The organism is Glycomyces sp. NPDC049804 (assembly GCF_040674615.1).
Lineage (GTDB): Bacteria > Actinomycetota > Actinomycetes > Mycobacteriales > Micromonosporaceae > Glycomyces > Glycomyces niveus.
In genome coordinates this window covers 169,408-225,444 of record NZ_JBFAMQ010000005.1, presented here as the reverse complement: position 1 = coordinate 225,444, position 56,037 = coordinate 169,408, and the positions used below count along the sequence as shown (strand labels likewise).

The 56,037-nt window shown below is 71.7% G+C and carries 54 protein-coding genes (2 of these 54 cut by a window edge); 29 read left to right on the top strand and 25 right to left on the bottom strand.

Translation table 11 applies throughout. The features are described 5' to 3' along the window. Together AB0K52_RS10120 and AB0K52_RS10115 are read right to left on the bottom strand one after the other, a co-directional pair. Positions 1-809: the beginning of an ABC transporter permease subunit gene (locus AB0K52_RS10120; protein WP_363528966.1), read on the bottom strand. It extends 925 nt beyond the left edge of the window; 809 of the gene's 1,734 nt are visible here — the first part of the coding sequence; the start codon lies at positions 807-809; the stop codon falls past the left edge of the window. A gap of 2 nt (positions 810-811) precedes the next feature. Continuing rightward, the gene (locus AB0K52_RS10115) at positions 812-2,293 is read right to left on the bottom strand and encodes an ABC transporter substrate-binding protein (RefSeq protein ID WP_363528963.1); all 1,482 of its coding nucleotides are present in this window, start codon (positions 2,291-2,293) and stop codon (positions 812-814) included. 258 nt (positions 2,294-2,551) lie between these two features. On the opposite strand from AB0K52_RS10115, the gene AB0K52_RS10110 reads away from it, so the two are divergent. Both AB0K52_RS10110 and AB0K52_RS10105 read left to right on the top strand, forming a co-directional pair. Then, a complete protein-coding gene (locus AB0K52_RS10110) occupies positions 2,552-4,516 on the top strand; it encodes a glycoside hydrolase family 15 protein (RefSeq protein ID WP_363528960.1) in 1,965 nt (654 codons plus the stop codon). Between the two features lie 93 nt (positions 4,517-4,609). After that, complete coding sequence (locus tag AB0K52_RS10105) at positions 4,610-4,903, top strand: hypothetical protein (protein ID WP_363528957.1); 294 nt, start codon at positions 4,610-4,612, stop codon at positions 4,901-4,903. Between the two features lie 64 nt (positions 4,904-4,967). Here the strand turns inward: AB0K52_RS10105 and AB0K52_RS10100 are convergent, their stop codons facing one another. From AB0K52_RS10100 to AB0K52_RS10085, 4 genes are all read right to left on the bottom strand, one after another. Next, positions 4,968-5,660, bottom strand: a complete 693-nt coding sequence (locus AB0K52_RS10100) for a GntR family transcriptional regulator (RefSeq protein WP_363528954.1) — start codon at positions 5,658-5,660, stop codon at positions 4,968-4,970. Between the two features lie 54 nt (positions 5,661-5,714). Next, entirely contained in the window at positions 5,715-6,716 is a 1,002-nt protein-coding gene (locus AB0K52_RS10095; RefSeq protein WP_363528951.1) for a proline racemase family protein, read from the bottom strand. Between the two features lie 11 nt (positions 6,717-6,727). Continuing rightward, positions 6,728-7,624, bottom strand: coding sequence for a dihydrodipicolinate synthase family protein (locus AB0K52_RS10090; RefSeq protein WP_363528948.1), 897 nt, complete (start codon positions 7,622-7,624; stop codon positions 6,728-6,730). Positions 7,625-7,870: 246 nt separating this feature from the next. Next, positions 7,871-9,940 carry an MDR family MFS transporter gene (locus AB0K52_RS10085; protein WP_363528945.1) on the bottom strand — a complete coding sequence of 690 codons (2,070 nt, stop codon included), beginning with the start codon at positions 9,938-9,940 and terminating at the stop codon, positions 7,871-7,873. Positions 9,941-10,050: 110 nt separating this feature from the next. On the opposite strand from AB0K52_RS10085, the gene AB0K52_RS10080 reads away from it, so the two are divergent. Both AB0K52_RS10080 and AB0K52_RS10075 read left to right on the top strand, forming a co-directional pair. Continuing rightward, positions 10,051-11,637: a cation:proton antiporter gene (locus AB0K52_RS10080; RefSeq protein WP_363528943.1), complete on the top strand. Its 1,587-nt coding sequence runs from the start codon at positions 10,051-10,053 to the stop codon at positions 11,635-11,637. 148 nt (positions 11,638-11,785) lie between these two features. Beyond that, positions 11,786-12,556, top strand: coding sequence for a hypothetical protein (locus tag AB0K52_RS10075; RefSeq protein ID WP_363528940.1), 771 nt, complete (start codon positions 11,786-11,788; stop codon positions 12,554-12,556). 66 nt (positions 12,557-12,622) lie between these two features. On the opposite strand, the gene AB0K52_RS10070 is transcribed toward AB0K52_RS10075, so the two are convergent. The 3 genes from AB0K52_RS10070 to AB0K52_RS10060 all read right to left on the bottom strand — a co-directional run bounded on the left by AB0K52_RS10070 (position 12,623) and on the right by AB0K52_RS10060 (position 15,405). Next, positions 12,623-13,573 (bottom strand): DUF4232 domain-containing protein, encoded by a 951-nt coding sequence (locus AB0K52_RS10070; protein ID WP_363528937.1) that lies wholly within the window; start codon positions 13,571-13,573, stop codon positions 12,623-12,625. A gap of 48 nt (positions 13,574-13,621) precedes the next feature. After that, a complete protein-coding gene (locus AB0K52_RS10065) occupies positions 13,622-14,791 on the bottom strand; it encodes a PP2C family protein-serine/threonine phosphatase (RefSeq protein ID WP_363528934.1) in 1,170 nt (389 codons plus the stop codon). A 110-nt stretch (positions 14,792-14,901) separates the two neighbouring features. Beyond that, positions 14,902-15,405 carry a DUF1269 domain-containing protein gene (locus AB0K52_RS10060; RefSeq protein WP_363528931.1) on the bottom strand — a complete coding sequence of 168 codons (504 nt, stop codon included), beginning with the start codon at positions 15,403-15,405 and terminating at the stop codon, positions 14,902-14,904. Between the two features lie 234 nt (positions 15,406-15,639). Here AB0K52_RS10060 and AB0K52_RS10055 point away from each other — a divergent pair, with 234 nt between their 5' ends. The 6 genes from AB0K52_RS10055 (at position 15,640) to AB0K52_RS10030 (ending at position 20,943) form a co-directional block, all read left to right on the top strand. Beyond that, on the top strand, positions 15,640-16,620 hold the full coding sequence (locus AB0K52_RS10055; protein WP_363528928.1) for a sulfite exporter TauE/SafE family protein: 981 nt from the start codon (positions 15,640-15,642) through the stop codon (positions 16,618-16,620). A 159-nt stretch (positions 16,621-16,779) separates the two neighbouring features. Next, positions 16,780-18,669, top strand: coding sequence for a hypothetical protein (locus AB0K52_RS10050; RefSeq protein WP_363528925.1), 1,890 nt, complete (start codon positions 16,780-16,782; stop codon positions 18,667-18,669). Positions 18,670-18,730: 61 nt separating this feature from the next. Beyond that, complete coding sequence (locus AB0K52_RS10045) at positions 18,731-18,919, top strand: hypothetical protein (protein ID WP_208494921.1); 189 nt, start codon at positions 18,731-18,733, stop codon at positions 18,917-18,919. Between the two features lie 92 nt (positions 18,920-19,011). Then, positions 19,012-19,659 carry a class I SAM-dependent methyltransferase gene (locus tag AB0K52_RS10040; protein ID WP_363528923.1) on the top strand — a complete coding sequence of 216 codons (648 nt, stop codon included), beginning with the start codon at positions 19,012-19,014 and terminating at the stop codon, positions 19,657-19,659. Positions 19,660-19,678: 19 nt separating this feature from the next. After that, on the top strand, positions 19,679-20,317 hold the full coding sequence (locus tag AB0K52_RS10035; protein ID WP_363528920.1) for a class I SAM-dependent methyltransferase: 639 nt from the start codon (positions 19,679-19,681) through the stop codon (positions 20,315-20,317). 62 nt (positions 20,318-20,379) lie between these two features. After that, positions 20,380-20,943: a 3'-5' exonuclease gene (locus AB0K52_RS10030; protein WP_363528917.1), complete on the top strand. Its 564-nt coding sequence runs from the start codon at positions 20,380-20,382 to the stop codon at positions 20,941-20,943. A 6-nt stretch (positions 20,944-20,949) separates the two neighbouring features. On the opposite strand, the gene AB0K52_RS10025 is transcribed toward AB0K52_RS10030, so the two are convergent. Both AB0K52_RS10025 and AB0K52_RS10020 read right to left on the bottom strand, forming a co-directional pair. Then, the gene (locus tag AB0K52_RS10025; protein WP_363528915.1) at positions 20,950-21,825 is read right to left on the bottom strand and encodes a hypothetical protein; all 876 of its coding nucleotides are present in this window, start codon (positions 21,823-21,825) and stop codon (positions 20,950-20,952) included. A gap of 59 nt (positions 21,826-21,884) precedes the next feature. After that, positions 21,885-22,391 (bottom strand): O-acetyl-ADP-ribose deacetylase, encoded by a 507-nt coding sequence (locus tag AB0K52_RS10020; RefSeq protein ID WP_363528912.1) that lies wholly within the window; start codon positions 22,389-22,391, stop codon positions 21,885-21,887. Between the two features lie 196 nt (positions 22,392-22,587). Here AB0K52_RS10020 and AB0K52_RS10015 point away from each other — a divergent pair, with 196 nt between their 5' ends. From AB0K52_RS10015 to AB0K52_RS09960, 12 genes are all read left to right on the top strand, one after another. Next, the gene (locus AB0K52_RS10015; RefSeq protein ID WP_363528910.1) at positions 22,588-23,349 is read left to right on the top strand and encodes a DeoR/GlpR family DNA-binding transcription regulator; all 762 of its coding nucleotides are present in this window, start codon (positions 22,588-22,590) and stop codon (positions 23,347-23,349) included. Continuing rightward, positions 23,346-24,338: a 1-phosphofructokinase family hexose kinase gene (locus tag AB0K52_RS10010; RefSeq protein WP_363528907.1), complete on the top strand. Its 993-nt coding sequence runs from the start codon at positions 23,346-23,348 to the stop codon at positions 24,336-24,338. Before AB0K52_RS10015 ends, AB0K52_RS10010 begins: the two co-directional genes overlap by 4 nt. A 17-nt stretch (positions 24,339-24,355) precedes the next feature. Continuing rightward, positions 24,356-24,805 (top strand): PTS sugar transporter subunit IIA, encoded by a 450-nt coding sequence (locus AB0K52_RS10005; RefSeq protein ID WP_363528904.1) that lies wholly within the window; start codon positions 24,356-24,358, stop codon positions 24,803-24,805. Positions 24,806-24,831: 26 nt separating this feature from the next. Further along, entirely contained in the window at positions 24,832-26,301 is a 1,470-nt protein-coding gene (locus tag AB0K52_RS10000) for a fructose-specific PTS transporter subunit EIIC (RefSeq protein WP_363528901.1), read from the top strand. A 17-nt stretch (positions 26,302-26,318) separates the two neighbouring features. Further along, positions 26,319-26,588, top strand: a complete 270-nt coding sequence (locus tag AB0K52_RS09995; protein WP_363528899.1) for an HPr family phosphocarrier protein — start codon at positions 26,319-26,321, stop codon at positions 26,586-26,588. A 9-nt stretch (positions 26,589-26,597) separates the two neighbouring features. Beyond that, complete coding sequence (gene ptsP / locus AB0K52_RS09990) at positions 26,598-28,253, top strand: phosphoenolpyruvate--protein phosphotransferase (protein WP_363528896.1); 1,656 nt, start codon at positions 26,598-26,600, stop codon at positions 28,251-28,253. A 322-nt stretch (positions 28,254-28,575) separates the two neighbouring features. After that, on the top strand, positions 28,576-29,781 hold the full coding sequence (locus AB0K52_RS09985) for an ROK family transcriptional regulator (protein WP_363528894.1): 1,206 nt from the start codon (positions 28,576-28,578) through the stop codon (positions 29,779-29,781). Between the two features lie 298 nt (positions 29,782-30,079). After that, positions 30,080-31,378 carry an extracellular solute-binding protein gene (locus AB0K52_RS09980; RefSeq protein WP_363528891.1) on the top strand — a complete coding sequence of 433 codons (1,299 nt, stop codon included), beginning with the start codon at positions 30,080-30,082 and terminating at the stop codon, positions 31,376-31,378. A 13-nt stretch (positions 31,379-31,391) separates the two neighbouring features. Next, positions 31,392-32,360: a sugar ABC transporter permease gene (locus AB0K52_RS09975; protein ID WP_363528888.1), complete on the top strand. Its 969-nt coding sequence runs from the start codon at positions 31,392-31,394 to the stop codon at positions 32,358-32,360. Positions 32,361-32,363: 3 nt separating this feature from the next. After that, positions 32,364-33,233: a carbohydrate ABC transporter permease gene (locus AB0K52_RS09970; protein WP_363528885.1), complete on the top strand. Its 870-nt coding sequence runs from the start codon at positions 32,364-32,366 to the stop codon at positions 33,231-33,233. A gap of 148 nt (positions 33,234-33,381) precedes the next feature. Continuing rightward, positions 33,382-33,768, top strand: a complete 387-nt coding sequence (locus AB0K52_RS09965) for a DUF4234 domain-containing protein (protein WP_208494936.1) — start codon at positions 33,382-33,384, stop codon at positions 33,766-33,768. 142 nt (positions 33,769-33,910) lie between these two features. Beyond that, positions 33,911-34,426 carry an adenine phosphoribosyltransferase gene (locus tag AB0K52_RS09960; protein ID WP_363528881.1) on the top strand — a complete coding sequence of 172 codons (516 nt, stop codon included), beginning with the start codon at positions 33,911-33,913 and terminating at the stop codon, positions 34,424-34,426. 76 nt (positions 34,427-34,502) lie between these two features. Here the strand turns inward: AB0K52_RS09960 and AB0K52_RS09955 are convergent, their stop codons facing one another. Both AB0K52_RS09955 and AB0K52_RS09950 read right to left on the bottom strand, forming a co-directional pair. After that, positions 34,503-35,102: a bifunctional 4-hydroxy-2-oxoglutarate aldolase/2-dehydro-3-deoxy-phosphogluconate aldolase gene (locus AB0K52_RS09955; RefSeq protein WP_363528878.1), complete on the bottom strand. Its 600-nt coding sequence runs from the start codon at positions 35,100-35,102 to the stop codon at positions 34,503-34,505. Continuing rightward, entirely contained in the window at positions 35,099-36,013 is a 915-nt protein-coding gene (locus AB0K52_RS09950) for a sugar kinase (protein WP_363528875.1), read from the bottom strand. The genes AB0K52_RS09955 and AB0K52_RS09950 overlap by 4 nt, the downstream gene beginning before the upstream one ends. A gap of 190 nt (positions 36,014-36,203) precedes the next feature. On the opposite strand from AB0K52_RS09950, the gene AB0K52_RS09945 reads away from it, so the two are divergent. From AB0K52_RS09945 to AB0K52_RS09935, 3 genes are all read left to right on the top strand, one after another. Next, complete coding sequence (locus AB0K52_RS09945) at positions 36,204-36,614, top strand: hypothetical protein (protein WP_363528872.1); 411 nt, start codon at positions 36,204-36,206, stop codon at positions 36,612-36,614. Positions 36,615-37,131: 517 nt separating this feature from the next. Continuing rightward, positions 37,132-39,045 carry a DEAD/DEAH box helicase gene (locus tag AB0K52_RS09940; RefSeq protein WP_363528869.1) on the top strand — a complete coding sequence of 638 codons (1,914 nt, stop codon included), beginning with the start codon at positions 37,132-37,134 and terminating at the stop codon, positions 39,043-39,045. After that, positions 39,042-39,791: a hypothetical protein gene (locus AB0K52_RS09935; RefSeq protein WP_363528866.1), complete on the top strand. Its 750-nt coding sequence runs from the start codon at positions 39,042-39,044 to the stop codon at positions 39,789-39,791. The genes AB0K52_RS09940 and AB0K52_RS09935 overlap by 4 nt, the downstream gene beginning before the upstream one ends. A 470-nt stretch (positions 39,792-40,261) precedes the next feature. Here AB0K52_RS09935 and AB0K52_RS09930 read toward each other — a convergent pair whose 3' ends face one another. Together AB0K52_RS09930 and AB0K52_RS09925 are read right to left on the bottom strand one after the other, a co-directional pair. Beyond that, positions 40,262-40,510 (bottom strand): hypothetical protein, encoded by a 249-nt coding sequence (locus tag AB0K52_RS09930; protein WP_363528863.1) that lies wholly within the window; start codon positions 40,508-40,510, stop codon positions 40,262-40,264. A gap of 104 nt (positions 40,511-40,614) precedes the next feature. Further along, complete coding sequence (locus tag AB0K52_RS09925; protein WP_363528860.1) at positions 40,615-41,265, bottom strand: HAD-IA family hydrolase; 651 nt, start codon at positions 41,263-41,265, stop codon at positions 40,615-40,617. Between the two features lie 149 nt (positions 41,266-41,414). Here AB0K52_RS09925 and AB0K52_RS09920 point away from each other — a divergent pair, with 149 nt between their 5' ends. Both AB0K52_RS09920 and AB0K52_RS09915 read left to right on the top strand, forming a co-directional pair. Then, positions 41,415-41,948, top strand: a complete 534-nt coding sequence (locus AB0K52_RS09920) for a GNAT family N-acetyltransferase (protein WP_363528857.1) — start codon at positions 41,415-41,417, stop codon at positions 41,946-41,948. 28 nt (positions 41,949-41,976) lie between these two features. Beyond that, positions 41,977-42,747 (top strand): class I SAM-dependent methyltransferase, encoded by a 771-nt coding sequence (locus AB0K52_RS09915; RefSeq protein WP_363528854.1) that lies wholly within the window; start codon positions 41,977-41,979, stop codon positions 42,745-42,747. A gap of 268 nt (positions 42,748-43,015) precedes the next feature. Here the strand turns inward: AB0K52_RS09915 and AB0K52_RS09910 are convergent, their stop codons facing one another. The 5 genes from AB0K52_RS09910 to AB0K52_RS09890 all read right to left on the bottom strand — a co-directional run bounded on the left by AB0K52_RS09910 (position 43,016) and on the right by AB0K52_RS09890 (position 48,582). Then, positions 43,016-43,690: a response regulator transcription factor gene (locus AB0K52_RS09910; protein ID WP_363528851.1), complete on the bottom strand. Its 675-nt coding sequence runs from the start codon at positions 43,688-43,690 to the stop codon at positions 43,016-43,018. Then, positions 43,687-44,898: a histidine kinase gene (locus AB0K52_RS09905; RefSeq protein WP_363528848.1), complete on the bottom strand. Its 1,212-nt coding sequence runs from the start codon at positions 44,896-44,898 to the stop codon at positions 43,687-43,689. Before AB0K52_RS09905 ends, AB0K52_RS09910 begins: the two co-directional genes overlap by 4 nt. 10 nt (positions 44,899-44,908) lie before the next feature. Next, positions 44,909-45,730: an ABC transporter permease subunit gene (locus AB0K52_RS09900; protein WP_363528845.1), complete on the bottom strand. Its 822-nt coding sequence runs from the start codon at positions 45,728-45,730 to the stop codon at positions 44,909-44,911. Next, entirely contained in the window at positions 45,727-46,647 is a 921-nt protein-coding gene (locus AB0K52_RS09895; RefSeq protein WP_363528843.1) for an ABC transporter ATP-binding protein, read from the bottom strand. Before AB0K52_RS09895 ends, AB0K52_RS09900 begins: the two co-directional genes overlap by 4 nt. A 246-nt stretch (positions 46,648-46,893) precedes the next feature. Next, positions 46,894-48,582, bottom strand: coding sequence for a bifunctional 3'-5' exonuclease/DNA polymerase (locus AB0K52_RS09890; protein ID WP_363528840.1), 1,689 nt, complete (start codon positions 48,580-48,582; stop codon positions 46,894-46,896). A gap of 90 nt (positions 48,583-48,672) precedes the next feature. Here AB0K52_RS09890 and AB0K52_RS09885 point away from each other — a divergent pair, with 90 nt between their 5' ends. After that, on the top strand, positions 48,673-48,816 hold the full coding sequence (locus tag AB0K52_RS09885; protein WP_208494950.1) for a GPGG-motif small membrane protein: 144 nt from the start codon (positions 48,673-48,675) through the stop codon (positions 48,814-48,816). 95 nt (positions 48,817-48,911) lie between these two features. Further along, positions 48,912-49,985, top strand: coding sequence for a hypothetical protein (locus tag AB0K52_RS09880; protein WP_363528837.1), 1,074 nt, complete (start codon positions 48,912-48,914; stop codon positions 49,983-49,985). Between the two features lie 9 nt (positions 49,986-49,994). On the opposite strand, the gene AB0K52_RS09875 is transcribed toward AB0K52_RS09880, so the two are convergent. The 5 genes from AB0K52_RS09875 to AB0K52_RS09855 form a co-directional block, all read right to left on the bottom strand. After that, positions 49,995-51,038: a LacI family DNA-binding transcriptional regulator gene (locus AB0K52_RS09875; protein ID WP_363528834.1), complete on the bottom strand. Its 1,044-nt coding sequence runs from the start codon at positions 51,036-51,038 to the stop codon at positions 49,995-49,997. Positions 51,039-51,058: 20 nt separating this feature from the next. Next, positions 51,059-52,000: a carbohydrate ABC transporter permease gene (locus AB0K52_RS09870; protein WP_363528831.1), complete on the bottom strand. Its 942-nt coding sequence runs from the start codon at positions 51,998-52,000 to the stop codon at positions 51,059-51,061. Next, on the bottom strand, positions 51,997-52,986 hold the full coding sequence (locus AB0K52_RS09865; protein WP_363528828.1) for a sugar ABC transporter permease: 990 nt from the start codon (positions 52,984-52,986) through the stop codon (positions 51,997-51,999). Before AB0K52_RS09865 ends, AB0K52_RS09870 begins: the two co-directional genes overlap by 4 nt. Positions 52,987-53,061: 75 nt before the next feature. After that, positions 53,062-54,327 carry an extracellular solute-binding protein gene (locus AB0K52_RS09860; RefSeq protein WP_363528825.1) on the bottom strand — a complete coding sequence of 422 codons (1,266 nt, stop codon included), beginning with the start codon at positions 54,325-54,327 and terminating at the stop codon, positions 53,062-53,064. A gap of 286 nt (positions 54,328-54,613) precedes the next feature. Further along, positions 54,614-56,037: the 3' portion of a carbohydrate-binding protein gene (locus AB0K52_RS09855; RefSeq protein ID WP_363528822.1), read on the bottom strand. The gene runs 7 nt beyond the window's last position; only the last 1,424 of its 1,431 coding nucleotides appear in the window; its start codon lies off the right edge, out of view; its stop codon occupies positions 54,614-54,616.

The following is a 56,037-nucleotide window of genomic DNA, read 5'->3' as shown; positions in this document are numbered from 1 at the left end:
GACTTGGCGGCGCCCAAGGCGGTCCGGCCGATGCCGGGGACCGCGAAGATCGTCTCGACCGCGACGGCGCCGCCGGTCACCGCGACCACGACCATCCCGAACTGCGGCATCACGGCGGGAAGGGCGCGGCGCAGGACGCCGAATGCGATCCGCCCTTCGGTGACGCCGGCCGAGCGCCACAGCGCGACCCATCGCTCGTCGAACGCGCCGGGCAGGGCGTCGCCGACGAGCCGCCCGAGGAGCGCCCCGGCCGGAATCCCCATGGAGACGGCCGGGAGCACGAGGTTGGCCGGACCGTGCCAACCCGAGGTCGGCAGCCAGCCGAGCCAGACGCCGACGACGATGAGCCCGACGGTGGCGATGAGGAAGTCGGGGCACGCCACCAGGGCCGCGCCGATCGCGCCGCCGGGTCGCCCTTCGCCGAGCGTGCCGCGCGCGCCGCGCCAGACGGTCGGCGCGCACAGGGCGGCCGCGAGGAGCAGGGCGACCGCGAGTGCGGATGCCATGAGCGTCAACGAGGTGCCGAGCCCGGACACGACGGCGGGGCCTACGGGGTAGCCCGATACCCAGGAGGTGCCGAGGTCGCCGCGGAGCAGGCCCGCGGCCCACCGGCCGAGGAGCGCGAGCGGTCCGGCGTCGAGGCCGAGGTCGGCGCGGATCGCGTCGAGCGCTTCGGGGGTCGCCTCCTGCTCGGCCGATTTGGCTCGGAGGACGGTGAGCGCGGGGTCGTTGCGGGAGAGCCACGGCAGCAGGCCGACGACGGCGAGCAGTGCCGCCAGCGCGCCCAGCCGGGCGATCGCGTGGCGCACCGTTACGCCACGCTGGTCTCGGGACCGACGAGTTCGCGTTCGCGCGGGTCCTTGATGGAGCCGGTCACGGTCGCGGCGTCGCCCTGGATGACGCGTTCGTGCAGGAGCGGGATCGCCGCGTCCGCGTTGAGGATCGCGGTCTCGGCCGCGAGGACGGCCGCGCGCCGCTCCTCGCCGGGCACGGTGGCGGACGCGGTCTCGAGGGCCGCGTCCACGCCGTCGTCGGCGAACTGGGAGAGGTTGAACGAGCCTTCCGAGGCGAAGTCGGAGAACATGTAGGCGACGGGGTCGCCGGAGTCGAGGACGGTGGCGCGCGAGAGCAGGAACGCGTCGAAGGCGCCGTCGAGCGCGTCGGCCTCGATGTTCGCGTACTCGCGGACGTCGAGCGACACGGTGAACCCGGCGTCCTGCAGCTGCTGCTGGAGGACCTGCGCGACCTCGGGCAGTTCGGCCCGGTCGGTGAAGGTGCCCAAGGTGATCGCCGTTCCGGCGGCGTTCGCGGCCGTGGCCGGTGCGGTGCGGCCGGCGCGTTCGGCGGCCCACGGGATCGCGGGGCCGAGGAGGCCTTCGGCGAGGTCGGCGCGGCCGTCGTAGACGCCGTCCACGATGGCGGCCGCGTCGATCGCTTCGCGGGCGGCGGCGCGCACGCCGGGGTCGGCGAAGGGCCCGGCGGAGCAGTTGAGGTAGAGCGTGCAGGTGCGGGGCATGGGGACTTCGGTGATCTGGTCGGCCTCGAGCAGGCCTGCCTGGGAGACGGGGATGGCTTCGACGATGTCGGCCTCGCCCGCGCGGAGTTTCCCGGCCCGGGCGGTGCCGTCGGGGACGAACGACGCGTCGATCCCGGCGGCCAGGACCTCGCCGCCCCACCACTCGTCGTTGCGGTCGAGGGAGGCCGAGACGGTGCCGTCGACGGCGGTGAGCACGAACGCGCCGGTGCCCGCGCCGACGGGGTCGACGATGCCGTCGCGGTAGGCCTTGGCGGCCAGGATCGCCAGCTGCGGCGAGGACATCCGGTGGGGGAGCAGCGGATCGGTGTCGGCCGTGGTGACGGTGACCGTGTGGCCCGAGGCGCTGACGGTGAGGTCGACGCCGTCGAGGATGCGCGGTTTCGGGGCGGCCTGGGCGGCGACGGTGAGCGAGTGGGCGACCGCTTCGGCGGTGAACGGGGTGCCGTCGTGGAAGGCGACGTCCTCGCGGAGCGTGAAGGTCCAGGTGTTGCCCTCCTGGACCCATACGGTGGCGAGCCAGGGGAGGGCGTTGCCGTCGGCGTCGAGGACGACGAGGGTCTCGGCGGTGGCCCAGCGGGAGAGCTTGAACGCGTCGTCGGTCAGAGGCGAGAGTCCCGAGCGGGGCGGCAGCATGTGGGCGACCCGGACGCGCCCGGACGCGCCCGCGCTTCCGGAGCCTTCGGAGAAGCAGGCGGCCAGGCCGAGGACCGGTGCGGCGGAGGCGGCCGCGAGGAGTGAACGGCGGGAGACAGGCAAGGGAGGACTCCATCGGGAGGTTCGGACGGTACGCTCCGGAACCATATACAAATGAAAACCGTATTCATTTCTAGCGGGTGGGGACTTGCCCCGGGTCACAACCCCGGAACCCGACTCGCCTTTCACTCTCGCCACTCGATCAGTGGCATGTCACATGTCGCATGGCACGCGTGATGCATCAGTGAACGGGTGAAACGCGCCCGCACCTGTCGGTGAGCGCCATAGAATGCCGCCAGCGCCGAAGGCGAGGAGCCGACCATGGACCACGGGGACACCGCCGAACCGGACGCGGCCGCCGACGGCAGCGACCGCCCCATCGAGGACTACGCGCTCCTGTCCGACCGCCGCTGCGCCGCCCTCGTCTCCTCCGAAGGCTCCATCGACTGGTTCTGCCGGCCCCGCTTCGACAGCCCCGCCGTCTACGCCCGCCTCCTCGATCCCGACGCCGGCCACTGGTCGATCCGGCCCACCGGTCCCTTCACGAGCGAACGCGGCTACGTCGGCGACACCTTCGTCCTGCGCACCGTCTTCACCACCGCCACCGGCACCGCCCACCTCATCGACACGTTCGCCCTCGGCCCCTCCTATGAAGCCGAGACCGGCGTCCGTCTCCGCCTCGCCTCCCGCGCCCCCCGCGCGACCCTCCGCGTCCTCGAATGCACCGCAGGCGAAGTCGAGATCGACTTCGACTTCAAACCCCGCCCCGAATTCGGCCTCGTCAAGCCGATCTTCACCACCGTCCCCGGCGGCATCCTCGCCACCGGCGGACCCGTCCGCTTCGTCCTCACCAGCCCCATCCCGCTCGAGACCGACGACAGCGCCCACGCCCGCGTCACCCTCCGCGCCGGCGACAAGCTCCGCTTCGTCACCCAGTCCGCCGGCCTCGCCGACGAACCGCCCTCGACCTGGACCGCCGAAGCGGTCGACGCCGAACTCGAGGAGACCATCCAGGGCTGGCAGCGCTGGAGCGACGCCCACCCCACCTGGGACGGCCCTCTGCCCCACCTCGTGCGCCGCTCCATCCTCGTCCTCGAGGCCCTCCGCTACCAGCCCACCGGCGCCCTCGTCGCCGCCCCCACCACCTCCCTTCCCGAAGCCGTCGGCGCGGGCCGCAACTGGGACTACCGCTTCTCGTGGATCCGCGACGCCAGCTTCACCGTCCAAGCGCTCGCGGCGGCCGGAAGCACCGAAGAGGCCGTCGCATTCTTCGAGTTCATCACCCGCGCCGCCGCCCACTACCACCCGCGGAGCCCGCTCCAGATCATGTTCGGCGTCGGCGGTGAGCACGACCTGTCCGAAAGGGAGCTCACCCACCTCACCGGCTGGCGCGGCTCACGCCCCGTGCGGGTCGGCAACGCCGCCTGGCTCCAGCCCCAGCTCGACGTCTACGGCGAACTCCTCGACGCCGCCTGGCAGCTGCGCCACCACCTCGGCCACCTCGACGCCACCGCCCGCCACTTCCTCACCGTCGTCGCCGACGCCGCCGCCGACCAGTGGGGACGGACCGACCAGGGCATCTGGGAGTCCCGCGGCGCACCCCGCCACTACACCTACTCCAAGCTCATGTGCTGGGTCGCCCTCGACCGCGCCGTCAAGAACGCCGAGCTCATCGAGGTCGAAGCGCACGAGGCCCTGCACTTCGGCCCGGACATCCTCGCCGCCAGGCAACTCACCCCCGAGGACTTCAACCCGGTCAAGCTCGCGCCCGGCTGGGCGGCGGCGCGCGACCGCATCCGCGAGGCCATCGAGACGTACGCGTGGAAGCCCGGCATCGGCGCCTTCGGCGCGGCCTTCGACGGCGACGACCTCGACGCGGCCGTCCTCCTCCTGCCCGCCGTCGGCTTCCTGCCCGGCGACGACCCCCGCGTCGTCTCCACCGTCGACGCCATCGCCGAACGCCTCCGCGCCGGCCGCGGCCTCGTGCGCCGCTACGAGACCGGCACCGACGGCCTCGACGGCGACGAAGGCGCATTCGTCATGTGCACGTTCTGGCTCGCCCAGGCCCTCGCCATCACCGGCCGGGTCGAGCGCGCCCGCGAAGTGTTCGAAGAGGCCGCGGCCTGCGCGAACGACCTCGGCCTCATGTCGGAGGAGGTCGACACCGCGACCGGCGCCATGCTCGGGAACTACCCGCAGGCCTTCAGCCACATCGGCCTCATCAACGCGGCCGCCGCCATCCGCGACGCCGAGCGCCTGTCAGGAAGCCGTCCCTCCAGATCGTGAAAAACCCTCAGGAGGGGCGTGTCGTGACGCTACGGTGGCGGTGAGCCGCCTTCGCGCCGGCTCGCCACGGGGAAGACTGAGGAGGGTGGCGACATGGCCGCGCACAAAGCACACACCGCGCACTCGCACACGCACGGCAAGGACTGCGGCCATGTCGCGGTGATGCACGGCGAACACACCGACTACGCCCACGACGGGCACCTGCACCGCATCCACGGCGACCACGTCGACGAATGCGAACCGGAGGGCCACCACGTCCACGAAGGGCACGCCCACGAGCACGGCAAGGACTGCGGGCACGTCGCGGTGATGCACGGCGACCACACCGACTACGTGCACGACGGCCACCGCCACGCCGCCCACGCCGGGCACTGGGACGACCACTGACCGGTCCGGCGCGCAAAGCGAAGCGGCCGCGGGCTTCCCGCCCGCGGCCGCGCTCCATATCCGGTCAGGAGGGCTGCGCCCAGGAACCCCTGACGTGGCTGAGGTGCAGCTCCATCACCTGCCGCACGTACTCCGGGTCGCGGGTGAGCAGGCCGTGCAGGATCTCCATGTGCTCACCGGCCGACTCCTCCAGCTCGCCCAGCTCCAAGAGCGCGGTCAGGCCGTACAGCCGCGAGCGCTGGCGGAGGTTGCGGACGGTGTCGACGAGGGTCATGTTGCCCGAGAGCGCCAGCATCTCCAGGTGGAAGCGCATGTCGGCCTCGACGTAGGCGATGAGGTCCTCCTCGGAGGCGGCGTCGATGATGGCCTGCGCGAGCGGGCGCAGCGCCTCGATGTCGGCGGGGTCGGCGGTGGTCGCGAGCGCGACGGTCGTGGGGATCTCGATGAGCTCGCGCAGCTTCGTGTACTCGTCGAGCTGCTCCTCGGAGACGACCTTGACCCGGAAGCCCTTGTTGGGCACCGGTTCGACCAGCTCCTCCTTGACGAGGTCGAGCATCGCCTCGCGCACGGGCGTCGCGGAGACCCCGAACTGCTCGGCGAGGGCCGGCACCGAGTAGACCTTGCCCGGGGCGAGCTCCCCGGTGATGACGGCGGCCCGCAGGGCCTCGCCGATGCGCTCCCGGTAGCTGGCGCGGCGCCCGCCCATCTCGGGCAGGGTCATCGCGACGGCGGGCGCGGCTCCGGCTCGAGCTGGCATGGGGACCTCCTCAGTGGTATGTCACACGTGGCGCGTCACAGTATGCGGGAGGGCTCAGAGGATGAAACCGCTGGGGAAGGGGTCGTCGGGGTCGAGGGTGTACTGCGCGGTACCGGTTATCCACGCCCGGCCGGTGACGGACGGGATGACAGCGGCCTCGCCGGCGACCTCGGTCTCGCCGACGAGGCGGCCGGTGAAGCGCGAGCCGATGAACGACTCGTTGACGAACTCCTGGCCCAGCGCCAGCTCGCCGCGGGCGTGGAGCTGCGCCATCCGCGCGGAGGTGCCGGTGCCGCAAGGGGACCGGTCGAACCAGCCGGGGTGGATCGCCATGGCGTGGCGCGAGTGCGCCGCGTCCGAGCCGGGCGCGGTCAGGTAGACGTGGTGCAGGCCCCGGATGGACGGCTCGAGCGGGTGCACCGGCTCGGACTCGGCGTTCACCGCCGCCATGATGTCGAGCCCGGCGGCGATGAGCTCGTTCTTGGCGGCCCGGTCGAAGGGCAGGCCGAGGTCGTCGAGGTCGACGAAGGCGTAGAAGTTCCCGCCGAATGCCAGGTCGTAGCGGATCTCGCGGCCGTCCTTGAGCGCCACGGTGCGGTCGAGCCCCACGGCGTAGGCCGGGACGTTCACGAGCGTGACGGCCTTCGCGGCCCCGTCCTCGACCTGCACGTCCACAGTGACCAGGCCCGCGGGCGTGTCGAGGCGGACCGTGGTGACCGGCTCGGTCACCGGCACCATGCCGGTCTCGACCAGCACGGTCGCCACTCCGATCGTGCCGTGCCCGCACATGGGCAGGCACCCGGAGACCTCGATGAACAGCACTCCCCAGTCGGCGTCCGGGCGGGACGGCGGCTGGAGGATCGCCCCGCTCATGGCGGCGTGCCCGCGCGGCTCGTTCATGAGGAACTCGCGGATGTGGTCGAGGTGGGCGACGAAATGGTCGCGCCGCTCCATCATCGTCGCCCCGGGGATCGGGGCGACGCCGCCGGTGACCACCCGCGTGGGCATCCCTTCGGTGTGCGACTCGACGGTCTGGAGCACGAGCCTGCTGCGCATGGGTCCCCTTCCTAGGCGAGCCCGGCCGCGAGGGCCTGCTCGGTGGCGGTGCGGATCTCGGCGGCCTGCTCGGGCAGGAGCGGCACGCGCGGCAGGCGGCACGGGCCGCCCTTGCGGCCGGCGATGTCCATCGAGAGCTTGATGGCCTGCACGAACTCCACCTTCGAATCCCAGCGCAGAAGCGGGTGGAGCTGGCGGTACAGCGGCAGCGCCGTCTCGAGGTCCTGTGCGACGGCCGCCCTGTACAGCGCCACAGTGGACTTCGGCAAGGCGTTGGGGTACCCCGAGACCCAGCCGACGGCGCCCGCGACGGCGAGCTCGAGCAGCACGTCGTCGGCGCCCACGAGCAGGTCGAGGCCGGGGGCGAGCTCGGCGATGCGGTAGGCGCGGCGCACGTCGCCGGAGAACTCCTTGACGGCCTGGATGAGGCCTTCGGCGTGGAGCTTCGCCAGCAGCTCGGGGGTGAGGTCGACCTTGGTGTCGATCGGGTTGTTGTAGGCCACGACCGGCACGCCGGCCTTCGCGACCGCTTCGTAGTGGGCGATCACGGAGCGTTCGTCGGCCCGGTAGGCGTTGGGCGGCAGGAGCATCACGGCGCCGCAGCCGGCGTCGCGCGCCTGCTCGGCCCAGCGGCGGGCCTCGGCCGCGCCGTAGGCGGCGACGCCGGGCATGACCCGCTCGCCGCCGATCGCGGCGACGGCGGTGGTGACGACCCCGGCGCGCTCGGCCTCGGTCAGGGTCTGGTACTCGCCGAGGGAGCCGTTGGGGGTGACGCCGTCGCAACCGTTCGCCACCAGCCAGGCGCAGTGCTCGTCGAAGGCCGCGAAGTCGACGGTGCCGTCGCCGTTGAACGGCAGGGCGGTGGCGACGAGGACGCCGCGCCAGGGGCGCGATTCGGGTGCCGACATGGGGCTTCCAATCTCGATGACGTGTGACATGGTACTGCCGCTGACGCCTGCGGCGACCCGCAAGCGGCCTCGGCGGCGGACCGCGGCGGTAGCGGACGCGCGCCGATCAGGATCAGTAATATGTCACATACTATAGTCGCGTCGAGGGGCCCGCGGGGCAACGGGTCGCGGACCGACGGCGAACCGTCACGCACATCGAGGTCCGATGCCTCGAACCCCGTTCACCCGACCCGCCCGCGGGCCTGCTCACCCGACCGGATCGGCCGGTCGAGCCTGGGCCACCGCTTCCCCGCGCCACTCCTGCGCCTCCTCGGCCGCGATCTCGCGGGCGATGCGGGTGACGGCCTTGTCGAAGACCTTGCGGTCCTCGGGGTCCTCGAGGTCCCAGTCGTCGAGATGCGCGTCGAGCCAGCGGCGCCACACCGCGATGAAGCGCTCGAGTTCGGCGCGGCCCAGCGGCGTCAGGTGCAGCCGTCCCTTGTCGACCGCGACGAGCCCGGCGCGGACCGCCTGCGTGAACACCGGCATCAGCACCTCCGGCGGGATCCGGTGCGCGGCCGCGATCTTGCGGACACTCGCGTCCTCCCCGGCCCGCTCCCACAGGTGCACCTGGCGCATCGCCCACGCGTCCGCCCGGTCGAGCAGGCTGTCGGTAGCCGCGTACACCTCCGTGTACACCGTCGCGCGCTCGCGCCGCATGACATCGGCGATCATCCGCGCCAGCCGCTCCTCCGACGGCGCCGGATCCGGCGCGCCGAACCCCTCGCCCATGTCGGCCGCGCGGCCGCGCGTCGCGTCGTGCAGCGGCCGCTCCACCAGGAACCACGCCACGACGAACCCCAGCGCCGCCACCGGCACCGTCCAGAAGAACACGAAATCGATCGAGTCCGCGTACGCCTCCACGATCGGGGCGATCAGCTCATCCGGCAGCGCGTGCAGCGCCGCCGGGCTCGCCGCCACCGCCGGGTCCACTCCCGACTCCGCGTACGCGGCGGCCAGCAGCGGCGTGCTGTGGTTGGTGAAGAGCGTCCCGAAGATCGCGGTCCCGAACGTCGAACCCACCGTGCGGAAGAACGTCACGCCCGAAGTCGCCGCTCCCATCTGCGCGTACGGCACGGTGTTCTGCACGGCGATCGTCAGCACCTGCATCGCCAGACCCAGCCCGATACCGAACACGAGCATGTACAGCGACTCCTGCCAGACGCCCGTGTCCGTGCCCATCGTCGACATGAGGTAGAGCCCGCCGCCCATCACGAACGTGCCGGCGATCGGGAACGCCTTGTACCGGCCCGTCTTGCTCACCAGCGAACCCGACAGGATCGAGGTGAACAGCATGCCCGCCACCATCGGCAGCGTCCGGTACCCCGACACCGTCGCCGAGGCCCCGTCCACGTACTGCAGATACGTCGGCAGGTACGTCATCGCGCCCAGCATCGCGAAACCCACGATGAAACTCAGGATCGAGGAGACCGTGAACACCGGATTCGCGAAGAGCCACATGGGAAGAATCGGCTCGGCCGCGCGCCGCTCCACGGCGATGAACAGGACGATCGCGACCGCCGAACCGGCGAACATGCCGAGGATCGTCGCCGAGTCCCACGCGTACTCGTCCCCGCCCCACTCCAGCGCCAGGATCAGCAGCGTCGTGCCCACCGCGACCAGGATCAGGCCCAGGTAGTCGATCACCGGCCTCACCGCCGACCGCACCCGCGGGATCGTCGCCGCCGCCATCGCGATCATGACCACCGCGATCGGCACGTTCACATAGAAGCACCACCGCCACGACAGGTGGTCGGTGAACAGCCCGCCCAGCGTCGGCCCCAGCACCGTCGTCACGCCGAACACCGCGCCCATCGCACCCTGGTACTTGCCCCGCTCCCGCAACGGGATCACATCCGCGATGAGCGCCATCGCCGTCACCATCAGGCCGCCTGCGCCCAGGCCCTGCACGGCCCGCGCCAGGATCAGGAAGACCATGTCACCGCTGAACCCCGCCAGCGCCGACCCGCCCACGAACACGGCCGCGCTGATCTGGAAGACCGCCTTGCGCCCGAACATGTCGCCGAACTTGCCGACGACCGCCGACGCGACCGCCTCCGCGAGCAGGTAGGACGTCACCACCCACGCCATGTGCCCGGCGCTGCCGAGGTCCGCCACGATCGTCGGCAGGGCCGTCGACACGATCGTCTGGTCCAGCGCCGCCATGAGCATGCCGAGCATGATCGTGACGAACACGAGGTTGCGGCGGGACTTGCCCAGCACGGGCGGCGCCGGATCGGCGGCTTCCGCCCGCTCGGCAGTGTCGACAGTGGCCATAAGCGGCACAATAGCCGCAAAACAACGCCGCCACGACCGACTGCGCCCGATCCTGAACGGGCGGGCGTAAGGTGTCCGGACATCGAGGGTTCCCCTGCGTCGGAGGTGGCATGGAGCTGGTCGCGATCCTCTTCGCACTCGCCGTCGGCGGACTCCTCCTGACGGCCGCGGCCGAATGGATGCGCGTCCCCGCCCCGGTCCTGATCTGCCTCTACGGACTCGCCCTCGGCCTCATCCCCGGCATCCCCGCCCTCGACCTCGACCCCGAGCACCTGCTGCCGGTCCTGCTGCCCCCGATCCTGTGGGCCGCCGCCCGCAAATCCTCCTGGCGGCACTTCGCCGCGAACTGGCGGCCCATCCTCTTCCTCGCCGTCCTCCTCGTCTTCGTCACCACCGCAGCCGTGGCGGCGCTCGCGGCCGCCATCAGCCCGGCCCTGCCCGTCGGCGCCGCCGTCGTCCTCGGCGCGATCTGCGCCCCGCCCGACGCCGCCGCCGTCACCGCCGTCGCCGACCGGCTCGGCCTGCCCCGCCGCCTCGTCACCATCCTCGAAGGCGAAGGCCTCTTCAACGACGTCACCGCCCTCACCCTCTACAACGTCGCCGTCCTCGGCGTCGTCACCGGCTCGGTCTCAGCGATGTGGACGGCCGGACTCTTCGTCTACTCAGCGGTCGCGGCCGCCGCGATCGGCCTCGGCGTCGGCTGGCTCCTGGTCAGGCTCGGATCGCTCGTCGACGACAGCCGCGTCCGCACCGCCCTCGGCCTCACCGCCCCCTACATCGCCTACCTCCTCGCCGACGTCTTCAAGGCCTCCGGCGTCCTCGCCGTCATCTGCGCCGCCTTCTACCTCGTCGCCCGCTCCAACGACCCCGACGACTTCGAAGGCCGGCTCGTCCAGGGCTCGGTCTGGGACGTCCTCGAGACCGGCCTCATCGCCCTCACCTTCGGCCTGGTCGGCATGGAACTGGTCGACATCATCGACGCGATCGGCCCCGGCGTCGCCGACCTGCTGTGGAAGGCCCTCGCCGTCGCCGGTGCGGTGATCGCCGTCCGCGCCCTCTGGCTCGGCATGGCGATCCTCTTGGGCCGCAGGGGCATCGGCTGGACCTCACTGGGCAACCAGCCGCGCCTCGCGGTCGTCACCGCCTGGGCAGGCATGCGCGGCGTCGTCACCGTCGTGACCGCGCTGGCGATCCCGCAGTTCACCGCGGACGGCTCGCCGTTCCCCGGGCGCGAGCAGATCCAGTTCCTGTCGGTGGCGGTCGTGCTCGCGACGCTCGTCGCGCAGGGCCTCACCCTGCCGGGACTGATCGCGTTCCTCGGGGTGCGCGCCGACGAGGACAAGGAGACGGCGTCGCTGCGGTTCCTCATGGGGGAGGCGGGCCGGGCGGCCACGGCGCGGTTGCGCGAGCTGCGGCTCGAGGGCGAAGTGGACGACGATGTCGCAGCGGCGATGGAGCGCCGCTTCGACCAGCGGTCCGAGCAGGTCACCGCCATGGTCGAGGACCGCGAGAACCCCGAGACCGAGCGGCTCGCCGAGCGCTTCGACACGTTCGAGCGCATCGAGGGCGAGATGCTGTCGGCCGCGACCGCGCGGGTGCTGCAGCTGCGGTCCTCGCCCGGGCAGGACCCGGTGCTCGTCGACCGCGTCCTCGCCGCCCTCGACCACCGGGCCGTGAGCCGCCGCCACGCCTCCTGACCGGTCGGTTCGCGTCCTCCCGCATGCCGGGAGTGCCATGTGGCATGTGATATGTCACGCGGCACCGGGTGTCCGGAGGGGAGTGTGTGAGCGATGCCCGGTATGTCGCGGCCGGGAGCGGCGTCCTCGCGCGCTTAAGGTGGCGCTTGTGGAGAGACGAGAAGCGAGCGCGGTGGCGGCCGGGGTCCGCTGGGCCGCCGCCTTGACGGTAGTGGGTCTGGCCGTGGCCGGGTGCGGGGCGGGCCGGAGCGCCCAGACCAGCGGAATGCAGACTGCGATCTCGGGCGTCGACGTGGACGCCGGGGCGATCGCCTTGCGCGACATGCAGGTCGACTTCGGAGACATCGGGTTCTACCCGGCGGGCGGGCAGGCCCCGCTGCGGATCTGGATGGACAACCAGAGCAACGAGCCCGTGTTCCTCGAAGCGGTCACGAGCCCCGCCGCCGAGGCGGTGCTCCTCGCGGCCGACGTCCTCGTCACCGAGGAACCGGGTGAAGGCGAGACCTCGGCCCCGGCCGGCGACGAGTCGGCGACGCCGACCGCCGACGCCTCCGAGACGCCCGGTGCGGACGCGTCCGAGACCCCGACCGGTGATGCGGCCTCGCCGACGTCCGATGCGACGCCGACAGGCGACGACGAGGCGTCCGCCTCGCCCGAGGCGCCGGTCGCGGAGATCATGGGGGAGCGCGACTTCGAGATCGAGCTCGCCCCGTCCTCGTACATGCGCCTGACGCCGACCACGGGCTCCTTCCTGCTCTTGGACGGGCTGAAGGAGGACGTGTTCATGGGTTCGAGCGTCGAGGTCACATTCGTGTTCTCGAACGGCGAGGCGGTCACCGTGGACCTGCCGATGGGCGTCCCGCTGGAAGCGCCGCCGCGCTCGTACTTCGAGCCGCAGCACGCGGAAGGCGCCGAGTAGCGCCGCAGACGGATCGATGGCGGCGGCGCCGATGCGCCGCCGCCATCGCCGTGCCGCCTCGCCGCACTAGCGCCAGGCGGTGACTTCGATTTCGCGGGTGGTGCCCAGGTCGATCGAGGCCTCGGGGCCGACGGTCTCCAGCGGCGAGCCCTCGGCGTAGCCCACGCGGATCTCGGTCGCGTTGACGACGTCGTCTTCGTCCGCGGACTCGACCCTGTTGCGCCACAGCATGCCCGCGCTCACCGTGTCGCCGGGCGCGAGGGTGATCGCCGTGGGTCCGGGGTCCTGGAGCGTGTCCGAGCCCTGGCGCACCTCGATCTCGACGCCGGGGATCTCGATCACCGGGTAGCCGTTGATCGCGATGTCCTCCGTGCCGCAGTTGAGGAGTTCGATCCCGGAGGAGCGCACGCCCATCGCGGCGCTGCCCTGCGTGACGGTGACGTGGAAGCCGCCTTCGGGGCAGGCCGGTTCCTCGGGCAGGTCGGTCGCGGGCGCGACGGGCTCGGCCGGCGGGACCGCCGGCTCCCCGGCGACCTGCCATGACCCGAGGTCGAGCACGTGGTCGGTGTTGAGCTGGACCGGTCGGGCGAGTTCGAGTTCGTATCCGGCGTAGACCGGGAGCGCGTTGATGAGGAAACGGTCGACGTCCATCACCTCCCGGGAGCGCGTGGCCTCGATCCACGAGAGCGGCGCGACCGCGGCCTGGCCGGGGTCGACCGTGATGGACTCCTCGACGTTGGCGTCGCGGGGCGCGGCGACGTTCCCGCCGAAGACCCCGACCTGCGGGATGCTGTCGAGGAGCAGCGGTTCGGTGCCGCAGTTGACGAGCCCGATCGCCATGAACACCCGGTCGGCCACCTGCCCGGTCGGGGTGAGCGACATCTGGACGCCCAGGTCGTCGCATTCGGTCGAGGTCGCCGCGGCGGCCGGCGGCTGCTCCCCTTCGCCGCTGCATCCGGCCGCGGCGAGGGCGAGGACGGCGGCGATCAGTGCCAGTGGCCGGGCGGTGCGTCGCATGCGGTTCCTTCGGTCGTGCGGGTTTCCAACCTCCCTCACGCCGAGCACCTACCGCGAGGTTGCACCGGGGGCCTGGATGATGAGGACGGTGAGGTCGTCGTTGCGCTCGTAGCCGCCGCCCTGGAAGTCGGCCTTGAGCTTGCGGTGGAGCCGGTCGGGGTCGCGGACGCCGGCGGCGACGTGGGCGTTGATCCGCTCGACGACCGGGAAGGTCTCCCCGGCGGCGTTGCGACCCTCGATGAACCCGTCGGTGAAGACCACGACCAGGTCGCCGGGCATGAGCGTGGCCTCGCGGATCTCGGTGCGCTGCAGGCTGAAGTCGGCGAGCCCGAGCGGGGGCATCGGCCGGGCGCCCAGGGGCTGCGCGGAGCCGCGCACCAGGAGCGGGGCGGGGTGGCCGCACAGGACGACCCGGATCGTGTCGAACCGGGGCGTGATCTCGATGAGCGCGGCGGTGGCGAACGACTGCTCCCATTCGGTGCGGGACCGGTTGTGCATGCGCACCCGCCGCTCCATGCGCGCGGCCAGGACGTGCAGGTCGGGGTCGTCGAGCGAGCGCTCCCGGAACGTGCCGAGGAGGGCTTCGGTGAGGTGGACGGTGGTGAGGCCGTGGCCTTGCACGTCGCCGACGACCGCGCGGATGCCGAGGTCGGTCTCCTGCACCTCGTAGAAGTCGCCGCCGACGAGTCCGGGGCTGCCGTCGTGGGTCCGGTAGGTGACGGCGACGCGCGCGCCGCCGACATGGGAGGGCAGCTCGGGCAGGATCGCGGTCTGCACGGCCTCGGCGACGAGCGTCATGTCGAGCAGGCGCAGCACCATCCGGTTGCGGACCCACGCCAGGGCGGTGCACAGCACGCCGATGATGGCCACGGGCGGCACGTCGTGCCAGGACGAGACGGGGTAGGGGCGCAGGCCGAGCGCGTCCTGCCCGAGGCTGATGACGGCGATGACGAACAGGGTCGAGCAGGCGGTGGCAACGGGGCCGTTGACGAGGGCGGTGAAGGCGGGCAGGAGCACCACGGCGAAGTCGGCGTACTCGGCGGCGGTGTCGTCGAGGAACGCGATCGGGAAGGTCGCGGCGAGGAGGATGTAGGGCATGAGCCGAAGGACGAGGACCGATCCGGGCTGCCCGGCGGCGAGCCGGCTCCAGGGACTCTTGGGCGGCACATAGGACCGGAAGTACCCCTGCATCTCCGGTCCGGCCAGCTTGCCCTTCACGGGGAGAGCGTAAGCGGCACCGCCTGGACCCCGGCCTTGAACAGTGAAAACGGGTCCCATGCGCACGAAGAGCGGACGGGGGCCGCTCCCGTCCGCTCCGATGCGCCCTGCTAGCCGGCGGCGCCGGCGGCGGCGTCGATGTGCTCGCGCAGGCGCGCCTCCTCCTCGGTGGAGAGGTTCGTGGAGATGAGCTTGCCCTGGTACTGGCCGTGCAGTTCCTCGAGGACCTTGTCCTCGGTCATGGACCGGACCAGCACCACCAGGGCGGCGGTGCCGGGGGCGAGATCCCTGCCGAGGTCCTTCATGAACGTGTCGTCCACGCCGATGTCGGTCATGGCGCCGCCCGCGGCCCCCGCGGCCGCGCCGACGGCCATGCCGAGCAGCGGCGCGAAGAACAGCAGGCCGATGAGGCCGCCCCACAGCGCGCCGCCGGCGGCGCTGACGCCCACCAGGGAGTTCGACTGGTGGAGCTTGACCTTGCCGTCGTCGCGCCGCTCGACCACGACCGCGTCGTCGAGCTTGACGATCTCGCGCTTCTGCATGTCGGCGAGTCTGCCGAGGACCGTCTGCGCGGTGGGCACGTCCGGATAGGCCACGGCGATGAGTTTGCTCATGCGTCTTCCTCTCTGCGGGCCGCCGTCGGCGGCGTCTCGCCCGATTGTGTCCCCGTTCGACGGGACTCGCCGGAAAACGCCCGCCAAACTCCGGTTCAGGCGGGGGCTGCGGGCCTTCGGACCGGGTATTCCCGCTAGGCGGGACCGGCGGTTGACGTTCGCCGGCAGTGCAATCTATATTTCCCATAGATTTGGTAGAGAATATGTTCCGGTCATCACTCGGAAGGCTCCCTCGTGCGCTCGCTCGTCCTCCTCGGCCTCGTCGGCCTGGCCGCCCAACTCGTCGACGGCTCCCTCGGCATGGCCTACGGCGTCACCTCCACCACGCTGCTGCTCGCGATCGGGGCGAACCCGGCGGCCGCCTCGGCGACCGTCCACCTCGCGGAGATCGGCACCACCCTCGCCTCCGGCGCCTCGCACTGGCGCTTCGGCAACGTCGACTGGAAGGTCGTCCTCAAGATCGGCATCCCGGGCGCCGTCGGCGCCTTCGCGGGCGCCACGGTCCTGTCGCGGCTTTCTACCGAGGTCGCCGCCCCGGTCATGTCGATCATCCTGCTCTCCCTCGGCCTCTACCTGCTCATCCGCTTCACCGTGCGGGGCCTCGACCGCAAGAACCTCGGCAAGCCGCTGCGCAAGCGGTTCCTGGCCCCGCTCGGCCTCGTCGGCGGCTTCCTCGACGCCACCGGCGGCGGGGGCTGGGGCCCGGTCGGGACGCCCGCGCTGCTCGCCAGCGGCCGCATCGAGCCGCGCAAGGTCATTGGCTCGATCGACACCTCGGAGTTCCTGGTCGCGCTCGCGGCCTCGGCCGGCTTCCTCGTCGGCATCGGCAGCGCCGGCATCGACTTCGCATGGGTCGGCGTGCTCCTGCTGGGCGGCCTCATCGCCGCGCCGATCGCGGCCTGGCTGGTCCGGCACATCCCGCCGCGCGTGCTCGGCTCGGCCGTCGGCGGCGTCATCGTTCTGACCAACACCCGCACCCTGCTGCGCAGCGACTGGATCGCCGCCCCCGGCGGCGTCGCGATCGCGATCTACATCGTCATCGCCCTCGCCTGGATCGCGGCCGTGGCCCACTCGGTGCGCCGCCACCTCGCCGAGCGCGACGTGGGCGGCCCCGTCCTCGACAAGGCCAGCAACCCCGCCGGCCCTCCCGAGACCGGCTCCGCCGCCGTCGAAGCCCCTGCGCGCGTTGAGGAACCGGCCGCCGGGACCGCCTGATCCGGACACCGCCGCGGCCCGCACCGACCACGGTGCGGGCCGCGGCCGTCTCCGCGCCTCCGGGTCACTGTCCCTATTGGATTTGGATGACGACGGCAAAGTGAACTTCAAGTAGCATGTTGCCTCAACGTGGCCCTGAGCTGGACCGTTGGAGGCGCCGTGACGCAGTTCTACCAAGCTTTGCTCCGGGACGGAGGGCCCCGGCTCGGGCCCCGGCTGCGGCGGTGCTTCGCCGCTTGGGCGGGCGTCGAGGACGACGGCGACCCGGCCTTCGAGCACGCCAAGGGCCGCACCCGCACCGCGCTCGCCGACAACGAGCTCTGCGGCCGCTACGTCCACGACGGCCCCACCGGCGAAGGCCGCCTCCGCACCACCGCCACCTGGGCGGCGGGCCGCAAGGGCGCCCCCGGCTGGGTCCGCGTCACCGTCGAGGGCGACCTCGACCAGGCCGACGTGACGGCCCCGGGCTTCATGCCCGCCTACCTCGCGACCGGCCGCGCCACCGACGGGGCCGTCCCGGTGGAGGCCGGGCCGCTCGTCGTCGGCCCCGAGGAGGTCAAGGAGCTCACCCGCTGGCTCGCCCGGGCCGACCGCGGCGTGCCGGTCATCGTCCTCACCGTCGACCGCTCGGACCCGAACCTGGTCGCCGCCTGCGCCGACCACCTCGCCGAGACCCTGTCGGGCATCGCCGTCGTCGCCCGCCTCTACGACGCCCGCACCCAGGACGACCTCAACGCCTGGCTCGGCGGCGACCTCAGCGTCTTCGGCGGCGGCCTGCGCACCTACCTGCCGGGCGTGCGCCCGGGGGAGGAGACCTACGCGATGCGCCACCAGCCGCGCGGCGGCGGCGCGATACGCGACCAGGGCGTCCGCTCGCTCGAAGTGGTCGTCAAAGGCGTCGTGGAGCTCTCGGTCCACCGCCCGCTCCCCACCGACGTGCGCCAGACCGAGCCCCGCGTCGCCCGCATACTCGCCGGGGCGCTGCCGCCGGGCGAACTCCACGCCGCCCCGCCCAGTCCGGCCGCGATAGCCGTCCCGCGCGGGCCGCGCATTCCCCGGCCCGCCGCACCGGTCGAACCCGAGACGCCCGCGCCCGCGGCCCCGACGCCGCCAGCGCAGACCGAACTGACGACACCCGAACCGCCGCAACCGGAACCAGCGCCCGCTGGCGACCGCACCGCCGATCTCGCCGACGACATCGCCGCGAAGCTCGCCGACCGCCTCGACGACAGCGTCCTCGAAGCCCTCGTCGACATGGCCCGCGGCGGCGACTCCGAGACCACCGCCCTCATCAAGACCATGTCCGCCCACCTCGACGCCCTCACCCGCGCCGTCGAGGCCGCCGGGTTCCTCGCCCCGCGCGCCCCCAGCGAGGAGCTCGAACGCCTCCGCGGCCAGTACGACCAGCTCGAACTCGACTACACCGAACTGCAGGAGCACGAACGCAAGGCGCAGGACCGCATCCGCTGGCTCGAGAGCCGCCTCGCCGAGCACGCCGACCCCGTCTACGGCCTCCAGGCCGAGGCCGGGGACGACGGCTGCTGGGAGGCCGAGAGCCTCATGGACGTCGTCCAGCGCGCCCGCAAGCAGCTGCGCCACCTCGACCTCCCCGACGCCCTCGACACCGAGGTGTCCAAACTCGACGTCATGTACCCGCGCCAGCGCCGCCGCTGGACCGGCCGCACCTGGGACGCCCTGCGCGCCCTCGACGCCTACGCCGCCGCCCGCGCCGAGGACCGCTTCACCGGCGGCTTCTACGACTGGTGCAGCCGCCCGCTCCCCGGAGCGCCCATCATCACCCCGGCCATGGTGTCCATGAAGGAGTCCGACTCCGTCTCGGGCAACCCGAAGTACCACCGGGCCAGGGTCTTCCGCGTCCCGGCCGAGATCGACCCGTCCGGCAGCGTGTACATGCCCTCCCACATCAAGCTCCAGCAGGTCGGCTCGCCCGCGCCGCGCATGCACTTCCTCGACGACGCGGGCGGGCCCACTGGCAAGGTCTGGATCGGCTACCTCGGCGACCACCTGCCCAACACGCGGACCAACTGACGCGCGGCGCATCGGCCCGGCTCCTTTTGTAGGCTCGGGGGGACCCCCGGAAGGAGCCTCGATGGACTTCATGCGCCGCAACGCGAGATGGATCGCCCTGATCGCCCTGCTCGTGGTCCTGGCACCGTTCATCGCGCAGATGTTCAACGCCCTGTTCGCGGTCGACACCCTGCTCGTGGCCGTGATCCTGCTGGGAGCCATCGCGGTCGCCGTCGTGGTCCTCGCCCGCTCCTCCAACGGCGAGGACTGACCGCGGCGACGGACCCACTGCCGGGCGCGGTGTGACTAGGCTCGAGACCGGGAGCGTCCCCGACGGCACGCCCCCGGACGAGAGGACACCCCATGGCACGCCGCAAGCGCCCCCTGTTCGCCCGCTGGTACCCCGACGCCGCCGCCCGGCTCGAAGCGCGCGGCCTCGCCGAGCAGCGCGCCCGCCTCCTCGCCCCGCTCGAGGGCCGCGTGCTGGAACTCGGCTGCGGCTTCGGCGCGAACTTCCCGCACTACCCCGCCGCCGTGACCGAGCTCGTCGCGGTCGAACCCGAGGAGCACTTCCGCGACCTCGCCCGCGCCCGCGCCGGCGAACTCGGCCGCCCGGTGACGATCATCGAGGGCACCGCCGAGGCCCTGCCGGTCGAGTCCGGCTCGTTCGACGCGGTCGTGGCCACCGCCGTGCTCTGCTCGGTCGACAGCCAGGCCGCCGCGCTGGCCGAGATCGCCCGCGTCCTCAAACCCGGCGGCGCGCTCTGGGGCTTCGAGCATGTCGGCTCGCCCCGCCGCGCCCGGCACGCCTTCGAGAAGGCCCTGGACGCCGTGCTCTGGACCCATCTCAACGGCGGCTGCCACCTCTCCCGCGACACCCTCGGCGCGATCCGCGCGGCAGGCTTCGACACGAGCGGGATCCGCACCGAGCGATTCGCGTTCCTGCCGTTCCCGGTATCGAAGAGCCCGCACATCGTCGGCGCGGCCCGCAAACCCGCGCCGACGGCATAGGCTGGCGGGGGAGGCCCGCATGCCACGACGCGCACACCCCCTCTTCGCCCGCTGGTACCCCGGCTTCGCCGCGCCCCTCGAGCCGCGCGGCCTGGGCGAGCGGCGCGCCCGGCTCCTCGCCCCGCTCACCGGACGCGTCCTGGAAGTCGGCTGCGGCCACGGCGTCAACTTCCCGCACTACCCCGCGGCGGTGACCGACCTCGTGGCCGTTGAACCCGAAGCGCGCCTTCGCGACCTCGCCCGAGAACGGGCCGCCGCCCTCGAGCGCGACGTGACCGTCCTCGACGGGCAGGCCGAAGCGCTCCCGCTGGAGAGCGGCTCGTTCGACGCGGTCGTCACCACGCTCGTCCTGTGCTCGGTCGAGGACCAGGACCGGGCGCTGGCGGAGATCCACCGGGTACTCAAACCGGGCGGGCGGCTGTGGTGCCTCGAGCACGTGGCCTCGTCGAACCGGGCCGTCCGCGCGGGCGAGCGCGTGTTCGACGCGGCCTTCTGGTCGCACGCGTTCGGCGGCTGCCGCACCGGCCGAGAGACCGGAGCGGCGATCGCCCGCGCCGGCTTCGACACCGCGGGCCTGGCGCCGCGCCGCTACCCGGACCTGCCGTTCCCACTCTCGGTGAGCCCGCACCTCATCGGCTCCGCCCGCAAACCCGCGTAGACCCGGGCCACAGCGGCCGAAACCGATTGAACCGCCGGTCCGCTCCCTTTACGCTGCACGGCATGGAATCACCCCGGAGCCTGCTGAACGTGGTCGACGTCGAGGCGACCTGCTGGGAGGGACAGCCGCCGCCCGGCGCGGTCAGCGAGATCATCGAGATCGGCCTCACCGTGGTCGACCTGGACCGCCGCGAGCGCCTCGCCAAGCACCGCCTCCTCGTGCGGCCCAGGCGGTCCCGCGTCAGCCCCTTCTGCACCGAGCTCACCGGCCTCACCCAGGAGGAGGTCGACACCGGCGTCGAGTTCGCCGAGGCCTGCCGCCTCCTCGGCGCCGAGCACCGCGCCGACTCGCGGCCGTGGGCGAGCTGGGGCGAGTACGACCGGCGCCAGTTCGAGCGCCAATGCAGGGCGACCGGCACCCGCTATCCCTTCGGCAGCCGCCACACCAACGTCAAGCTCCGCTTCACCGAGGCCCGCGGCCTGCGCCGCCGCCCCGGCATGGCCGAAGCGCTGGACATCGCGGGAATGCCGCTCGAGGGCCGCCACCACTCCGGCGCGGACGACGCCTGGAACATCGCCGCGATCGTCCTCGACCTCGCCGCGGGCGGCGATTGGCCCGAGGACTGAGGCCGCTCAGGCGATGCGGCCGTAGGCCTGCAGCGTCGTGAGGGTCGCCCGGGTCAAATACCCGCCCCATTCGTGGGCGACCACGGGCGTCCACATCATGAAGTTGGGCGCCCAACCCCCTTCGGCACCTTGCGTGTCGACGAGGTGGTCGAGGTGCCGGTCGATCTCGGCCTCGCTGAACAGGCTGCGGGCCATGGACTCCGGCGTCGGCGCGAGGTCGAGCGGGGAGTGGGTGTGCCCGGGCTCGTCCGGGTCCAGGGCCGCGCTGGCGCGCAGTGACGGGCTGAGACGCTCGAACTCGGCGGCTGCCCGGTCGCGGTCGTGGACCCGTTCGAGGAAGCGGAGAACGCACATCGCGTCGTAGGCGCCGACCTCGTCGAGGCCGGCGATCGCGCGCCAGCAGAACTCGGTGGCCGGTTCGAGCCAAGGGTGTTTGACCGAGTGGTGGTGGAGGAGCCCGACGATCGGCGCGGTGGGGTTCAGGGCGGCGGGCGGGCGCTCGCCCTGCGGCTGCCACCAGGGTCCGCGCTCGTCGTCGAGGACGCTCGGCAGCACCCACGGCACGCCGCCGTCCTCGGTCGAGTTCGCTTCGAGCCAGGCGCAGGCGGCGAGGACGATGGCCTCTTCGAACGCGCCGACGTCGTCGAGTGCCCAGAAGGCGGCCTCGACGCCCTGCGGCTGGCTGCTCGCGCCGCGCAGATCCGGTTCGATCGCGTGGCCGAACCCGCCGTCGGGGTTCTGGTGGGACCTCACGGCGTGCACGACCGGCCCGGCCGGGCCGCCGTCGAAGCGGTTGTCGAAGCGGGCCCGGTCGATGCGGCGGGCGTTCAGGACCAGGTACCGCTCCGCGGCGGCGAACGCGTCCTTGCTGAGCGTCTTCATCTTCGTGCCCCTTCGTTGCGGCGGCGGTTCCGGTCCGACCGTACCGGCCGGGTGCGACGTCAGCGGACCGCGCGCTGGAACGCGGCGAGGACGTCCGCGTTGAACAGGACGAAGCGGACCTCCGCGATGCCGGTCGCGGCCCCGCGAACGGTCGCTACGGCGATCTGCGCGGCCGACTCGGCCGGCCAGCCGAATACCCCGGCCGAGACCGCCGGAAACGCGATCGAGCGGGCGCCGAGCCGGTCGGCGAGCGTGAGGGACTCGCGGTAGCACGAGGCCAGGAGCTCGCTGCGGTCCTCCTCCTGGGAGTAGACCGGGCCGACGGTGTGGATCACCCACCGGGCCTCGAGGCGGCCGGCGGTGGTCGCGACGGCCTGCCCCGTCGGGAGCCCCTTGCCGTACTGGAATCGGCGCAGATCCTGGCATTCGGCGAGGATCGCCGGGCCGCCCGCGCGGTGGATCGCGCCGTCGACGCCGCCGCCGCCCATGAGCGAGGAGTTCGCGGCGTTGACGATCGCGTCGACGCGCTGCTCGGTGATGTCGCCGCTGAGGATTCGGATGGCCATGCCCGCATTGAAGCACGCGCGGGCCGGCGGCGCCACCGTGCCGAATCAACGTCCCGGCACCGGGCCCGCCAGTATCGTTCGAGGTCACGGGCTTGTTATGCACTCGCAACGCGTCAACGCCCCCGCAACGCGTTGACAAAGCAACAAGCAGCCATGTATAACCAAATAAATCCAAGTGAAACGGGGGTGAAACCACATGTTCGCGGAAGAGCGACAGCAGCGCATCGCCGAACGTGCGCGCACCGAAGGGCGCGTGGACGTCGCGGCCCTGGCGGCCGACTTCGCCGTCACCACCGAGACCATCCGCCGCGACCTCACCGCCCTCGAGCGCCAAGGCGTCGTCAAGAAGGTCCACGGCGGCGCGATCCCCCTCGAACGCATCGGCTACGAACCCACCGTCGCCGCCCGCGACACCGTCCAGACCGCCGCGAAGGAGCGCATCGCCGCCGCCGCCCTCGCCGAAGTCCCCGACGAAGGCGCCATCCTCCTCGACGCCGGCACCACCACCGCCCGCATCGCCCAAGCGCTCCCGGCCGACCGCGACCTCACCGTCGTCACCAACGACGTCCTCATCGCCTCCCTCCTCGCCGCCAAACCCCGCCTCACCGTCCTCATCGTCGGCGGCAAGGTCCGCCGTCGCACCATGGCCGCCGTCGACGACTGGGCGCTGCGCGCCCTCGCCGAGACCTACGTCGACGTCGCCTTCATGGGCGCCAACGGCATCAGCGTCGAACGCGGCCTCACCACCCCCGACACCGGCGAGGCCGCCGTCAAGCGCGCCATGATCGGCGCCGCCCGCAAGACCGTCGTCGTCGCCGACCACACCAAGGCCGGCAACGACTGCCTCGCCCGCTTCGGCACGCTCGACCAGGTCGACGTGCTCGTCACCGACACCGGACTCGACGACGACCTCGCCGCCGACTTCGAAGCCGCCGACCTGAAAGTGGTGCGCGCATGATCGTCACCGTCACCGCCAACCCGAGCCTCGACCGCACGATCGAGGTCGACCGGCTCCGCCGCGGCGAAGTGCAGCGCGCCATAGGCGACCGCGTCGACCCGGGCGGCAAGGGCGTCAACGTCTCCCGCGCACTCGTGGCCAACGGCCACGCCACCCGGGCCGTCCTCATCAGCGGCGGCCACGCCGGCACCGAACTCCTCGACCTCCTCGCCGAAGCGGGCGTGCCGATCATCGAAGTGCCGGTCTCCCAAGGGGTCCGCTCGAACCTCACCCTCGCCGAAGCCGACGGCACCGTCACGAAGCTCAACGAGGCCGGGCCGGTCCTGCGGGCCGAGGAGATCGAAGAACTGCTCGACGCCGCCATCGCCGCGCCGCCCAACTACGCCCTGCAGACGCCCTCGAGCAGCATCGACCGGCCGACCGCCTGGATCGCCGGCTGCGGGAGCCTCCCGCCGGGCGTCGGCGCCGACTTCTACGCCCTCCTCGTCGCCCGCGCCCGCGAAACCGGGGCGGCCACCGTCATCGACACCTCCGGCGCGGCACTGGAATCGTGCCTCGCCTCCCAACCCGATCTGGTCAAACCCAACCTCGAAGAACTCGCCGAAGCCGCCCACACCCCGATCGCCACACTCGGCGACGCGGTCGCCGCCGCCGAGGCACTGCGCGAGGCCGGGGCCGGAGCGGTCCTCGCCTCACTCGGCGCCGAGGGCGCCGTCCTCGTCGACGGCGCCGGCGTCTGGCACGCCCGCGCCCCCCTCGCCGGACCCGTCGCCAGCACCGTCGGCGCCGGCGACGCCGCCCTCGCGGGCTTCCTCGCCGCCGGGGGGCACGGCCCCGACGCGCTGGCCGCCGCCGTCGCCTGGGGCACCGCCGCGGTCGCCCTCCCCGGCAGCGTCATGCCCGGCCCGAACGACATCGACCTCAGCGCCGTCCATGTCGTCCGGGACCCGGACCCCGACCACGTCCTGAGCTCGCCCGCAGCGAGCTGAACCGAAGGAGCAAGCCAATGTCCGATCTCATCACCGCCGATCTGATCGACCTCGACCTCCACGGGGCCGACCGCCACGAGGCCACCGCGGTGCTCGCGGGCCTCCTCGCCGCCGCCGGGCGCGTCACCGACGTCGACGGGTTCCTCGCCGACGTGCGCGCCCGCGAAGAGCAGATGCCCACCGGCATCGAAGGCGGCATCGGCATCCCGCACGCCCGCAGCGCCCACGTCACCGCCCCCAGCCTCGCCTTCGGCCGGGCCGCCCAGGGCATCGACTTCGCCGCCGAGGACGGCCCCGCCGACCTCGTGTTCCTCATCGCCGCACCGGAAGGCGGCGGCTCGGAGCACATGACCATCCTCGCGTCCCTGGCGCGCAAGCTCATCCACGCCGATTTCAAGACCGCGCTCCGCGAGGCCCCCGACGCCGAAGCGGTCGCCGCCCTCATCAAGCAGAACCTGCCCAGCTAGCCCACTCCGAAGAAGGTGCACGAACAATGAAGCTCGTAGCAGTCACCTCATGCCCCACCGGCATCGCCCACACCTACGTGGCCGCCGAAGCCCTCGAACAGGCCGCGATCGCGGCCGGGCATGAGATCCAGGTCGAGACCCAAGGCGCCGCGGGCGCCGAAGCGCTCGACCCGGCCGTCATCGCCGCCGCCGACGCGGTCATCTTCGCCGCCGACGTCGACGTCCGCGACAAGGACCGCTTCGCCGGCAAGCCGATCGTCTCCGGCGGCGTCAAGCGCGGCATCAACCACGCCGCCGAGATGGTCGAAGAAGCGGTCGAGAAGGCCCAGGCCGCACCGGCCTCGACCGCACCCGCCGCGATGCCCGCCGCGCCCGCCGGACCGAAGCTCGGCCCCGGCGCGAAACTCCGCCTCTGGCTCATGACCGGCGTGTCCTACATGCTGCCGTTCGTCGCCGCGGGCGGCATCCTGATCGCGATCGCCTTCGTCTTCGGCGGCGCCGAGATCGCCACGAAGGTCGGCGGCGGCGAATTCGAAGGGGTCACCTACGAAGCGATCGCCAACCCGACCGACATCCTCGCGCAGGCCGGCTTCTGGGGCGTCCTGTTCTACATCGGCGGGCTGGCCTTCTCCATGCTCGTGCCGATCCTCGCCGGGTTCATCGCCTACGGCATGGCCGACCGCATGGGCATCGCGCCCGGCGTCGTCGGCGGCCTCATCGCGGTCGCCGTTGGCGCGGGCTTCCTCGGCGGCCTCGTCGCGGGCCTCCTCGCCGGCGCGATCGTCATGGCCCTCAAACTCATCAAGGCCAACCAGGCGTTCCAGGGCATCATGCGGATCGTCGTGATCCCGCTCGTGAGCGTCTTCGCCGTCGGCTTCATCATGCTCGTCGTCGTCGGCAAGCCCATCGCCGAAGCCCAGTCCTGGCTCACCGACTGGCTCGCCGGCCTCTCCGGCGTCAACGCGGTCCTGCTCGGCCTCATCCTCGGCGCGATGATGGGCTTCGACCTCGGCGGCCCGGTCAACAAGGTCGCCTACCTGTTCGGCGTCGGCGCCCTCGCCAGCGGCGACTTCACCGTCATGGCCGCCGTGATGGCCGCGGGCATGGTCCCGCCGCTCGGCCTCGCCCTCGCCACGGTCGTGCGCGGCAAGCTGTTCACGCAGGCCGAACGCCAGTCCGGCAAGGCCGCATGGCTCCTCGGCGCGTCCTTCATCACCGAAGGCGCGATCCCGTTCGCCGCGGCCGACCCGCTGCGCGTCATCCCGTCCACGATGGTCGGCGGCGCCGTGGCCGGAGCCCTCTCCATGGCCTTCGACGCGAGCCTGCGCGCCCCGCACGGCGGCATCTGGGTCATCGGCCTCATCGGCAACCCGGGCGGGTTCCTCGTCGCGATCCTCGCCGGGACCGCCGCGACCTGCCTGTGCGCCATCGCCCTCAAGACCGCCTGGCGCTCGACGGCCACCGCCGCCGACGAAGCCGCCATGCCCGTCATCTGATCGAGGAAGGAACACCGATGTCCGAACGCCGCGTCACCATCGCCTCCACCGTGGGCCTCCACGCCCGCCCGGCCAAGCTGTTCGCGAAACTCGCCGCCGAGCAGCCCGCCAAGGTCACCATCGCCAAAGAGGGCCAGGAGCCGGTCGACGCCCGCTCCCTCCTCATGCTCCTGACCCTGGACGCCAAGGGCGGCGACGAGGTCGTCCTCACCGCCGAAGGCGACGGCGCCGAGGCCGCCCTCGACGCCCTCGCCGCCGAACTCCAGACCAACCGCGACGAACCCTGAGGAGTCCAGGTGACCGCTGAGATGACCGGCATCGGCGTCAGCCCCGGCGCGGTCTACGCGCCGGTGGCGCGCCTCGCGCCCGTCCCCGCACCGCCCGCCGACACCGGGCCCGAGCCCGACCCGGCCGCCGCGCTCGCGCGCGCCCGGGCCGCCCTCGAAGCGGTCGCCGCCGACCTCGACGAACGCGCCGAGGCCGCCACCGGCACCACCGCCGACATCCTCGACGCCCAGTCGATGATGCCGCGCGACCCCGCCCTCGCCGACCAGGTCGAGAAGGCCCTCGCGAACGGCCGCTCGACCCCGCACGCGGTCATCGAGGCGTACGGGTTCTTCCGCTCCGCCCTCGAAGCCGCCGGCGGCTACCTCGCCGAACGCGCCGCCGACCTCGACGACCTCCGCGACCGCACCATCGCCGTCCTCCTCGACCGGCCCATGCCCGGCCTGCCCGACCCCGGGCACCCGTTCGTGCTGGTGGCCAACGACCTCGCACCCGCCGACACCGCCGCGCTCGACCCCGCCAAAGTCGTCGCGATCATCACCGAGCAGGGCGGGCCCACCAGCCACACCGCGATCCTCGCCAAATCCATGGGCCTGCCCGCCGTCGTCGCCTGTCCGGCCGCCGCCGCGCTCGCTGACGGCACCGAAGTCCTGGTCGACGGCGGCACCGGCCTCGTCGTCCCCGACCCCGAACCCGGGCGCGTCCGCCGCGTCCTCGACGCCGAGGCCAAACGCACCGCAGCCCTCGCCGCCAGCCGCGGGCCCGGTCGCACCGCCGACGGCCACGCCGTCCAACTCCTGGTCAACCTCGGCTCACAAGCCGACCTCGCGGCCGCCGCCGCGATCGACAGCGAAGGCGTGGGGCTCTTCCGCACCGAGTTCCTGTTCCTCGACCGCGACACCGCCCCCACCGTGGACGAGCAGGTCGAGGCCTACGGGCAGGTCTTCGCGGCCTTCTCGGGACGCAAGGTCGTCGTCCGCACCCTGGACGCCGGGGCCGACAAGCCGCTCGCGTTCGTCGACCACGGCGACGAGCCCAACCCCGCGCTCGGCGTGCGCGGCATCCGCCTGGCCCGCACCGAATCCGGCGCCTCCCTTCTCGACGACCAGCTGACCGCGATCGCCGCGGCCGCTGCCGAGCACAGCGCCGACGTCTGGGTCATGGCCCCGATGGTCGCCACCCCCGCCGAAGCCGCCGCCTTCGCCGACCGGTGCCGCGCCCACGGACTGCCCACCGCGGGCACCATGATCGAAGTCCCCGCCGCGGCACTGCGCGCCTCGCGCGTGCTCGACGGCTGCGACTTCGCCAGCCTGGGCACCAACGACCTCGGCCAGTACACGCTCGCCGCCGACCGCATGAACGGCGCGCTGGCCCACCTGCTCGACCCGTGGCAGCCCGCGCTGCTCGACCTGGTCAGCCTCGCCGCCGAAGCCGGTCGCGAGGCCGGGAAGCCGGTCGGCGTGTGCGGCGAGGCCGCCAGCGACCCGCTCTTGGCCTGCGTCCTCGTCGGCCTCGGGGTCACAAGCCTGTCCATGGCGCCCGGCGCGGTCGCGGCCGTCCGCGCCGAACTGGCCGTGCGCACCCTCGCCGACTGCGCGGGCATGGCCGCCGCCGCCCTCCACGCCAACGAGGCCGACGAGGCCCGCCGCGCGGTCGCCGCTTACTGAACGGCCAGTGGCACATCACATGTCACGCGCCACCGCCGCCGGGGCGGCGCCGACGCGGCCTCGACTGATGAGCGCAAATGATGCGTGACATGTGATGTGCCACCGCGGCACCCGGCAGGCTGACCCGCGATCCGGCCGAGGCGAAGGGAGGGCGTCCGTTGACCGCTCCCGCACGACGGGCGGCGTGTGACATGTGATGTAGTACTGGAATGGCGGCGGGAAGGCACGCGCGCCACCGCCGTGGGGCCAGGCAGTTCCGCCGATAACGGACCCTTCGACTAACCCATTTACAAAGGCGGCAATCGCGCCGTACCATGCATCCATGAAGTCCACCTCGCGCGACATCCGCCTCCGCAACTGCTTCGCAGTGCTGCGGCACCTGATCGCGGACGCCCCCACCTCCCGCCAGATCCTCGCCCGCGAGACCGACCTCAGCGTCGCCACGGTCTCCAACCTGGTCACGGACCTGATCGAACTCGGCGTCGTCGTGGAGGTGGGCCGCGAGGACTCCGGCGGCGGCAGACCCCGGGCCCTGCTCGCCCCCAACGCCGGCGGCGGCGTCATGATCGGCGTCGACGTCGCCGAGACCTACGTCTACCTCGAGGTCTACGACCTCACCCTCGCCGTCGTCGACCGCGTCGAAGAGCGCATGGAACCCAGCGAGAACGCCCCCGAGCAGGTCATCGGCCACATCGCCTCCGCCATGGACCAGATCCGCGCCCGCCTCGGCGACCGCGCCATCCTCGGCCTCGGCGTCAGCCTCCCCGGCCAGGTCGACGTCACCTGGGGCGTCTCCGGCTTCGCCCCCAACTGGAACTGGCACGACGTCCCCTTCCGCAAACTCCTCGCCGACCGCCTCCAGCTCGGCGTCCCCATCTACCTCGACAACCCCCTCAAGACCATCACCGTCGGCGAACTCTGGTTCGGCGAAGGCCGCGGCGTCGACCGCCTCGCCGTCCTCATCCTCGGCACCGGCGTCGGCGCCGGCCTCGCCTTCGGCGGCCAGCTCTACCGCGGCGCCACCAACTCCGCGGGGGAGTGGGGCCACACCACCATCAACCCCGCCGGCCCTCAATGCCGCTGCGGCGCAAAGGGATGCATCGAAGCCTACGTAGGCGCCCCCGCCATCCTCTGGCACTGGGGCCAACTCGACGGCCGCGCCGGAGCCGGCTCCCAGACCGAGGCCATGGCCGCCCTCGCCACCGCCTGGGAGGCCGGCGACGCCACCGCCGTCCGCACCGTCGAGACCGTCGCCGAATACCTCGCCGCCGGCGTCGCCAACCTCCTCAACCTCTTCAACCCCGACCTCGTCGTCTTCGACGGCTGGGTCACCAGCGTCCTCGGCGACGCCCTCATCCCCGAATTCGAACGCCGCCTGGCCGACCACGCCATGGAGGCCCCCCTCAAAGCCGCCCGCCTCAAGCGCAACGGCCAGGACCGCAACATGGTCGCCCTCGGCGCCGCCGCGCTGGCCCTCGAAGGGCACCTGAACCGCCTGAACACGGTCGGCTCCCGCAGCCGCCGCTGAACACGGCGTCGGCCGCACCGCCCGCCGCATCCGACTCACCAGTCCCAGCCGAACCGTTCGGCGTGGGGCTTTCTCTGCTGTGCGCTGGGGAAACACCCGTCCCTCTGGTAGTGACCGCTCCCACTCGGATCGAGCGCAAATCGTTATCCGAGCCCTTACTCCAACCCATTGACAAAGTGAGTGGCGCTCGCAACACTGGGAGGCGAATCGACGGTTGTCGAAACTCCGCTGCGGCGTCGACCAGACCCGGGGTCGCACGGGAGCCCTTCCGACCTCTCAACGTAGCGAGGAGCTAGTCATGGTTGCCTTCAAGCGCAACAACTCTTCCCAGCAAACGTTCGCCAAACTGGCGATGAACCGCCGCCGCATGCTCGCCCTGGGCGGCCTCGCCGCCGGCGCCGGCGCGCTCAGCGCGTGCGGCGGCAACACCGGCCGCGGCTCCAGCGACGGCGTCAACCTCTCGCAGTGGTACCACCAGTACGGCGAGGCCGGCACCCAGCAGGCCGCCGAGAAGTACGCGGCCGCCTACAAGGACGCCACCGTCACCATCAACTGGATCCCCGGCGACTACGACACCGCGCTCTCCTCGGGCCTCCTGGCCGAGAAGGAGGGCGACTACCCGGACGTCTTCGAGGGCCACCTCAACCGCGCCATGGTCGAGTCCGAGCAGATCATCCCGCTCGACGACATCCTCGCCGACGTCCTCGACGACTACACTCCGGACGACCTGGCGCGCAACACGATCGACGGCAAGATCTACGGCGTCCGCATGATCGACGACCCGCAGTTCCTGTACTACCGGCCGTCCCTCCTCGAGGCCAAGGGCATCACGCCGCCCGCCACCTTCGACGAGCTCATGGCCGCCGCCGCCGAGCTCACCACCGGCGACGTCAAGGGCCTGTTCCTCGGCAACGACGACTCCGCCACCAAGCTGTTCCAGCCGATCGTCTTCTCCGCGGGCGAGACCCTGCTGACCGACGCCAACGAGATCGGCTTCACCAAGGAGACCGTCCTCGCCGGGGCCATGCAGGTCAAGGAGCTCCACGACTCCTCCTCGCTCCTGGTCGGCGCCCCCACCGAGGCGTGGGACCCGTCCTCGATCATCCAGAACCTCTGCGCCATCCAGTGGTGCGGCCTCTGGGCGCTCCCGCAGATCATCGAGGCCCACGGCGACGACATCAACGTCATCCCCGTGCCCGGCTTCAACGGCGGCACGCCCACCGTCTTCAACGGCGGCTGGGACACCTTCGTCAACGCCAAGTCCGCCAACATCGACGAGGCCAAGGCGTTCGTCAAGTGGCTGTGGATCGACAACGAGGAGTTCATCCTCGACTGGAACCTCTCCTACGGCTTCCACATCCCGCCCCGCCTTTCCATGCGCGGCGGCGCCGAGCAGCTGCAGTCCGGTCCCGCGGCCGAGGCCGTGCGGATCTCCGAGGAGTACGGCTGGGCCGAGAACCCCAACTGGACCCCGAAGATGGAGACCGCCGTCGACGACATGATGAACCACATCGTGCTGGAAGGGGCCGACCCCGACGCCGAGTTCGACGCGGCCGCCGCCACCATCCAGGGCGAACTCGACTCGATCTTCGGCTAGGGGAGTGCGCAACGTGGCAGTCTCCGCAGCGACCGCCGCGGACGCGACGGCGGGCACCGGGGAGCGCGCTCCCCGGGCCCGCCGAGGCGGACGGCGGCGGACCGCCCTCACCTTCTGGGGCTTCGTCGGGCCCTTCCTGATCGGCCTCCTGGTCTTCACGGTCATCCCGGTCGGCTGGAGCGCCTACCTGTCGTTCTTCGACGCGACGAACACCGTCAGCCCGACCCCGGAGGACTTCGTCGGGTTCGGCAACTACACGGCGATGCTCACCGACCCGGCGTTCCAGGACAGCCTCGTCACCTTCACCGTGTTCGCGGCGTTCATCGTCCCGGTCACCTTCGCGTTCTCGCTCGGCCTGGCGCTCATGCTCAACCGGGTGCGCTTCATGCGCGCGTTCTTCCGCTCGGTGTTCTTCCTGCCGTTCGCCTGCTCCTATGTGGTGGCGGCCCTGGTGTGGAAGATGTCGATCTTCAACGGCGTCCGGTACGGCCTGGCCAACACGGTCCTCGACCTGTTCGGGGTCGAGGAGATCGCCTGGCTCTTCCGCCCCGACCCGCCGTGGTTCTGGCTCGTCATCGTCTCGCTGCGCCTGTGGATCCAGGTCGGCTTCTACATGATCCTGTTCATCGCCGCGCTGCAGCAGATCCCGCAGCACCTCTACGAGGCCGCCTATGTGGACGGCGCGAAGCCCGGGCCCCAGACGTTCTGGCACATCACGCTCCCGCAACTGCGAGCCACGTCCGTCGCGGTGCTCATGCTCATCCTCATCGCCGCCTACCAGGCGTTCGACGAGTTCCTGCTCCTGGTCGGCACCATGCCCTCCGCCCGACCGCCGCTGGTGTACCTGTACCAGACCTCGCTGGGCATGCAGCAGGAGCTGGGCACCGGGTCGGCCGGCGCGCTCATCCTGGCGCTCCTCATCGCGATCGTCACCCTCCTGCAGGGCAAGTTCCTCGGCTTCGGCAACTCGGAAGATCGGTGAGCCATGACCACTGAGACCAAGCGACCCGCCCCGGTCGGCCGCAGGCGCGGCCCCAGCTCCGGCGGCACGGTCAACTTCCTGGCGCTCAGCGTCCTCGCGGTGCTGTTCCTCATCCCCTTCTACCTGATCCTGCGGAACGCGCTCTCGACCGACGCCGAGATCACCGCGCCCGGCTGGATGTGGTTCCCCGTCGCGCCGGCCTGGGAGAACATCGAGAAGCTCTTCACCGACCCGTCGGTGCCGATGGCCCGCGCGCTGCTGAACTCGGCGCTCGTGGCGATCCTGACGACGCTCGGCACCCTGTTCCTGTGCGCCACCGCCGGATACGGGCTCGCCCGCATCCCCTACCGCCACGCGAACAAGGTCTTCTACATCGTCCTGGCCACGCTCATGATCCCCGGCGCGATCACGTTCGTACCCAGCTTCGTGATGGTCTCCAGTCTCGGCTGGATTTCCGACCTGCGGGGCCTGGTCATCCCGACGCTGTTCAACGGGTTCGTGGCGTTCCTGTGCCGCCAGTACTTCCTGAGCTTCCCCCGGGAGCTCGAGGAGGCGGCGCGCGTCGACGGCCTCGGCTACTGGGGCTCGTTCTGGCGCATCGTGATCCCCAACTCCGGGAACTTCCTGGCGGCGATCGCGGTCATCACCTTCGTGGGCTCCTGGAACTCGTTCCTGTGGCCCTTGGTGATCGGGCGCTCGCCGGACTCGTGGACGGTGCAGGTGGCGTTGTCGACGTTCCTCACCGCGCAGACTGTGAGCCTCTCGCAGCTGTTCCTCGCGGCACTGGTCGCAATGCTGCCATTGCTGTTCGTCTTCTTGTTCCTGCAGCGATTCCTGGTCCAAGGAGTTGCGCAAACCGGGCTAAAGGGCTGATAGCGAGGGTCGCCCTAGTTCCTAACACGACAATTGCAAATGATAATGTGAGCTGCACTTCGGTCAGCGAGCCCAACCGGCTGCGGGTCCCGCCCGCAGCCGTGCGCTTTGACCGTGCCCGTCCCCTTTGTACAAGGAGTCATCCCCAGTGGAAGAACTGAAGATCCGGTCCCCGTTCGGCGTGTGGATCCTGACGCTCGTCACCTTCGGCATCTACGGCCTGTTCTGGTACGCCAAGACCGCCACCCAGATCAAGGCCGTCAACCCGAACAACCCCGGGAACGTCAGCGGCTCGAGCCTCGTGGTGTGGATGCTGTTCGGCTTCATCACCCTCTACATCGTGCCCATCATCAACTGGTTCAAGCTGTGCGCCTCGATCAAGGCCGAGCAGCAGGCCGCCGGTCTGGCCCCGACCTTCAACACCGGCGTGGCCACCCTGCTCTGCTTCGTCGCCGGCACCAACCTCTGCTACATCCAGGCCCAGCAGAACCTCGTGGTGAACGCCGTCAAGGCCCGTCAGGGCGTCCCCGCCTAAGGCGCCCTCCCGTCGTTGCACACGCGGAGGCGAAGCCCCCGGCCGCATGCGGCCGGGGGCTTCGTGGTGCGTGACGCGTGATATGCCACTGCGCCGCCGCAGCACCGCCCCGGACCGCCCCCGACCGGCTAACCTTGCCGCTGTGGATCTGACCGAATACGTGCCCGTCGTCCCCGACTTCCCCGAACCGGGGGTCGGCTTCCGCGACATCACGCCGCTGCTCGCCGCTCCCGAGGCCTTCCGCGCCTCGGTCGACCGGCTCCTTGAAGCCTGCGCGGCGCACCCGTACGACGCGATCGCCGCGTTCGACGCCCGCGGGTTCCTCTGGGCCGCCCCGCTCGCCGACCGCACCGGCAGCCCCCTCATCCCGATCCGCAAGGCCGGGAAGCTCCCGCGCGAGGCCGCGGTCGAGTCCTACCGCGGCGAGTACGCCGAAGTCCGCGTCGAGATGCACGCCGACTCGATCGGCGACGGCGACCGCGTCCTCCTCGTCGACGACGTCATCGCCACCGGCGAGTCCATGGCCGCCGGCATCCGCCTCGTCGAGGGCCTCGGCGGCACCGTCGCCGCCTGCGCCGCCCTCCTCGAGATCGCCTCCCTCTCGGGCCGCGACCGCCTCGACGGCTACCCGATCATCTCGCTCCTCGGCAAACTCTGAGCCCGCCGAGCGGCATCGACCGATGGCGCGTGACATGTCACATGTCACGCGCCATCGGTCTATGCGAAAGACCCGCTCAGCCGGTGAGCTTCGCCAGGTTCGCCGGGTCCGCCAGCGCCGACCCCATGCCGATGACCGAGGCCCCGGCCTTGATGTAAGTGTCGATCTCGTCCGGTCCCACACCGCCGGTCGCCACGAACTTCATCTCCGGGAACGGCCCGTGCATGGCCTTGAACCAGTCCGGTCCGAGGGTCGAGGCCGGGAACACCTTCACCCAGGTGCACCCCAGGTCCCGCGCCAGCCCGACCTCGCTCGCCGTCGCCACGCCCGGCAGGTGCGGCAGCCCGGCCGCGTGCGAGGCCTCGAGCACCGCCGGGTTCAGGCCCGGCGCGATCGTGTAGGCCGCGCCCGCCTCGGCCGCCCGCTCCACGTGCCCGGCCGAGACGACCGTGCCCGCGCCGACCAGGCGCCCGCTCGGCGCCGCGGACTTCACCGCCGCGGCCAGCGCCTCCTCCTGCCCGGGCTTGCCGATCGGGACCTCGACCAGGTCGAACCCGGCCTCCCACACCCGCTCCGAGAGCGCCACGGTCTCCTCTGCGGGCAGCCCCCGCCAGATCGCCATGACACGCTGCCCGGCGAAGAGGCGGTCGAAGAATTCGCCTTGATCAATGGTCACTGGTCCTCCAGGATGGCTCGGACGGTCTCGGGTGGCGGCGGGGGCGCGAGGTCCCCGACGGTCTGGAGGGCGCCGGCCGCGAGCCGGTGGCCCAGCCGCATCGACGCCTCGACGGAGGCGTCCTGCAAGCGGCCGTAAAGGAATCCGGCGGCGAACGCGTCGCCGGCGCCGACCGGCTCGACCACGTCGACCGGTTCGGCGGGGGAGTACCAGCGCTCGCCGTCAGCGAACGCGGTGACGCCGTTCCCGCCGTCCTTGACGACGAGCACGCCCGCGCCCGGCACGAGCTCGCGCACGTCCTCGGCGGTGTCGGCGCCCCAGAGGGTCTGGGCTTCGTCGAGCCCGACGAACGCGATGTCGGCCGCGTCGGCGAGCCGCCCCAGCGCCGGCCCGGCCTCGCTCACGGGCCACAGCGCGGGCCGGTAGTTGACGTCGAAGCTCACCGTCGCCGGGGCGAGCGCCCGCTCGACCATGAGTTCGTCGATGAGCGCGGCGCAGGACTCGGAGAGGACCGGGGTGATCCCGGAGAGGTGCAGCAGGCGCGGGGGCGCGACGCCGTCCAGGTGACCGGGCCCCATCGTCGAGGCCGCCGAGCCTCGCCGGTAGTAGTGGACGCGGGTGCCTTGCGGCCCAGGGTCTTTGAAGTAGACGCCAGTGGGCCGCGACGCGTCGGTCCGGACGTGTCGGCAGTCGACCCCGGCCTCGTCGAGGACGTCGCGGACGCGCTGGCCGAGCGGGTCGTCGCCGACCTTGCCGCACCAGGCGGCGCGGGCCCCGAGCCGGGCGAGCGCGACGGCGACGTTCGATTCGGCTCCCGCGACTCCCATGTGCAGGTCGACGGCGCCGCGGAGGGGTTCGGCGGCCGCGGGGGCGAGGACGATCATCGATTCGCCCAGGCACAGGACGTCCATGTGGCTCCGTTCGTGTCCGCGCTCGCGCGTGTGGGGGTCGGCAAGAGACCGCTTCAGCCTACCGACTGGAAAACGCATTCTCAAAGCGGCGGTCACCGCTTGCCGCTCGTGTGCCCGCGCGTCGGCTCCCATTGCGGACCCGCCCCCTCGCGTAGACTTGTGACACAGGCCTCTCACCTTGGAGCCGGACATGACCGACCTGCGTCTGGTGAAGCTCTTCGCGTGGACGATCGGCGTGCTGATCCTGCTGTGGATGCTCACCGAATGCCTCGGCGGCGCGAACGAGATCGACCCCGGCTACCAGGACCTCGAGCGCGACGACCAGCAGTACGCCGCCGACTGCGAGAACGCGTGGAAGGCCCTCGACCTGGCCGCGGGCGCGGACGGCGACAGCGTCGACGGCGTCGTGGACCAGATCGACGCCCTCGGCACCGAGATCGAGGACCCGAACCTCAAGTCGCTCACCGCGAACTTCGGCCAGCAGATCCAGGCGATCGTCGCCGACGTCCCGGACGGCGACGCCGAAGCCCTCGCCGACGCCCAGGCCGCGTTCCGAGACGACGCCGCCCTCGGTCTCGCGATGCGCTGCCCCCTGCGCTGACCGACCGGCACCGAACCGCGCACCCGGCCTGCGGACACCCGTGCACCGGGCATGCCCGCAACCTGGACACCGGTATTGACAGTGTTCGAAATTACCGCTAACTTCTACACGTTCGAACATCCTTCCGCCCGAAGGATGTCCAGTGGACCTCAATGTGGAGGAACGCGGCACGGCGCGCGAGCGCCCGGCCCGTCGGCACCTCCGCGCGGACTTTGCTCTGGGGTTGACGGGGCGGGACCGCCCGAAGGCGCCCGGGCCGCGTGATCGCGGCCGAGGCGACGACGGACGGTCCCGCCCCGTTCCGCGTCCCGGGGCCTCACCGTCCGTGCAACCGGTCCGATAGGCCGGATCGCGCCGGTGCAAGCGTTCGTCTGCCTTCGCACACCCCCGCCGCCGCGGGGGAGCGGCGAGCTGCGGTTTCACCCGTTCCCGGGCACCGGCCGCGGACCGTGCGTTTGGGTCCGGGGCCGCGCTTGTGGCAAAATGGCACGTCTGCCGTTGACCCGTAGGAGCCTCGTTGCCACCCAGCGAACTGCACGCCACCTTCCTGCCCGACCACGCCTCCCCGGCCGACGGTCGGCTGCTCTTCTTCGGCGGCGCGCACCCCGGGGCCGCGGTGGCCGAGCTCGGGCTCCCCCCTGGCGACACGGTGGACGCCGAGCTCTACCTCGGCGGCGAGCTCCTCGAGGTCGAAGGCGTCGCCATGCCGGTGCGCCCGGTCCTGCCCGCGCTCACGCGCATCGCCTCGCGCCCCGACATCACCGAGTCGGTCGCGGTCTGGGCGCGCATCGCGAACGCGGTCGACGACGACAAGTTCGACGACCTCGACCGCATCGCCGGGGAACTGCCCGCCGAAGGGCACGCCGTCCCGCACTCCGAAGGGCACGTCTGGACCGCGAAGGCCCTCGTGGGCGCGTTCGTCGAGTCGTTCACCGAGCTGCTGCGCTCCGACTCCGGGCTGAACCTGCGGCTCATCACCGCCCAGCACTCCGACCCCGGCGACGTCCGCGTCAACGCCGACCTGCGCAAATACCAGTCGCACGGCATCGCGTGGCTCGAAGCCGCGGCCGAAGGCGGCGCGGGCGTCATCCTCGCCGACGACATGGGCCTGGGCAAGACCCTCCAGTCCATCGGGCTGCTCGTGCGCCGCGCCGGGAACGCCCCGCACCTCGTCGTCTGCCCCACCTCGCTCGTCGGCAACTGGCAGCGCGAGATCACCCGGTTCGCGTCCCAGCTGACCGTGCACCTCCACCACGGCCCGGCCCGCACCAAGGACCGCGCGCCGCTCACCGAGGCCGACGTCGTCGTCACCTCGTACTCGATCGCACTGCGCGACATCAAGCTGCTGCGCCAGATCGCGTTCGACACGATCGTCATCGACGAGGCCCAGGCCATCAAGAACCACCGGTCCCGCACCGCCGGGGCCGTCCGCGACCTCACCGGCCGCGTCCGCGTCGCCCTCACCGGCACGCCCGTGGAGAACCACCTCTCCGAGCTGTGGTCGATCTCCGAGTTCGTCAACCCCGGCCTCCTGGGCGGCCAGACCGACTTCAAGCGCCGCTTCGCCGACCCCATCGAGATCGGCCGCGACCCCGTCTCCGCCGCGACCCTCCGCGCCCGCATCGACCCGGTCGTCCTGCGCCGCATGAAAGAGGACGTCGCCGCCGACCTCCCGCCCAAGATCGAGGCCGTCGTCGCCTGCACCATGACCGACGAGCAGGCCGGACTCTACAAGGAGGCCATCCGCGAGGCATTCGACGAGGGCCTGGGCGACGGCATCACCCGCCGCGGCCGCGTCCTCAAACTGCTGACCCGCCTCAAGCAGATCTGCAACCACCCCGTCCAGTACGTCGGCGAAGGCGACAGCGCCGCCGCCGGGCTCGCCGAACGCTCCGGCAAACTCGACCGGGTCACCGAGATGCTCGCCGAAGTCGTCGACGAAGGCGACAAGACCCTCATCTTCACCCAGTACCGGCAGATGGGCGAGCTCCTCTCGCGCCACCTCCACGCCGAACTCGGCGTCGCCGCGCCGTTCCTGCACGGCGGGCTCGACCAGCCCGCCCGCGACCGGCTCGTCGAGGAGTTCCAGACCGGCGAAGGCCCCGCGATCCTCCTCGTCTCCCTGCGCGCGGGCGGCACCGGCCTCAACCTCACCGGCGCCTCCCACGTCGTCCACTACGACCGCTGGTGGAACCCGGCCGTCGAAGACCAGGCCACTGACCGCGCCCACCGCATCGGCCAGACCCGCACGGTGCACGTCCACAAGCTCGTCACCGCCGGCTCCCTCGAAGAACGCGTCGATGAACTCCTCCAGCGCAAACGCGCCATCGCCGACGCCGTCGTCGGCAACGGCGAGGACTGGCTCGGCGACCTCGACGACTCCCAGCTGCGCAAACTCATCGAACTCGACGACGCCGGAGGCCACCTGTGAGCGACCCGTACGGACGGACCTGGTGGGGCCGCAAATGGTGGCGCGCCCTGGAGACCATCGGCCTGAACTACCCCGACCAGCGCATCGTCAAAGGCCGCGCCCTCGCCGGGCACGGCGCCGTCACCGGCATGTCCATCGACCCCGGCAAGGTCACCGGCCGCGTCACCGACACCAACGGCACCTTCGAGACCGAGATCCGGATCCCCGTCTACAACGCCTCCGCGTGGGCCGCCGGGATGACCGCGCTGTCGCTCTCACCCTCGTGCGTCGCCGGGCTCCTCGCCGGACGCCTGCCCAAACGCATCGACGACGTCCTCGCCGAGACCGGCATGCGCCTGCTGCCCAAGAAATTCGTCACCGAGGACCACAACCGCATCACCGCCGACTGCCCCTGCGCCGACAACCGCGAAGTCTGCGCGCACATCATGGCGCTCGCCCTCGTCAGCGCCGCCAAGATGGACGACGACCCCTGGCTCGTCCTCCTCCTGCGCGGCGGCCCCACCCGCGACCTCGCCGGCCGCCTCCGCGCCGCCCGCGTCGCCAGCATGGACGCCGCCCAACCCGTCTTAGCCGAACACGCCGAAGCCGGGCCGCGTTTCACGGCCCGGCTTCGTTCACGGCAAGTCAGCTGCCGGCGAGTTCGAACCGCTCGGCGATCCAGATGTCGAGCTGCGCCAGATCGGTGCAGGACTCGATCGACTCGCGCCGTTCCTCGCTCACCGGACCCTCTGCTCCAAGCATCATGATCAGCGTTGCCCGGGCATGCTTGAGCGCACCCTTGTCGAGGAGCTTCTCGGTGTACTTGGAGTGGAAGAGACGGTCTTCGGTCTTCATCAGTGCCTCCAGCAATGTCGCAGGCTCCTTGGCCAAGGTGTTGAGCAGGAACCTCACGTAGTCAGCTGCACGTCCTGGCTCGATGGTACCGAGCCACCGGTCGAGCGTTCGAGACGAACAGTTCGGTCGGTGCGGCCTTCGGCTGCCGCCGCATGACCGCTGCGGCGACAGCCGCGGCCGCATTCGGCGGCCGCTCGTCGGAGCCGAGGTCCGGCATGTTCCCCGGGCCGACCGTCGCGACGGCGACCGCACTGCCCGGACCCATGCGGATCCCGCGGCGAAACCTCCTGGCGAGCGAGTCGGTGCGGCAGAGCATGAGCAGCACCACCGGGATGCGGTGATCCTCGAATGCACGGGTCATGTAGCCGGGCGACCGGAAGTACTAGTCCTCGCACCACTCGTTCTGCACTTCGCAGACGACCAGCAGGCCCTTCCGGTCGGCGAACCCGAGGCGGACGACACCGTCCGCGCGTCGCTCCGTCGGTCCGGCGGACCCTACCGCGCCCGAGCGCGTCTCAGCGGAAACGCACGTCGCGCCGCGCGGCCCGCCCGCGAGCCCGAGCATCCACGGCACCGACGCCGGTTCGTCCTGGATCAGTTTCACGAGGATCTCGTGGAACTCTCCTGGCATTGACTCCTCTTTCCATGTCGAGCGATTCACCCGAAGGAACGAGGGACGAACCGGACGGACACGGCAATGTCAGACAGGCGAGATGGGCCGAGAACGCAACTGCGTCAAGCCAAGACGACCGACAGGCCCGAACCGTTGGCGGACACCGTCACCGACCGCATGTCGGCGATGCGCGGCAGCCCGTCCGCAACCTCGCCCTCATAGCCGCCCACGACCACCGTCGCCGCACCGGCGGCCTTCGCCGACGCCAGACCCGCCGGAGCGTCCTCGAACACCACCGCCTCCGACGCGTCGAACCCCAACGCCTTCGCCGCCAGCATGTACGGCTGCGGATGCGGCTTGCCCCTCGTCACGTCATCCGCCGCCACCAGTATCTTCGGCAGCGGAATGCCCACTGCCGCCAGCCGCCGCAGCGTCAGCGCCCGCGTCGCCGACGTCACCACCGCCCACCGGTCCCGGTCCAGCCCCCGCAGCAGCGCCGCCGACCCCGGCACCTCGCTGATCCCGTCCGTCCGGTCGATCTCCTCCGCCTCGATCCGGTCGGTCTCCGCCACCACGTCCACACCATGCGGCGCGAACTCCGCCACCACCTCGATCGTCGGCCGCCCGTGCGCCACCGCCAAGATCGCCGACGCCTCCAGACCGTGCCGGGCCGCGAACCGCCCCCACGCCCGCTCCACCGAAGCCGTCGAATCGACCAGCGTCCCGTCCATGTCGAACAGCAGCACCGAACCCGTCAGCACCGAATCGCCCATGCGTACCTCCTCGCGTCAGGACCGTCACGCTACCAACGGAACATGACGGCCACGCTAACTCTCACGAAGGATTCGAACACCGCCCTCGTGAGCCCCCGCCGCGCCGATAACGGTTGCGCGAAACCCCACGGCCCCTTACCGTCGACACCGTGCCAGCGCTCATCCTCCCCACCGCCCGCCTCGGGCGCTCCTTCGCCGCGGCCCTCCGCGAATTCCAGACCGAAGGCCGCGGCGGACCCGACGACCGCTCCCTCCTCGGCAACCTCCTCCGCGACGCCGGCCCGCCCGACGGCACCGACGCATGGATCGAACGCGTCCTCGACTTCGAACGCCGCCTCACCACCGACCCGCCCGGCGACTTCGTCCCCGCCACCACCTACTGGTGGACCGACGCCGACACCTACCTGGGCCGCATCAACCTCCGCCACCGCCTCAACGACGACCTCCGCGAGATCGGCGGCCACATCGGATACGACATCCGCCCCACCGCCCGCCGCCGCGGCCACGCCACCGCCATGCTCGCCGCCGTCCTGCCCCGCGCCGCCGCCCTCGGCATCACCGAAGCCCTCATCACCTGCGACACCGACAACACCGCCTCCCGCAAGGTCATCGAAGCCAACGGCGGGGTACTCGAAGACGAACGCGGCGGCAAACTCAGGTTCCGGGTGCCCACCGCGGCATAGCAACGCAAGCTGACACAGGTTGGGGGACATGGTGGGACTCAAACGCGTCGACTACGACCGCACACAGCACGCCGGATACGCCAAGGGCCGCAGGCTCCTCCCCGCGAGCCGCCGCACCTGGCTCCGGGCCTTCCGCGCGCACGCCGGCGACCGCCGCATCGGCACGATCGTCGACGTCGGCTCCGGCACCGGACGGTTCACTCCCGCGCTGGCCGACGAGTTCGGGGCCGACGTCATCGGCGTCGAACCCTCGGCCCGGATGCGGGAGGTCGCCCACGTCGAGTCCTCGCACCCGCTGGTCACGTACGTGCCAGGGCACGCCGCGGACCTGCCGCTCGACGACGCGAGCGCCGACCTGGCGCTCATGTTCCTCGTCTGGCACCATGTGCCCGACCGGCCCGCGGCCGCGCGGGAGCTGGCGCGGGTCCTCAAACCCGGCGCGCGACTGCTCATGGCGACCACCCTCTCCGACCGGCTGAAAGACCTGCTGCTCTACCGGTACTTCCCGCGCACCCGCGACATCGACGCCGAAGTGTTCCCCACGCTGGAGGAGACCTTGGGCGTCTTCGCCGACGCCGGATTCGCGCACGCCGGGCTCACCGAGGTCCACCACCGGTCGGCCGACAGCCTCACCGAGTACGCCGGGCGGCAGCGCATGCGGGCGCTGTCGGTCTACGAGCACCTGACCGACGAGGAGTACCGGGACGGGCTCGCGGCCCTCGAAGACGACGCGGCCGACGAGACCGTCCCGCGCCCGGTCGAATCCGAATGCGACCTGCTCGCCTTCACCCGCCGCTGAGGCGCGCGGTCCCGCCGCGCCGGCGGTGCCATGTCATATGGCACCGCCGGTCACGACCGTTCGGATTCAGGCGGTGCCGCGCGCCATGTGACGCGCCACCGCGCGATCAGGGCTCCGAACGGCCCAGCTTCGGCACACGACACATGACATGTGACATACCACTGCGGTGAGGACGCTGACCCGTACCAGCGGGCCCGCATTCGCGCCACATGACATGTGACATGCCACCGGCGACCGGCGACCGGCGACCGGCACGCCCGCCCTGCCCCTAGTGGCCGTCGGGGGCGACGAGGCCGGTGTTGTACGCGAAGATGACCGCCTGCACCCGGTCTCGGGCGCCGATCTTGGCGAGGATGCGGCCCACGTGGGTCTTCACCGTCGACTCGGCGAGATGGAACCGCTCGGCGATCTCGGTGTTGTTCCAGCCGCGACCGATCGCCGTCAGGACCTCCCGCTCCCGCTCGGTCAGCACCTCGAGCCGCTCGGCCGAGGCCGACGGCTCGTCTTCGCCCTCAACGGGGAACTGGTCGGCGAAACGGTCGAGCAGCCGCCGCGTCAGCTTCGGCGCGACCACGGCGTCCCCGGCCGCGACCACGCGGATGCCCGCGAGGAGCTCCTCCGGCTGGGCGTCCTTCACCAGGAACCCGCTGGCGCCCGCCCGCAGCGCCGCATACGCGTACTCGTCCAGATCGAACGTGGTCAGCACCAGCACCCGGCTGCGACCGCCCGCCGCGATGATCCGCCGCGTCGCCTCGATCCCGTCCACGCCCGGCATGCGCACGTCCATGAGCACCACGTCGGGGCCCAGCTCGGTCGCCCGCCGCACCGCGTCGGCACCGTTGTCCGCCTCCCCGAGCACCACCAGATCCGGCTGGCTCTCCACCAGCATCCGGAACCCCATGCGCTGCAACGGGTGGTCGTCCACGATCAGCAACGTGGTCACCGGCGCTCCTCTCCGTCCCGGGGCAGCCACAAGGCGACCCGCCAACCGCCGAGCGCTTCAGGCCCGGCCACCATCGTGCCGCCGAACGCCGCCGCACGCTCCGACAAGCCTGCCAGACCACGGGCCGTGCCGGCCTCGTCCACCCGGTTCCCCGTGTTGTGCACCGTCACGGCGAGCCCGGCGTCACGGTACTCCAGGGACACCTTGGCCCGCTTGACACCGCGCGCGTGCTTGAACACGTTCGTCAGCGACTCCTGCACCGTCCGGTACACCGCCAGCTGCTGGTTCTCCGACAGCGCCAGCGGCTCGCCCGTCACCGTCACCGTCACCGGCAGCCCCGCCTCCCGGACCCGCTCGATGAGCGCGTCCAGATCGGCCAGTCCCGGCTGCGGCGCCAGCTCCAGCTCCTCGCCCTCCTCGGCCTTCAGCACCGACAGCACCCGCCGCAGCTCCGCCAGCGCCTCCCGGCTCGTGCGCCCGATCGCCTCCAGCGCCTCCTTCGCCTTCTCCGGCTTGGCGGTCGCCGCGTACGCCCCGCCGTCGGCGAGCGCGTTGATCACCGCCAGGTTGTGCCCGATGATGTCGTGCATCTCCCGCGCGATCCGGTTGCGCTCCACGGCTACCGCCTGATGCGCCGCCTGGTCCCGCTCCGAGTGCTGGAACTCCCGGCGCGTGCGCATCAGCATGCCGATCGTCACGATGAACCCGAAGTAGATCGCCGTCGGCGCGAAGAACCCGAGAAACCCCAGCACCGACAGGCCTTCGTTGACCAGCCCGTCGACCAGCGACGGCAGCAGCGAGACGAGCGCAGCCCACCACACCAGCTTGAGCGGGCGCCGCACCACCAGGTTGTAGAGCACCACCGTGTAAGACAGCGCCGCAGCGCCGGCCACGAAACCCGCGTTCTCGTTGCTCGTGTACCCCAGCGGGATCATGATCCCCGTCGGCACGCACTGGCTCACCAGCACTGAGAACGGATACCGGCGCCGCCAGATCGTCGGCACCAGGAACATCGCCACGAGCATGAGCTGCAGCAGCGGACGCTCCGGCTTGAACTCGCCGGCCGCCGCCGCCAGCACTCCGATGCAGGAGGGGAAGACGAACAGGAAGATCGGGAAGAGATTCCAAAGCAGCGGATGCCGGGAGTCGAACTCCAGCATCCGCTGCCACATCCCGCGCTTGCGGGGAACCGTAACGGCCTCGGCCACGGGTACATGCTCACACGTCGCGACGCTTGAGCAGCACGCCCGCCAGCCCGTACGTGACGACGAGCCAGACGCCCATCCACAGCCAGGACTCGCCCACGGACAGGGTCGCCCCGGCCGGGTCGACCATGAGCAGCGTGTTCGGCACGTTGCCGGGCGCGTACGGGGTCACGTCGGTCACCCAGTTCCACGGCAGCAGCGTCGCCAGTTGCGGCAGGATCATGATCACGCCGATGTAGAACCCGATCGAACCGGCCGAGTTGCGCAGGATCGCGCCGATGCCCAGGGCCAGCAGCGCCAGGTACACGATCATCGCCGTGTAGCCGAGCAGCGCCCGCAGTACCCCGTCGTCCGAGAGCGAGACACCGCCCAGGCCCGTGCCCGAGAAGATCGCCTGCGTCATGAAGAACGTCAGGAACACCATGGCGCCGAACAGGACCGCGACCACGGCCCCGTACACGGCGGCCTTCGCCCACAGCACCGAAAGCCGCTTCGGCGCCGCCGACATCGTCGAGCGGATCGACCCGGTCGAGTACTCGCCGGTCACCGTCAGGATGCCCAGCACGGCGACGAACACCGACGCGAGCGCGATGCCCGCCATCGAGAAGTCGATCGCGGAGGCCGCGCCGCCGATCGCCTGGTCGTCCGGGACGCTGGACGCGATGATCGCGCCCAGGCCCGCGCTGAACACGACCGCGCACAGCAGCACGATCCAGGTCGAGCGCAGCGACCACAGCTTCGTCCACTCCGAACGGAGCAGGCCCGCCGCGGAGAGCTGGTATTGCGTCGGCGGCGTGTAGGCCGCGGGGCGGTCGGTCATCACAGCGGCGGTCATCGGTTCGCCCCTTCGGTGGTCTGGCGGTACTCGACCGCGTCGGCGGTCAACTGCATGAACGCGTCCTCAAGGGACCCGCGGTCGGTGCGCAGCTCGTGCAGCACCAGTCCGTGCGCGGCCGCGGTCTGACCGACCACGGCGGCCTCGGTACCCGTCACCTCGAGGACTCCGCGCTCGGGGCTCGCAACGCTGATGCCGGGCCCGGCCAGGTGCTCGGCGAGCCGTGCGGCGTCGGGAGAGACGACGCGCACGCGCGCCTGCCCGTTCCCCGACACGAAGGCGTCCACTGTGGTGTCGGCCAGGAGCCTGCCCTGCCCGATCACGACGAGGTGCTCGGCGGTCTGGGCCAGCTCGCTCATCAGGTGCGAGGACAGGAACACCGTGCGCCCTTCGGCCGCGAGGCCCTTGAGCAGCAGGCGGATCCACTTCACACCGTCGGGGTCGAGGCCGTTCACCGGCTCGTCCAGGATCAGCACGGCCGGGTCGCCCAGGAGCGCCACGGCGATGCCGAGGCGCTGGCCCATGCCGAGGCTGAAGCCGCCGACGCGTTTGCCGGCGACCTCGTGGAGGCCGACGAGGTCGATGACCTCGGTGACGCGGCGCTTGGGGATGCCGTGGGTGCGGGCGAGGGCCAGGAGGTGCTTGTAGGCGCTGCGGCCGGCGTGGACGGACTTGGCCTCGAGGAGCGCGCCGACCTCGGTGAGGGGCGAGCGGAACTCGGAGTAGTGCTTGCCGTTGACGCGGGCGAGGCCGCTGGTGGGCGTGTCCAGGCCGACGATGGCGCGCATCGTGGTGGACTTCCCGGCGCCGTTGGGGCCGAGGAAGCCGGTGACGACGCCGGGTTTGACGGTGAACGTCAGATCGTCCACGGCCGTCTTCTTGCCGTAGCGCTTCGTCAAGTGCTCGATCTCGATCATGTCCCGAACGCTACGGCGCGGGCGGCGGTGCTTCATCCGTTTCGAGAGCGAACTTCAGGGACGCGAGTGGTACCCGGGTACTACTACTTCGAGCCGGTGCGCGGCAAGGGGACTGGGTCGAATCGGACAAGTAGTGCGTGACGCGTCATATATTACCCGTATCGAAGACCCCCTGGGAACACCCTGGCATACGGGTCCGACACCGGCGGTCGCTGCAATCGGGGCGGAGCGGCGGGGGCCGGTCGCTCATTTCGCTTCGGAGTAGCTGTCGACCACCTTGGGGCGCAGCGGGATGCGGACGGGCAGGTCGCCGAAGAGGGTCGTGGTGGCGGCCGCCGCGGCCTGTTCGATGACCTCGCCGACCGCAGCGGCGTGTTCGGCGGGGCAGTGGACCACGACCTCGTCGTGGAGGAAGAACACGAGTTCGCCGAGGCGGCGCTCGTGGAGTTCGCGGCGCAGCAGCGCCAGCAGGACCAGGGCCCATTCGGCGGCGGTGCCCTGGACGATGAAGTTGCGGGTGAAGCGGCCGCGGCCCGTCGCGGCCTTGGTGCCGTCCTCGGAGTTGAGGGTCTGCCACCAGCGTTCGCCCGGGGCGGGCACGGTGCGGCCGAGCCAGGTGCGGACGAGCCCGCCCTTCTCGCCGATGCGGGCGGCCGACTCGACCCGGTGGAACGCGGCGGGGAAGCGGTCGCGCATGAGCTGCACCAGCTGCGCCGCGTCACCGGCGGTCCCGCCGTACATCGCGGAGATGAGCGCGATCTTGGCCTTCGAACGCTCGCCTCCCAGACGCGGCGCGAGCTCGGTGTACAGGTCGTCGGCGGCCGTGGCGGCGATCATCGCCTGGTCGCCGCTGATGGCGGCGAGGAGCCGCGGTTCGAGCTGCGCGGCGTCGGCCGCGACGAGCTTCCACCCCGGCTCGGCCCGGATCGCCTCGCGCACGGCGTGGGGGAGCTGCAGCGCTCCGCCGCCGTCGGTGCCCCAGCGCCCGGTGTCGGCCCCGCCGACCATGTACACGGGCCGGAAGCGGCCCCGGTCGGCGAGCGCCGGATCCGCCGCGGCCCCCGGCGTGCCCGTCGCGGTGACCCAGGCGTCGGCCCAGTTCCAGCCGAACGCCGTCCACACGCGGGCGTGCTCGCGGTAGACCTTGAGCGCTTCGACGGCGGGGTGCTCGACCGAGGCGAGCTCCCAGGAGTGCGTGGTCTTCACCTCGAGCCCGGCCGCGTGGAAGGCGGCGAGGACCTGCTTGGTCGAGTCGGGGTTGAGGTGGTGCCCGAACGCCTCGACCACCTTGTCGGCCAACGCCTGGAGCTTGCGCGGCCGCATGCCCTTGGTGGGGCGCGGCCCGAGCAGGTCGCGCAGGAGCCGGTCGTGCACGGAGCGGTCGAACGGCACGCCGGTGCGGCCCATCTCGGCGGCCACCAGGGCCCCGGCGGACTCGGCGGCGAGCAGCGTGCCCAGGCCCGGGATGCCGGCCGCGGCGGTGCGCCGCCGCTGGTCGAGCCAGGTCGCCTGGAGCTTGACCAGGAGCGCGGGGCCGTCGACCGGTTCGGGCTCGCGCTCGAAGAGCGTCCCCGCATCGGGGTCGGACTCGGCGGCGACCTTCGGGGGCTCGCGGCCTTCGACGCGGGAGAGTATGCGCTCGGCGAGCCGCAGGTCGCGGCAGCGGTCGAGGCGGGCCCCGGCCTCCAGCAGCGGCGGGTAGTCGCGGGCGGCGTCGGCCAGGACCCAGCGCGGTCCTTCGGGAGCGCCCTGCGGGAGCGGCCGCCCCTCGTCGTCCTCGGCGACGGGCACCGCAGCCTGCGCGGCACCGCCGCGGGCATCGGCCTCGAGCGCGGTCACCGCGGCCGCGAGGTCGCGGTGGTAGGCGACGGCGCCGCCGGGGAGGGGCATGGTCCACCCTTCCCCGCCGCGACCGTGCACGAGTGCGACCTCCACGCAGCCATTGGAGCACAGGCCCCCGACATTCCCACCCGCTCAGACTGGACTGTAGACATACTTTCCCGGAGTCGCGGGTAACCGGTCCGCATGGCACTCATTTTGTGGATCCTCGCGGTCCTTCTCGTCATTTACGGCATCGTCATGATCTTCCGGGGTCAGGTGCTGCTGGGCATCGTCGTGATCATCGTCGGCCTGCTGGTCGGCCCGGGCGGGGTGAGCCTCTTCACGTAGCGCGGCCGCTTCCGGCCGCGCGCACACGTGCGGCCGGAAGCGGCCTTGCCCGCCGTTCCGCGACCCTGGTCGAAGAAAGCTCATATTCTGGGCACATGGCTATGCCTCCGAACACCGGCGGCCCGCCGCAGGGCCCCGATCCTCAGCGTCCGGAGGGCCACGACACCGGGCAACCGGGCGGCCCTGGCCCTCAACCGCAACCTGACGGCCCGAGCCCGCAGGTCCCGCCAGGGGCGGGCCCGCCGCAGCCGGGCCCTCCGGCGTCCCCGTACACGCCGAGCGGAACCTGGCCCAGCGGGCCGCAACCGCCCGGCGGCTCCGAGCCCAGCGGGCCGCCGCCCTCCAGCGGCGGTTACCCGCCCGCAGGCCCGCCGCCCACCGGCGGCTACACGTACCAGTGGGCCCCGCAAGGGCCGCCGCCGAAACCCCATCGCACCGGACTCATCATCGGCGTCATCGCCGCCGCCGCGGTGCTCGTCCTCGGCGGCCTCGCGCTCATCGCGTTCAACCTCACCCGCGACCAAGACGACCAATCCGCGTCCGAGTCGCAGTCAGAATCCGAGGACTCCGAAGCGCGCCCCGACGTCGAAGGCGAGGAAGAGCCGGGCATCGCCGGAGCGGTAGGCGCCTGTCTCCCCTTCGAGCCGGTCCTCATCGGCGTCACCATCGACCTCACCACCTCCTGCGACAGCGCAGCGGCATTCTGGGAGGTCACCGCCGCCAGCGACACGGTCGACGCGACCGCGAACGCCGAGGGCGCCATCTCGGACCCGCAGACCGTGTACGACGTCTGCGGCCCCGAGCACGCCCGGTTCGACCCCGGCGAGCGCTGGAAGGACTTCTACTTCACCTACGAGGACGCCACCAGGTCCGTAGCCGAGTTCTACTGCGTCGAGGCCATCGGCAATCCCGACGAGCTCGGCCGGCTCCCGGTGACGCCCGACACCGGCGACTGCTTCGACGACAGCGATCGCTGGTGGACCGTGCCCTGCGGCGACGCGGGCGCCCTGTACACCGTGGTCGACACCGTCCAGGTGGACCCGCCCGCCGAAATGACGGTCGACGAGGCCGACGCCGCCTCGGCCCCGTGCTCCGGCGGCGCCTACCTCTGGCAGATCACCGACATCGAAGGCCGGACCACCGCGATCCTCTGCGGGGACTACCTGTAGGGGCCGGCCTCAGGCGGACTCCCGCACCACCAGTTCGGTCGGGAGGATCTGCAGCGGAGCGACCTCATGGCCGTCCAGGAGCCGCAGCATGGCCCGCGCCATGCTGCGGCCGATCTCCGCGATCGGCTGCCGCACCGTCGTCAGCGGCGGATCGCAGTACGTCGCCAGCGCGATGTCGTCGAACCCGACCACCGCCACGTCCTCGGGCACTCGCCGCCCCGCCTCCCGCAGTGCCTGCAGCGCGCCGTGCGCCATCAGGTCCGAGGCCACGAACACCGCGTCGAGGTCCGGCTCGTCCGCCAGCAGCTGCCGCATCCCCGCATGCCCCGACTCCGCCGTGAAATCCCCGACCGCGACGATCGCGCGCCGGTCCGCGGCGGCCAGCGCCTCCCGGTACCCGTCCAGGCGCTCCCGGCCCGCCACCATGTCCTGCGGGCCCGCGACGGTGGCGATCCGCCTGCGCCCCTTCGCGATCAGGAACTCGATCGCCGCCTTCACTCCGCCGATGTGGTCGACGTCGATGCAGGGGGCGTCCACATGCGGCAGTCCGTTGCACACGACCGGCACGCCCCGGCGCAGCATCAGCTCCGGCAGCAGGTCCGCGTCGTGCAGCGACGCGAACATGACGCCGTCGACGTGCCCGCCCACCGCGTACCGCTCCGCCCGCGACCGCGCCTCCGCCGAACCCGTGGTCAGCAGTACCAGCAGCTTCCCGGCCGCGTCGAGCTCCCCGGCCACGCCCCGGATGACGCTCGGGAAGAACTGGTCGTCCGAGAAGACCCGGTTCGGCGACTCCGGCAGGATCAGCGCCACCGAATCGGTCCGGTGCGTCACGAGCGACCGCGCGGCCGCGTGCGGCACGTACCCGAGCTCGGCCGCCGCCGCCTCCACTGCCCGCCGCAGGTCCTCGGCGACCGTCGTCTGCCCGTTGACGACCCGCGAGACGGTCGCGCGCGACACGCCCGCCCGCTCCGCGACCTCCTCCAAGGTGGGGCGGCCGGCGCGGGGAGTCCGCACCGCCCCGCCGCCGGGCACCGCTTCCGCTCGCCGCATGCGTTCCGCCTCCGTACCTCTCAGCCCTTGACCGCGCCCTGCATGATCCCGCTGATCATGTACTTGCCCAAGAGCGCGAACACCGCCAGCAGAGGAAGCGTAGCCAGCATGGTCCCGGTCAGCACCAACGACTGGTCCGTCACGTACCCGCCGCTGAGTGTCGACAGCGCCACCTGCACCGTCTGCCGCTCCGGGCTCGAGAGCACGATCAACGGCCAGAAGTAGTCGTTCCACGAGGTCAGAAACGTCAGCACGCCCAGCACCACGGCCGCGGGACGCGCCGCCGGCATCACGATCTGCCAGAAGATCCGGAACGTCGACGCCCCGTCCATCCGCGCCGACTCGATGAGCGAACCGGGCAGGGCGCCGCGCAGGTACTGCGTCATGAAGAACACCCCGAACGCGCTCACCAGGCCCGGCGCGATCACCGCCCACAGCGTGTCGGTCCACTCCAGTTCGATCATGAGCATGAACAGCGGGATCACCCCGAGCTGCACCGGCACCATCATCGTCGCCACCACCGTCACCAGCAGCACCTTGGCGCCCTTGAACTCCAGCTTCGCGAACGCGAACCCCGCGAGGGTCGAGAAGAACACCACCGACGCGGTCACCGAGGCGCTCACGACCACTGAATTCCACAGCGCCGTCCCGAACGGCACCGTCGCGAAGACCCGCTCCACGTTCTCGACGAGGTTCGCCCCCGGCAGCACCGGCGGCGGGACCTGCGCGAGCGCCGAGTTGTCGCGCGAGGCGACCACGAAGCTGTAGTAGAGCGGAAAGCCCGAGAAGAACAGCACCGCGACCAGGGTCAGGTACACGAGCCGGCCGGGCTGCTCGCGCAGCGCCCGCATCCGGGACCGTGCCCGTTGGGTCGGCCGGCCCGGCAAGGTGCGGCCGACCCAACGGGGGACTGCGGCGCCGGAGGGCGGCGCGGGCGGGGAGGCGAGGTCGGGGCGGGTCATGAATCGCTCCTGATGCGGCGGATGAACAGGTAGTTGAGGAGGGCGACGATGACGATGACGAGGAACATCGTCCAGGCGACCGCGGAGGCGTAGCCGAAGGCGAAGCCGCGGTTGAAGCCGTGCTCGTAGAGGTAGAGGGTGAGCGTCTGGAACTGGCGGGAGGCGCCGCCGGTGACGCCGTTGGGCCCGCCGCCGCCGAACAGCTGCGGTTCGGCGAAGATCTGGAGCCCGTAGATGGTCGAGACGATCACGGTGAACACGATGGTGGGGCGGATCATCGGGACGGTGACGTGGAACAGCTGCTGCATGCGCGACGCGCCGTCGAGGTGCGCGGCCTCGTAGACGTCGCGCGGGACGGCCTGCATGGCGGCCAGGAAGATGAGGGCGTTGTAGCCGGTCCACTTCCACGCCACCATGACCGCGATGGCGATATGTGACGTGGCACTGCCGGACTGCCAGTCGATGCGCCCCGCTCCGAGGGATTCGAGGACCCAGTTGACCAGGCCGAAGTCGCGGCCGAACAGCTGGCTGAAGATGACGGCGACGGCCACCACGGAGGCGACGTTGGGCAGGAGCATCCCCATGCGCCAGAACGTCTGCCCGCGCAGCCGCAGGGTCAGCAGGTGCGCCAGGAGGAGCGCGGCGAGCAGCTGGGGCACGGTGGCGAGCAGCAGGATCGACATGGTGTTGCCCAGGGCGTTCCAGAAGTACGGGTCGCTCAGGAGGGTCTGGTAGTTGCCGAAGGCGACGAAGACGTGCTCGTCGGAGAGCAGGCTCCACTCGTGGGTGGACACCCAGGCGGTGTAGGCGAGCGGGAAGAGCCCGAACGCGGCGAACAGGGCGAAGAACGGGGCGATGTACAGGTACGGGGAGGCCTTGAGGTCGAGGCGGTAGCGCAGGTGCTGGAAGCGGCGGCCGGCGGGGGAGGACCGCCCGGTCGGGTCGGCGGTGCGCGCGGGGCCGGTGCGCTTGGCGGCGATGGTCATCGGGTCGCTTTCAGGATCGTCGGGCGGTGGGCCGGCCGGGCGCGGGAGGCGCGCCCGGCCGGCCCGTTTCAGGGGCTAGAACGATTCGAGGTCGCCGAGAACCTGGCTCCAGGCCTCGTCGGGCGTCTGGCTGCCGTCCTCGATGCGGCCGAGGCCCTGGCCGATTGTGGCGAGCACGTCGCCCTGCAGCGGGCCCTGGTACTGCGGCCGGACGGCCTGCGCCGCGGCGGTGAAGATCTGGCCGACGGGCGCGTCGTTGAAGTACGCCTTCGTCATGCCCGTGAGCGCCTCGTCCTCGTACAGCGACGGCGTGGAGGGGAAGTTCCCGGTGGACTCGAACACCTTGAGCTGCTGCTCGGGCGCGGTGAGCCATTCGATGAACGCGTAGGCCTCCTCGGGGTGGTCGCCCTGCGCGGGCAGCACCAGGTGCGAGCCGCCCATGTTCCCGGCGCCGCCCGGCACGGTGGCGATGTCCCACATCCCGGCCGAGTCGGGAGCGTTCGTCTCGATGTAGGAGGTCATCCAGGCCGGGCAGATGATGGTGGCGAAGGTGCCCTCGTTGAACCCGGCGTTCCACTCCGGCGTCCAGGCCTGCAGGCGGTTCGACATGCCCGCCTCGATGGCCTCGACGGTGAGGTCCCAGGCCTCGCCGATGGCCGGGTTCGATTCGACGACGAGGTTGTCGTCGCGGTCGTAGACGCCCTCGTCGGCCTGTTCGACCATGGCGCGGAACATGTTCCCCGAGGACTCGAAGAAGTGGGCGCCGCCGGACGCCTCCGAGTACTGGCGGCCCACGGCCACGTAGTCCTCCCAGGACCCGGCCCACAGCGCCGACACCTCGTCGCGCTCGACGGGGAGGCCGGCCTGCTCGAACAGGTCGCGGCGGTAGCACATGGCCATGCCGCCGACGTCGGTGCCGAGCCCGATGAGGGCCTCGCCGTCCTTCGCGAGCGCCTGCTGCCACTTCCAGTCGAGCCATTGTCCTTCGAGCTCGGCCGCGCCGAGGTCGAGGAGGTTGTGGAAGCGGTCGGGCTGGGCGGTGTACTGCGATATGTAGCCGACCTCGACCGCTTCGATGTCGGCGGCGCCCGAGCCGGTCGCGAGGTGCGTGGTCAGGTTCGTGTGGTGGTCGGCGAACTCGGCGATGCGCTCCTCGAACTCGATCTCGGGGTGCAGCTTCGAGTACTCCTCGTAGAGGGGGCCGAACCCGAAGTCGCCGAACAGGCCGACGCTGAGGGTGATCTTGCCGCCGTCGTCGCCGCCGCCGGAGCAGGCGGCGGTCAGCGCGAGCGCCGCGGCGGCCGCGGCCGCCATCGCGGTGCGGATCGGTCTGGTCTTCATCGGTGGTTCTCCACTGTGTTCGATGGGTAGTGAGGGATCCGCGCCCGGAGGGCCCAGGAGCGGGTGGCGCGGCCGCCGCCGGAACAGCCGCGCCGAGATCGGTGCCGGACGTGAGAGAGCGCTCTCTCGTCCAAAGGGAAGGCCCCGCGAGCCGCGGGGGCTTGGTGCGTCGCTTCGTCCGGGAGCCGCCGGCTCCGGTACGTCACGCGTGACATGTGATGTGCCACTGGGAAGGGGGTGAGCGGGGCGCGGCCGCGCGGAAGGAGGCGCGGCCGCGCCGCCGGGATCAGCGTCTGAAGCGGAACTCCTGGACGGACGCGAAGTCCTGCGGTTGGCCCGAAGTGAAGGTGAGGAACACGTCATGGGTCCCGGTCACCGAGGCGACATTGCCCGGCACGTCGCGCCACGAGGTCCAGCCGCCGGTGTTCGCGATCGCGAACGAGCCGATCGGGGCGGCCGTCGCCGAGTCGATGCGGACCTCCACGAGGCCGCTCACCCCGCCTCCTGCCCCCGAGGCGACCCGGGCGACGAAGTCCACGGGGCTGGTCGACCCGAATTCCACGTCGTCGTACCGGACCCAGTCGCCGTTGCCCAGTGGTCCGATGGACGAACCGCCCGCGGTGGCGCCGGAGGTCGCGTCGAAGGAGGACGCCGCGATCGCCGCGTACGCGTCGCGCGCCCCGCCGGGGTTCCCGGTGGTCGGCGGGTCGGTCGGCTCGCCGGTGCCGCCGCCCCCGGCGGTGAACACCCGCACGTAGTCGACGAGCATCGAGTGCCCCGGCACGGTGGCCGCCGTCGGCGTCGTCCGCCCCGACACGCCGTCGGGGAAGGCCCCGCCGATCGCGAGGTTCAGCAGCAGGAAGTACCCGGCGTGGTCGGTCATCTGCGCCCACGTGTCCGCCGGCAGGTCGCCCTCGTCGATGGTGTGGAACAGCGTCCCGTCGACGTACCAGCGCAGCTGGCCCGCCGCCCCCGACTCGTCCCACTCCATCCCGTAGGTGTGGAACCCGTTGTGGCACGAGCCGCCGCAGTAGGTCTGCCCGGCGAGCCCGTTGAACTCGTTGCACGGCCCGCCCGGGGCGACGCCGCAGTGGAGGGTCCCGAACGTCCAGTCCAGACCGTTCACGTTCTCCATGAAGTCGATCTCGCCGATGCCGGGCCAGTTCCAGTGGTTCCCGCGGAACGGCGCGCCCATGGACCAGAACGCGGGCCAGTAGCCCAGCGCCGCCTCCCCGGTGACCTGCGGCAGCTGCAGCCGCCCCTCGACGCGGAGCGTCCCGCCCTGCGGCGGTTTGAAGTCGGCCCGGACGGTCTCGATCCGCGCCGAGGTCCACTGCCCGGCCCCGTCGCGCAGCGCGGTGATCTTGAGGTTCCCGCTCCCGTCCATGGCGACGTTCGCCGGATTGCTCGTGTGGGCGGCGATCTCGCCGGTGCCCCAGTTCGCGGGCCCGCCGGGGTAGCCGTGCCCGAGGTCGTAGATCCAGTTCGCGGTCGACGGCTGCGATCCGGCCGCGCCGTTGAACTCGTCGGCCCAGACCTGGTTCCAGGTCTGGGCGGCCGCGGGGGCCTCTTGCGCGCCGGCGTTCGCGACGGTGAGTCCGGCGGCGGCGAGCACCGCCGCGCCTGCGGTGACGGCGGCGAGGAAGCGGGCGAGCCGGCGCCGGGGGACTGGGTGATGGGTGGGTTGCTGTCGTTCGGAGGTCTGCACTC

What these genes read in the sequence shown, in the direction of transcription:
- AB0K52_RS10110 (WP_363528960.1), top strand. Translation starts at nt 2,552, where the DNA reads ATGGACCACGGGGACACCGCCGAACCGGACGCGGCCGCCGACGGCAGC.
- AB0K52_RS10105 (WP_363528957.1), top strand. Translation starts at nt 4,610, where the DNA reads ATGGCCGCGCACAAAGCACACACCGCGCACTCGCACACGCACGGCAAG.
- AB0K52_RS10100 (WP_363528954.1), bottom strand. Translation starts at nt 5,660, where the DNA reads ATGCCAGCTCGAGCCGGAGCCGCGCCCGCCGTCGCGATGACCCTGCCC.
- AB0K52_RS10095 (WP_363528951.1), bottom strand. Translation starts at nt 6,716, where the DNA reads ATGCGCAGCAGGCTCGTGCTCCAGACCGTCGAGTCGCACACCGAAGGG.
- AB0K52_RS10090 (WP_363528948.1), bottom strand. Translation starts at nt 7,624, where the DNA reads ATGTCGGCACCCGAATCGCGCCCCTGGCGCGGCGTCCTCGTCGCCACC.
- AB0K52_RS10085 (WP_363528945.1), bottom strand. Translation starts at nt 9,940, where the DNA reads ATGGCCACTGTCGACACTGCCGAGCGGGCGGAAGCCGCCGATCCGGCG.
- AB0K52_RS10080 (WP_363528943.1), top strand. Translation starts at nt 10,051, where the DNA reads ATGGAGCTGGTCGCGATCCTCTTCGCACTCGCCGTCGGCGGACTCCTC.
- AB0K52_RS10070 (WP_363528937.1), bottom strand. Translation starts at nt 13,573, where the DNA reads ATGCGACGCACCGCCCGGCCACTGGCACTGATCGCCGCCGTCCTCGCC.
- AB0K52_RS10060 (WP_363528931.1), bottom strand. Translation starts at nt 15,405, where the DNA reads ATGAGCAAACTCATCGCCGTGGCCTATCCGGACGTGCCCACCGCGCAG.
- AB0K52_RS10045 (WP_208494921.1), top strand. Translation starts at nt 18,731, where the DNA reads ATGGACTTCATGCGCCGCAACGCGAGATGGATCGCCCTGATCGCCCTG.
- AB0K52_RS10040 (WP_363528923.1), top strand. Translation starts at nt 19,012, where the DNA reads ATGGCACGCCGCAAGCGCCCCCTGTTCGCCCGCTGGTACCCCGACGCC.
- AB0K52_RS10035 (WP_363528920.1), top strand. Translation starts at nt 19,679, where the DNA reads ATGCCACGACGCGCACACCCCCTCTTCGCCCGCTGGTACCCCGGCTTC.
- AB0K52_RS10030 (WP_363528917.1), top strand. Translation starts at nt 20,380, where the DNA reads ATGGAATCACCCCGGAGCCTGCTGAACGTGGTCGACGTCGAGGCGACC.
- AB0K52_RS10025 (WP_363528915.1), bottom strand. Translation starts at nt 21,825, where the DNA reads ATGAAGACGCTCAGCAAGGACGCGTTCGCCGCCGCGGAGCGGTACCTG.
- AB0K52_RS10020 (WP_363528912.1), bottom strand. Translation starts at nt 22,391, where the DNA reads ATGGCCATCCGAATCCTCAGCGGCGACATCACCGAGCAGCGCGTCGAC.
- AB0K52_RS10015 (WP_363528910.1), top strand. Translation starts at nt 22,588, where the DNA reads ATGTTCGCGGAAGAGCGACAGCAGCGCATCGCCGAACGTGCGCGCACC.
- AB0K52_RS10010 (WP_363528907.1), top strand. Translation starts at nt 23,346, where the DNA reads ATGATCGTCACCGTCACCGCCAACCCGAGCCTCGACCGCACGATCGAG.
- AB0K52_RS10005 (WP_363528904.1), top strand. Translation starts at nt 24,356, where the DNA reads ATGTCCGATCTCATCACCGCCGATCTGATCGACCTCGACCTCCACGGG.
- AB0K52_RS10000 (WP_363528901.1), top strand. Translation starts at nt 24,832, where the DNA reads ATGAAGCTCGTAGCAGTCACCTCATGCCCCACCGGCATCGCCCACACC.
- AB0K52_RS09995 (WP_363528899.1), top strand. Translation starts at nt 26,319, where the DNA reads ATGTCCGAACGCCGCGTCACCATCGCCTCCACCGTGGGCCTCCACGCC.
- AB0K52_RS09985 (WP_363528894.1), top strand. Translation starts at nt 28,576, where the DNA reads ATGAAGTCCACCTCGCGCGACATCCGCCTCCGCAACTGCTTCGCAGTG.
- AB0K52_RS09980 (WP_363528891.1), top strand. Translation starts at nt 30,080, where the DNA reads ATGGTTGCCTTCAAGCGCAACAACTCTTCCCAGCAAACGTTCGCCAAA.
- AB0K52_RS09970 (WP_363528885.1), top strand. Translation starts at nt 32,364, where the DNA reads ATGACCACTGAGACCAAGCGACCCGCCCCGGTCGGCCGCAGGCGCGGC.
- AB0K52_RS09950 (WP_363528875.1), bottom strand. Translation starts at nt 36,013, where the DNA reads ATGGACGTCCTGTGCCTGGGCGAATCGATGATCGTCCTCGCCCCCGCG.
- AB0K52_RS09945 (WP_363528872.1), top strand. Translation starts at nt 36,204, where the DNA reads ATGACCGACCTGCGTCTGGTGAAGCTCTTCGCGTGGACGATCGGCGTG.
- AB0K52_RS09930 (WP_363528863.1), bottom strand. Translation starts at nt 40,510, where the DNA reads ATGCCAGGAGAGTTCCACGAGATCCTCGTGAAACTGATCCAGGACGAA.
- AB0K52_RS09925 (WP_363528860.1), bottom strand. Translation starts at nt 41,265, where the DNA reads ATGGGCGATTCGGTGCTGACGGGTTCGGTGCTGCTGTTCGACATGGAC.
- AB0K52_RS09915 (WP_363528854.1), top strand. Translation starts at nt 41,977, where the DNA reads ATGGTGGGACTCAAACGCGTCGACTACGACCGCACACAGCACGCCGGA.
- AB0K52_RS09900 (WP_363528845.1), bottom strand. Translation starts at nt 45,730, where the DNA reads ATGACCGCCGCTGTGATGACCGACCGCCCCGCGGCCTACACGCCGCCG.
- AB0K52_RS09895 (WP_363528843.1), bottom strand. Translation starts at nt 46,647, where the DNA reads ATGATCGAGATCGAGCACTTGACGAAGCGCTACGGCAAGAAGACGGCC.
- AB0K52_RS09885 (WP_208494950.1), top strand. Translation starts at nt 48,673, where the DNA reads ATGGCACTCATTTTGTGGATCCTCGCGGTCCTTCTCGTCATTTACGGC.
- AB0K52_RS09880 (WP_363528837.1), top strand. Translation starts at nt 48,912, where the DNA reads ATGGCTATGCCTCCGAACACCGGCGGCCCGCCGCAGGGCCCCGATCCT.
- AB0K52_RS09875 (WP_363528834.1), bottom strand. Translation starts at nt 51,038, where the DNA reads ATGCGGCGAGCGGAAGCGGTGCCCGGCGGCGGGGCGGTGCGGACTCCC.
- AB0K52_RS09870 (WP_363528831.1), bottom strand. Translation starts at nt 52,000, where the DNA reads ATGACCCGCCCCGACCTCGCCTCCCCGCCCGCGCCGCCCTCCGGCGCC.
- AB0K52_RS09865 (WP_363528828.1), bottom strand. Translation starts at nt 52,986, where the DNA reads ATGACCATCGCCGCCAAGCGCACCGGCCCCGCGCGCACCGCCGACCCG.
- AB0K52_RS09860 (WP_363528825.1), bottom strand. Translation starts at nt 54,327, where the DNA reads ATGAAGACCAGACCGATCCGCACCGCGATGGCGGCCGCGGCCGCCGCG.